The organism is Pseudoalteromonas amylolytica (genome assembly GCF_001854605.1).
In the GTDB taxonomy this organism is placed as follows: Bacteria; Pseudomonadota; Gammaproteobacteria; order Enterobacterales; family Alteromonadaceae; genus Pseudoalteromonas; species Pseudoalteromonas amylolytica.
In genome coordinates this window covers 57672-115342 of the sequence record NZ_MKJU01000006.1, presented here as the reverse complement: position 1 = coordinate 115342, position 57671 = coordinate 57672, and the positions used below count along the sequence as shown (strand labels likewise).

Sequence of the window (57671 nt, the reverse complement as noted above, 5' to 3'; positions counted from 1 at the left end):
ATCTACTAGAAGCGATGGTAGTCGCTGACAAGATCCGCCAGAAGAGTGAGGCGTATAGACGCCATATCAACTACATTACTAAAACCTTACGTTTAACCGAAAATGTCGCTGACATTGAAGCTGCCATAGGTCTAATGCTGAATAAAAATAAGCAAGCTGATGTTATGCTTAATAAAATTGAATTAGTAAGAGATGATTTAATCCAACAAGGTGATAGTAAAATCAACGAACTGATAGATGAGTATCCTATGTTAGAACGCCAAAAAATGCGTCAGCTAGTGAGACAAGCCAGTAAAGAAATGCAGGCAGAAAAGCCCGCTAAAAGTTATAAAGAGCTGTTCCAGTATCTCAAAGAAGCCATGATGCCTTGAGCGCATTAAAAAACCAGCAATATGCTGGTTTTTTAATGTCTTATTCTATCTTTGATAATGAATCAAGCCGTACCGCCTACGGTGATCTCGTCAATTTTAAGGCTAGGTTGTCCAACCCCAACAGGTACACTCTGACCGTCTTTACCACATACACCAACGCCACGGTCTAATTCCAAATCATTACCCACCATTGAAATTTTATTCATCACATCCGGACCATTCCCTATTAATGTAGCCCCCTTGATAGGCTGAGTAATTTTTCCATTTTCGATTAAATAAGCTTCAGAAGCCGAAAATACAAACTTGCCAGAGGTGATATCTACCTGTCCACCACCAAAGTTAGGAGCGTAAATACCTTTTTTCACACTACTGATAATATCGGCCTTCGTGTTGGCACCAGGCAACATATAGGTATTTGTCATGCGTGGCATAGGTAAATGTGCATATGATTCGCGACGACCATTGCCTGTTGGTGCAACCCCCATCAATCGCGCATTGAGTTTATCTTGCATATAGCCTTTTAAAATACCGTTTTCTATCAACACATTATAACCTGCAGGTGTGCCTTCATCGTCCACATTTAACGATCCGCGACGGTTTGCCATGGTACCATCATCGATCACTGTACATAGGCTAGAGGCGACCTTTTCACCGACTTTGCCACTAAAAGCAGACGCGCCTTTACGGTTAAAGTCCCCTTCTAGGCCATGTCCAACGGCTTCGTGTAATAGTACACCAGGCCAACCCGCTCCTAGCACTACTGGCATGGTTCCAGCTGGTGCGTCCACAGCTTCTAAGTTAACTTTAGCTTGGCGAACCGCCTCTTGAGCATAACCCAGCCAACGAGGCTTCCCTTCAACCAACTCTTTAAAATAACCATAATCTAAACGGGCACCGCCCCCAGCACTGCCTCGCTCACGGCGACCGTTTTTTTCTAGTAGCACTGAACAACTCAGCCTGATTAGAGGGCGAATATCCGTTGCAAAAGTACCATCACTTGCTGCAATAAGCACTTCTTCATAAACAGCTGAAATTGAGCTGACCACTTGTTGTGCGTCGGGTGCCAGCTCTCGAATTGCATTTTCAACTTCCCTCAATAAATCTATTTTTGCTGCATCACTCATACTGGAAATGGGTTGGACAGGGGCAAACTGTTGGCGTACCACCTGTTCACTAAACACCTGAACCTTTTTATCTTCTCCCGCTTGCGCGATACTGCGTGCCGCCATAGCGGCTTTATCAAGCGCTTCGATATTAATGGCATCAGAATACGAGAAACCAGTTTTTTCACCTGCTACAGCTCTGACACCAACACCACGTTCAATGTTATAACTGCCCTCTTTCACCGAACCATCTTCTAACACCCATGTCTCGTGGTGACTGGATTGAAAGTATAAATCGGCATAGTCTACTTTGTGCTGATGTATATAACTTAAAGTTTGCTCTAATTGCGCTCTATCTAACTGACTCTCGGCCAGCAAATGCTGTTCGACACTATTCATAAAACTCACTCTTAAATCTGTTGTGAACCTGTACCGGCATATCAGTGCGAAGCTTATGTAGCTGCGTTAAGTCCAGCTCTGCGCTAATCACCCCTAATTGTTGCTTTGCATCTGCCAAAACGTCACCCCATGGTGATAATATTAGGCTATGTCCGTAGGTTTTGCGGCCATTTTCATGTGTACCATATTGCGCCGGTGCTACCACAAAACATTGATTTTCTATCGCTCTGGCTTGGAGTAAAGGTAACCAATGTGCAGCCCCAGTCACCGTTGTAAATGCACTTGGCACCAGCAGTATTTCCGCCCCTAAATCGCGCATTGTTTGGTAAAGACCAGCAAAGCGTAGATCATAACATACACTCAAGCCTATTTTGCCGAACGGACTATCAACAACCACAACCTCATTACCTGCGATTGTAAAGTGAGACTCACGATAACCACCACTTCCATCTGCAACGTCAGCATCAAACAGGTGAATTTTGTTATAGCGCCCGACAGCCTCTCCAGCTTCATTAAGTAAAAAACTCGCGGCATAATAGCCGTCTTCACTGCCCTTGGTCGCAATGGTGCCCGCACTGAGCCAAATGCGATAACGTCGACACAGCTCACCCAATCGTTCCAACCAATACTGATAGTGTTCAGCAAGCTGTAGCGACTGCTTGGCATCTTGCATAAACGCCAACCAACACTCCGGTAAACACACTAATGTCGGCTCGTTGAGATGGCTCTGTTCAAGCCACTGCTCTAATTGTCTAAAGTTTTGTTCAGGCTCCATTCCTGAACACATTTGTACCGCTATAACACGTGCATTAAATGGCATAATACCCACTCCAAAATATATGATGATGCAGCACAGTTTATAAACTGCTAGCCCGTCACAGGTTTATGCTCAGGACGGTTCGTGGATTTGGGCTGCTCTGTTATGGCGGGTTTATCGTCATCCACAGGTGGTTGATTTCTCGCAGCCTGAGGAATTTCAACCTCTCTACTTTTACGATCTATTTCTTTGACAACGGGCTCTTGCATTGTACCCGTCACTTTAAATTTTATCTCGGAAATCACTCGAGCTGAGTGAATGACTTTATCCAATGCTAGGGCAGCTAACCCCGAGACTGGATTTACCATCCATGCCACGATAACGGGAATACTCGACGTCACTTGTGGTGCAACAGCCAGATCATAGTTGATCTCTTGGGTGTTTAGATTAGCATAACCTTGTATGCTTAAATCCGCAGGAACACCATCCAACTTCGTGTCCTTGGTATACGCAATTCCCTTTTCCAATTGCACGCTACCTTTCATTTGATTGTAGAAGAAACCCTTTGAGAACACGTCCCTAAAGTCCAGCTTCAGCTTTCTTATCAGTGAATCTAAACTTAGTAAAGAAAACACGCGGGCGCCTTGGTCGCTTATCTCAGCTAAATGGCCTTCGCCAAGCTCCCAAGTAATTTCACCACCAAGTGTTTCAATATCAAAATCGTAGGGTGCCCCCTGCCAAGTGAATTGATAGCTAACATTGGCTCTAGAATCTTTAATCGTAGAAGTAAGATCAAATTCATCAAACAGCTCACCAATATCTTTGCTGTTCATAACTCCTTCAAACTTGCTTACACCGTCAAGCCAGTGCCCAGAACCTCGTAATACATGTTCTTTTTTATCCACCACGATTTCAGATACCGTCAACTGCTTACCATCACCAAACATTGAGGCACTCACTTTATCTAATTGATAACTGTCTAACTTACAATCACTACAATTAAACTCAATGGCAGGGACTCGGGTAAGCCAGTCAAGCTGCTCATTTGGTGATTCGGGACCATCGTGAGACTCTAATAAGTTAATTCTTAAATAATCACTGTCTATGCGTATGGGCCTACTAGAACCTGATGTTGGTAACAGCGCGGTTATCCTTGCCTCCTTGGCGTTCACACGCATAGTCATACCATCGTTGTTTGGAAACATCCTTACTTCCAAGTCAGTAAATGGAATATTCGCTACCCGAGCAGATGCCGATTGCACTGTTAGCTGCTGTAAAGGCGGTAACGCTGGCCTCTCATCTGCGCTGCGTGATGGCAACGAAATGATGCGGTCAATAAACTCAAGCCATGGGTCCAATTCAAGCTGCTGTTGGGTAATTGCAACATGTAGACCTTCACCTACCAGCCCTTTATTATCTTTGCCAACGCTCAGTTGCGCTTGACTCAACTGCGCAGACTCATTATCCAAAATACCGTTAAAAAATAACTTATCCGCCAGATTAACCGTTATTAAGTTTGAGATGTCATCACCTAACACTTCACCTTGGAGTAACCAAGTTTCCTCTTTGTCCTTTTGATAAGGGGCAGGAAACGCGCTTGATACTCCCTCCAAATTTGCATTAAATTTAGCTTTATAGTTGAAACCTTGTTCCGAAAAGTTCAATTTCACATTGGCGTTTAACGCATTTTCTCCTTGAATAAAACCATCTAATAGCCCCTGTGTATAAGGCACAAGGTGTTGTGATTGTGCGAGCAAAGTGGCATCCACATTCACTGTATAGTTGCTACGATCCCCATCGGCCATAACCTGAATGGAAATAGGCATATCTAACCAGCTTGCATTGCTGTGCATTAACTCAATCTTATCATCCACAAAGTGCAAGATACCTGTCACTCCTGACAACTGCATTCCCGGTTGCTTCAGTAAGATATCAGCCCCATTTAAGTCCACGCTACCGGCAGCACTCACAGCCAAAGTGCGTAAATCGATATCCAGTCTAATCTCAGTGCTCATCTCTCCTTTGCCTTGTACAACATTGAGAATATTAACCAAAGGATCGCTTAAAGGTGTTTTTGCAAAGAAGGGGAGCAATGTTTGTGCATCGGTCGTGTGACTGATATCTACATACAGGTTATCTGCTTGATTAAGGTTAGGGAGCGTAACCACAACCGGCGCGCTCAACTGCTGATTTATCAAACTCCCAGAGTTGGCATAAATGTCCATGCGTTCATTGACAAAATGTAACGTCACATCACCATTTTTTAATGCTGGCCAATCTGGAGCAAACAAAAATTCAGCCTGTGTGATATACGACAAAACTTCAAACTGACCATTTCTATCTTCAAATGGAAACGCGGATAGTGGGCCCGACAGCAATACCTGAGTATTGAGGAGCTGGCCTCCTAAGATACCGCGATTTAAATAATCAATTAGACTCTGTTGCATAACTGTATGCGGAAAGTAATCACCAGCAGTTTGTGCAGTGCCACCTAGTAATTCTGCATACAAATCTAACTGTGCTACCTCAGCCAGCGTTAAGTGCATTTCAGCCGCTAAGGTAATATCTTGATTATTAAACCATAATGAGTCACTCGTTAAGTGCCATTCATTGTTCAATTGATATAGTTGCAATTCGCCATGAAGTTGCTCATAGGCCAGCGGTTTGGTAAACATATCCGCTGTTTCAAGTTGAGATTGCTCACTAAATAGATTGATGACCGCGGCATTGTTTTGCCATAACATTTCAGCCCGTAAGTTGTTCACTCCTGGGATCCCATTGTGATTCGACCAACCTAATTGCTTGGCATTTAACCATACGTCAAATTGACGCTCAGCATTCCAGCTAATACGCCCTTGTAGTGTGCCATGAACATCCAGCTCAGCAAGGCTATCTACCCAATCCGCCTGTGCCAACAGCGTAAACTGCTTTACTAATTCCAGACTGATGTCATCAAACCATATGCGTCGCAGGTTATCGCTGAACACCCCTTGCAATTTAGCTGGTATAAACTGTTTATCATCCAATGAAAACTCTAATTCTGAACTCGTCAAGTGCCATTGCTTCTCTCGTGGCATAAGTTTCAATTGCCCACGTGTGAGGGCTAGCGAATGGCGTGCACCTCCCTCCTGCCACTGCATTTGACTTGGTAAAGTGTTAATCGTGACCCCTTGTACCTTACCGTGCTCAAGTCCAAGCCAAAGTTCACCATTCAACTCTGTAGCTATATGTTTTTTCTGTGTTGAGATCTGCTCTGTCAGCCATTCTGCTACATCGACATTTTGTGCTTGCAAGTACACTTGCCCAGCCAAGTCCCGCAAAGTTGAGCCTGTTAGAGATAACCGTGCGGTAAATCGTCCTTGCTGAAGGCCCGGAATAGCCACTTCACCTTCACCTTTGTGGCTATTTGGGCTGTTTTGCCAGATCAAATCATTAAGCAGTAGCGTATGTTGCAAACCACTTTTCATTGTTAAGTTAAGTTGGCTGGACTGAATTGAAAAATGCCCTGTTTCGCCCAAAAATAGGCTTTCAATCAATGATTGCTGCTCAAAATCAGCGCTGTCAGAGTCATTAACTTCAGCTAATTTAGCGACATCAACCTGAGCAGAAAACCCTTCTAAAACAAAGTAGTTCGAGCGAACCTGTAGGTTTCTGAGCGATTCCAGTACATTTAATTGCAGACTGGTTTTTGCAATAGATAGCGCAATCGGGGAGCTTTGATTATCAACGAATGTGAGATTTTCTAGCACCAGCGCGGGGCCTTCACTTTCCCAACTCGCACTGATAGCGCCTATACTGATGTTTACATCCAGTTGCTCGTAGAGTAGCTGTTCAATATCCGAACGATACTCATTGGCGTAGGGCAAGCTATATTTTACAACCGATACCAGTACCGCAAGCGTAACAAGTGTAATAGCAAACACCTGCCATATCTTGCGGATACAAAAAAAACAAAAGGTTTTAACTTGCATGAGACGTTACGTCACCTTACATCATTACGACGTCAAACTGTTCTTGGCTATATAAGCTCTCTGTTTGAATACTGACTTGTTTTCCGATAAAGAGTTCCAATTCAGCCAAATTATGATACTCATCATTAATCAATGCTTCACTCACAGCGGGTGAGGCATAAACCATGAACTTATCAGCATCGTAGGCACGGTTAACACGAACAATCTCTCTTAATATTTCATAACAGACTGTTTCTACGGTTTTTAGCGATCCTCTACCTGAACATGCTGGGCACACATCACATAATATATGCTCCAAACTTTCTCTGGTTCGCTTGCGTGTCATTTCTACCAAACCTAACGCTGATAGCCCATTTATGTTGGCTTTGGCACGATCTTTTGCCAATGCTGTCTCTAATGAGTGTAGCACGCGACGCTTGTGTTCATCTGAAACCATATCAATAAAATCAATTATGATAATACCGCCAAGATTGCGTAATCTAAGCTGTCTTGCAATTGCTGAGGTCGCCTCAACATTGGTATTAAATATGGTTTCTTCGAGATTGCGGTGGCCAACAAATGCCCCTGTATTAACATCCACAGTGGTCATGGCTTCCGTTTGATCTATGATGAGGTAGCCACCCGACTTTAACTCTACTTTACGGTGTAAAGCTTTTTGTATCTCCGTCTCCACATCGAATAAGTCAAAGATAGGCCGCTCGCCAGGATAATATTCAAGCGCTTTACCAAGCAAAGGGACAAACTCTTCTGTGAAGGTTTTTAACTCTCTGTACGTCAGTTTAGAGTCAACACGAATACGCTCCATGTCTTCCCCAACATAATCCCTAAGCGTACGGAACGCTAAGGTTAAATCCTCATGTAGAATCGCTGCTTTACTGGTCTTTTTGCGACGACTGACAATTTTTCGCCATAGCTTCTTTAAAAATTCAGCATCGTGCTGGAGCTCAGCTTCGCTTGCTCCCTCTGCGGCTGTTCGAACGATAAAGCCACCATTCTCGTCATTGTATGCTGAAACAATCTCTTTTAAACGAGTGCGTTCTTCTTCCGTTTCAATGCGCTGACTTACACCAACATGGGTAGCATCTGGCATAAATACCAAATATCGAGAAGGGATGGTGATATCGGTGGTCAAACGCGCACCTTTGGTGCCCAGCGGATCTTTAACCACTTGAACCATAATATATTGGCCCTGTTTAACAAGCTCTCGAATATCTTGAACCTTTTTCACCGGCTGCTCGTCAACTCCCTCTTCAAACGAGGCGCTATTAACAATATCCGAAGCGTGTAAAAATGCGGCTTTATCCAGTCCAATATCAACGAATGCAGCCTGCATTCCCGGCAAGACTCGGCTGACTTTTCCCAAATAAATATTGCCGACAATCCCGAGGTTGCCAATACGTTCCACCTGTACTTCTTGCAGCACACCATTTTCAATTAATGCGACTCGACTCTCGCTTGGTGTAACATTGATCAGTAATTCACTACTCATAACTGCCTTCGGTAAATTCTTTAATTAGTTCATCAGTTTCATATAACGGTAGGCCCATGACCGCAAAATAGCTACCTGACAGTCGCGTGACAAATTTACCACCTAACCCTTGGATACCATAGCCTCCAGCTTTATCTAGTGGCTCACCACTATGCCAGTAGTCTTCAAGTTCTTGCTCACTAAGAGACTTAAAGGTGACATCGGTGCACACAACTTTACTAACAATACGCGTGCTGTTTGCTAATGCAATGGCGGTATACACCTGATGTGTTCTCCCTGACAAACGGGCCATTGTTGCCATAAAATCTTGTTTATCTCTGGGTTTTCCTAGAGCTGTGTTGTCTATAACAACCACTGTATCACTGCCTAATACAGGCCTATCAGTGTAACCTTTAGCGACCGCCATTTGTGCTTTTAAACACGCCAAACGCTCTACATGCGCCAAAGGTGTCTCATCGTTTAGCAGGCTCTCATCGGCATCAACCGAAAATTGAATAAAATCATACCCCAGTTGAGAGAGTAGCTGTTTACGTCTTGGAGAGGCTGATGCCAAATATAGACTTAGGGCCATTAACGTATCCTAAATTGGCGACGGTATTTTCTTAGCAATAGAAAGATCCACGGCCAACATAACATACCGGTAAGCGCTGGCCATAAATAGTGAGGGCTGAAATACACATCAAGTAAAAAGTGATTTAACCAAAACAGCAATAAATGGTACAAGGTTAGGAACAGCCCAACCAACATTGCCTGCTGCCAAATCGAAAAGTTACGTATCTTTTGAAAGTTACTCACCGTTATGTAGATACATATTGAGTAAGTCAAAGAGTTAACACCTAAAGGCGCACCGATTGCCAAGTCCATCAGCAATCCTGCAACCCAAGCCCAGCCAATGTTAACGCGATGGGGAACGGCTAGCGACCAATACATTAACACCAATAGCACCCAATCAGGACGAAATGGTTCAGCTGATATGGGTAATGGCATTAATGCCATTACCAACGCAAGAAATACGGTAAATGCGATAAGAAAGTAATAGCGCTTAATCATGATCTAGACTCTCTTGTGACGTACGTCCCAAAATCAACAATAAGCGGATGCGGTCTAGCTGAGCAATAGGCTCAGCGTACACTTGCGCAAAAGGTAAACCTTCGTCTCGATTGAGCTCTGTGACGACAGCTACGGGATATCCTTCAGGGAACGTGCCACCCAGCCCAGATGTAACTAGTACATCGCCAATACGCACATCTAAACTATGGGGAACATGAGACAGTTTCAGTTTATTGATCTTCCCTATGCCTTCAACCACGGTACGTACGTCATTACGCAATATGCGCACGGGAGTAGCATGAGTGATATCCGTCATAAGCAACACACGCGAGGTAGTCGTCCCAACCTGTGTGAGTTGGCCGACTAAACCCATTTCATCAATAACAGGTTGGCTTTCGGTAACACCATCAATGGTGCCCCGATTGACCACTACTTGATGGCTATAGGGATTAGAATGTACCGATAGGATTTGCACCACTAAGCGCGTGCTTTTTTCTCTGGCTGAAGCACCGAGTAATGCTCGCAGTTTTTGGTTTTCCTTTTGTAGGAATTCAAACTGCTGGAGCTTTTCACTTTGCAGCAACTGCTTGCGTCTAAGGGCACTATTTTCTTCACTGAGCTGTTCACGTGTTTGCAAGCTTTTAGCACCACTGTTAAAAGCTTCGTAGGGCATGCTTGCCAAATACAACAAAGGACTAACCAAGGTATGTAGGCTAGTCCTAATGAGCGTGCCGCCTTGTGTAAAGCGATCTCCAACGATGAGTATAATACTTAGCATCACTGCGACTGTCAGTCGCAGCTGCAAAGATACCGTTCGGCCAAATAACAGATTCATCAGTCGTAGCTAAATACGTCGCCGCCATGCATATCAATCATTTCTAATGCCTTGCCGCCGCCGCGCGCTACACAAGTTAAAGGATCATCCGCGACCACAACTGGGATCCCAGTTTCTTCCATCAGCAACCGATCTAAATCTTTAAGCAATGCACCACCGCCCGTTAACACCATACCATGAGCAGAAATATCAGATGCCAGCTCAGGTGGAGACTGCTCTAATGCAACCATCACGGCGCTTACGATACCCATCAGTGGTTCCTGTAAGGCTTCTAGGATCTCGTGCGAGTTCAATGTAAATGAACGTGGTACACCTTCTGCCAAATTACGGCCACGTACTTCGATAGATACCGGCTCATCACTCTTAAACGCAGAGCCTATTTCATGTTTGATATGCTCAGCAGTGGCCTCACCAATCAAGCTACCAAAGTTGCGGCGTACATAGTTGATAATTGCTTCATCAAACTTATCGCCACCGATACGTACGGACGATGAATATACAACACCATTTAGCGAGATAATCGCAACTTCTGTCGTACCACCACCAATATCAACCACCATAGAGCCCGTTGCTTCAGATACTGGTAAGCCCGCGCCAATCGCAGCGGCCATAGGCTCTTCAATCAAGTAAACTTCTCGCGCACCAGCTCCCATTGCAGATTCACGAATAGCGCGTTTTTCTACTTGTGTAGCGCCACACGGAACACAAATAAGTACGCGTGGGCTAGGACGCATAAAGTTGTTGTTATGTACTTGTTTGATGAAGTGTTGCAACATTTTCTCAGTAACATAAAAGTCAGCAATAACGCCATCTTTCATTGGCCGAATTGCTTTAATGTTGCCAGGCGTACGACCCAGCATTTGCTTAGCAGCTGTACCCACAGAAGCTACACTTTTTGGTCCACCTGCGCGTTCTTGTCGAATCGCAACAACCGAAGGCTCATTCAAGACAATACCTTCTTCTTTTACATAAATGAGAGTGTTAGCTGTACCTAAGTCAATTGATAGGTCGTTCGAAAATAATCCGCGTAATTTTTTAAACATGAGGCTGGGTAACCTTAAAGAAATACTTTAAATCAAGTGGTGCTTAGCACCACTCATCGTTATATTGTTTTATCGCTCTCGAACCAGTCGAAAGCCTATGTAATTTGCTCTAAAATCCGTTGCTAACTCCAAGCGAGTCGAAACACGGGCCAGACTTGGTGCAAAGTTCCAAGCTCCACCACGTACCGTTACACCACTTTGTGACGCACGCTTTTGTGTCCACTCCCAAACGTTACCAACAGTATCATATAAACCGTAATGATTAGGCGCAAACTCGCCTACAGGTGCAGCGCTTTTATTTGACCACTCACTTCCACACCAACCACAGTTGGCTAGGCTTTTTCCTATTTCATTTCCCCATGGATATTCTGAAGTTGTGCCAGCTCTTGCGGCATACTCCCACTCTACCTCATTAGGTAATCGATATTGCTGTCCATGTTCACCCGACAACCAATTGGCATAAGCCTTTGCATCATCGTAGGACACACACACAACAGGAAAGTTCTCAGCTTGCTGATAACCCGGAGTCTGCCAATTGTAGTCTAACTCCCAAATGGGCTCGCCATCTTTGTAGTATGCACAGCCACGGCCTTTTTCAGCGGCAGTCTGGTAGCCTGTACTTTCCACAAAGGCACGAAACTCACCAATCGTGACTTCTTTACTTTGCATTCCGTAAGAGCTACTGAGTACTTTCTCAATCACAGGCCGTTCATTTGCTAAACCATTGCCAACAAGATCACCCATTTGAAACGACCCTGCAGGTACAATAACGACTTTATTCACAGGTGTGTGCGAGATCACATTTGCCGATTTTTGACTACTTTCTTGCTCGCTTTTTGGTGTCGGTACAGCAATCGACTCAGGCTTTTTTACCAATTTAGCGTTAATCGTTCTTGCTTTGCGAATCGTTACTTTCTTCTTGAATGGTTTGTAGCCCAATTTGCGGATCTCGATATCATACGTACCCGCTGGAAGCTTCACTGAAAGCTTGGTTGAACCATAACTCACACCATTGATGAACACTTCATCATCATACACATTAGAGCGTAACGTTAACGGCACCATAAGATCTTGCTTGGGCTTTGCTTGAACGGTGTTTGGTGAGCTTGTGACTTCAATTACTGGTGCAGTATTTAAACGCGCTACTTGAATGTTACTCGTTCTAGTTTGAGGGTCTGCAAAATTCAACTGGCTATCTGTGTAAACCGGTGGATAATTTGCCTGATAACTTCCTACCGCTCCCGCCAAAGGCGTGCCGTATTCTGCACAGAAGCGATTATCAAGACTTAATAGACTACACAACCTACTATTATTAACATCACCACGCATCGTCACACTAAGGTTTACACTGTAATTACCTTGGCCGCTGAATGCACTGCTTACCACATGACTGTTAATAACCTGTACTTGCGCCCCCGCTAGGTTACGCTTAGGCTCAACAAGGCGGTGCTCCGTTAAATTGGCAAACAATTGATCAACAAAACGCTTCGTCGCTTTTTGCAACGCCATCTGCTGACCGCGCTGCTCACAAGCCGCGAGTGTTTCAGTACGCTTACAATTGATCGTATGATCAACGGTAAGCGTGCCCTCACGGGTAAACTCATTTCTTAGACGCTCAACTCGTGCAGTGCTTAACTGATCTTTTAAATTTTCCAGCGTGTTAACTAAAGTGTGCTTGGTCACTCGGATCTGTTCGATATCTTTACGATGCGAAGCTATGGCCGCTAGCTGCAAGGTAATATCATCTTTGTTCTTTTTGTGTTCCATCACCGAGTTTTTATAGCGCGTTTGTGCTTCGGAAATATCAATGGCAGGGTCATCAATTAAACGACGATATAGATCATTCATCGCGTCTAAGGCTTGATTCTTTTCTTTGTCTAAGTCCGATGAACGTGCTCTTAGCATATCTAATTGAGCTTGTAAGCGTGTTTCTTCGCTGAGGTGTTTGTCTAATATCTGCGTGTAATTATCTAACTCAGCTTGTTTCACCGAAAGTTCTGATTCAATGGCATTAACCGTTGCAGTGTCTTGTGCCCAAGCGTTGTGTGTCACACTAGCAGCCATCAACGTGGCAGAGACTAAAAAAGATAAAGAAGCTATTCGCATATATTCCATTCCCAAAAACGCGGCAATTATTTGGTCTTTGTTGTTTTTTTATAGTTAGTTCTTAATGCTATGTACTTACAAAGCAAAACACAAGCTTTGCGCCATTAATATCTGAGTTTACAACTATTAACCATAACCTTGCTAGTAATCTAGGTATATTTTCGCGCTTAGCTGTTAGAATTACCGTAAGATATTTTTGATAAATCATCCATTAGTATGAGTTATACGCAATTTAACTTCCCAGAGTCCCCAATACAGATAATTTGTCATCCAATGCTGGTTGAAAAGCAACTGACACTACAAGTAAAAAGAGATGATTTATTGCATCCTCATATTAGTGGCAATAAATGGCGAAAGTTAAAATACAACTTGATTGCCATGCAGCAGCAAAAAAAATCTGCACTGGTTACATTTTCGGGACCTTTTTCCAATCATCTCTATGCTGTGAGTATGGCCTGCAAACTTTTTGGCATTGAAGGTCATGTGATAGTACGCGGACCACAGTTAGATGAAAACAACCCCACCATACGGATGGCCCGCGCGTGTGGCGTGAAAATTCACACCGTTGACAGGGCAACGTACCGACTGCGTAATCAGCCTGATTACTTAACCGATTTACAAAATACCTACCCTCACTGCTATATAATCCCAGAAGGTGGTAGTAATTTAGCCGCCGTACAAGGCGTTAAAGAGCTTGCGCTGAGTTTACCGCAAAGCGATTATGTGCTGTGTGCAACAGGCAGTGGTGGCACCCTAGCAGGGCTTATCGCTGGATGTGAAAAACACACGAATGTCATCGGTATCGCAGTATTAAAGCAAGCACAGTACCTTGAGCAAGACATTATCAAGCTGGTACCACAAGCTCAACAGCACACTAATTGGCAGCTGTTATGCGATTACCATAATGGTGGCTATGGAAAATTTTCTGCTGAGTTGTGGCAATTTTGCAAAGCAATGAAAACCACCCACCAGCTACCTTTAGAACCGATATATACAGGGAAACTATTTTTTGCGTTGTGGCAACTTATTGCTCAAGACTTTTTCCCAAAAGGCAGCCGCATAACCGCGATTCATACCGGTGGACTACAAGGCCTCGATGGGCTACGTTACAGAAAGTTAATACTTGACTAGTTCAAGCTGCTGTAGCAGCTCTGCAAAGTAATAACCTTGCGCGCCATGTACCCCCAAAGATTTCAAACATTCCAGCTCGGCTTGGGTCTCGACCCCCACCGCATACACTTCAATATTTAGCCGTTTTGCTTGATAAATGATTTGTTTAATAATTTTTTGTTGCTGAGGGTTTTGCTGCACCTGATGCACTAATTCAAAGCCCAACTTCACACCCTCTATTAATTGGTTCTCACGTATTGTATTGACCATGAGAGGCGCTGTCACATGATCGATGATTATCCCCGCATTTACCCCTGTGAAGAATAACTGCTGTGCATTAATTTGTTGATTGAACTTGTAATAATCGGCGGCGGGGATTTCAAATAGCAGCTTGTTGACCTTCGCAGCCTGACGCATTTGTGTCACCAGCCAATTAACAAACTCCACATCAAGCCAATTGGCAATATGAATATTAATACTTACATTAGACTTATGAGGCTCCTTAGTGAGGATAGTAATAGTTTGCTGGATAATAGATTTGTCCAACGTTTCTAAATTTTCTTTCGCGTGTAACTGTGGGATAAATTGTTTCGCGGCAATTAACCCCAATTGTGCATGACGCACCCTAAGCAATACCTCATTTTGTATAATATCCTGCTGCTTAAAGCCAAATAGCGGTTGAAAGAAAAGTACAAACTGTCCATTGCTAATACAGCGAATAAAATCTTCTTCGCTGCTTTGCAACATGGATGCATGGTTTTCTTCAAGTGGCATCATATGAACATGTTGCCAAACATTATTATTGGCAATTTCAAGCGCGGCTCTTGCTAGCTGGTAAACATCGGTTTGCAAGACATCACGCTGATAAAAACACCCTCCTATTTTTACTTGTTTACGGGACAAATCAGCACGTAAAGTTCGCAGCACACGAAACATGATCTCATGTAACTTTTTGCCTATCTCCATCACGTCCCCCCAAGCGACTCTATCTAGAGTAACTGCCAAAGCGCCTGAATTTAAGTACTTAACGGAGCACGACAAAGAGCTGGGTAACTTTTTATGGATAGCAATAGAAAAGTGATTTTTAACATCCAATGTTTCATCCAGATTGATAGACCAACGAATTAATAAAAATACACTGAATAAACTTTGATCTGCCACTCTTGGATCAACCGCTGACAACGCGCTATTAGCGGGTATTTCTACATTATCATTTGTTGATAAAAAGCGTTTTGGTCTAACTTGATATACCTGCCACCAACGATAGAAAAAGACCAACAAGCCAATAAACAAAATATTGAAGAAGGTAATAATATAAGCATGTTTCTGGTAGGGCTGTTGGTGGAATAATGTCAGTGATAACCCCGTCGCGGTAAATTCACTTGCCCCTGCAGGAACTGGACTCCCTTGAGGTATATATTCAAGGCCATAGCGATGAGCAATATCGGTAATACTTTGGGTTGTTTGTAGCTCTAAAGGTAATAGCGCTACACGCTCAACGACGGTTTGTGCTCGTTGATGTATTTTTAAGTGCAATAAATGAAGTAATAACGCGTTGAGCACCAACAAAATGATCCCCCCCGCTAAGACTGAGTACCAAAGCTTCCTCTTTCCTTTCAACTTCATTAAAGCCACGCTTTTAGCCTTCACCACCCTTTTCACATAGCTTAAGTGTTGTATACAAGGTGCCAAAACTCAAGTATCCGCAGCTGTCATTACGCACTTTTCATTCCGCTTTATCAGAGCCAGCTTAGCATTGCGATAAGCTGTTTAATATTAAAAAGAAATGGCCAAGTTCAAAAAGCACACTGACATTGAAAAAGGCGAGCTGAGTACACTAAACAGCTCGCCTTAACAGCTTTTATTCGCAGCGCAGTGCCTCTGAAGGTTGCATAAAGACAGCCTTTCGCGAAGGTATAATCACTGCAACCAAGACGACTAGCACTAAACTCCCTAGTACCGCGACAAAAATACTTGCATACGCAAATGTGGTTAATGCCAACACACTTGATACTGCAATTAACATTAAACTAGACAACCCACCACCAATGAGTAACCCAGCTAGCAGTAGCTTACTGCTTTGCTTAATGAACAGCATAATAATATCCTTGTCTGTTGCGCCCAAGGCTCTTCTAACGCCAACTTCCTGAGCTCGTTTTTCCACCGAAAACGCGGTCAATCCATAGATCCCCGTCATTGCCAGTATCAAGGCAAATAGGCCGCTCATAATCACCGTATCTCTAAATGTGGCTACCATTTTCGCTGTTGCTGATGTTTCCATCTCCCAATCTTCAATAGCAACAATATTTAGCTGGCTATCGTTACCATTTAAGATACGGAAAAACCGATCTTCAGCAACAGCTGCATCCACGGCGCGTTTGAAAAAGATAGTTCCGCGTGCTTTTGGAAATTGATAACCCGCCAAGTACAGTTCATCGTACAGTGCCGGCTTTTCAAGTGGGTTATTGGTGATATCACTCACTACGCCAACGACAGTGACCGTGGCAAACTCATCATCCAATGTCACCTGTAACTGCTTGCCAAGCGGCGAGTCATTCCCCCACAAACGATTGGCCATTGACTGGCTAACCATCGCGGTCTTAGCACCGTCTTTCCTATCTCGCGTATCAAGACGACGCCCAGCCAGTAACTTAGGCCCCATAAACTCAGTGCTACCAATCACGGTATAGATAGTCGCTTTCGGTTTATCCGCATCGGTTTTGTAATCAACACCAGAGAGCGCGACAGGTTGGCGCTTATAACTAAATCGTATACCAGCATCAGAGAAAGCCGCGTCTTCACTCAACTGACGCTGCATGCGTTCGAAGAATAATGCTCGCTTTTCATCGGTTGGGTAGTTGTGTAGTGGCAACTCGGCTATTGCAAAATATAACTTGTCATAGTCGTAACCAAGTTCTAGGTCAGTCGCTTTATTCACTTTAAAAGAGATCGCCGTCCCCAGCACCATGATCAAGGTGATGGTGGCAATTTGCGTCACCAGTAAAAAGCGCGACAAGCGACCAATACTAATACTCTGCGCCCCACGCGTACCATCTCTTAGCACCATATTAAAGTCTTGCCTTGCCGCCTTATACGCGGGTAAAAAGCTCGCCACAAAGATAGTAAATAGGGCAAACACCACAGCAGCAACAAACACCGTGATATCAAGCTCCCAACGATACCAAAACGGCAGTTCATTCCCCATAAGCGTATGAAAATAGCTATCAATGAAGTTTAATAACCAGGCCACTAACACCACCGCTAACGCCGTACCTGCTAGCGTGATCAACACCCCTTCCCACATAAGTTGTGACACTAAACGCCAGTGAGGTGCGCCAATTGCGGTACGAATAGCTGACTCTTTGCTGCGCTGAATCGCTCTTGCAAACAATAAATTACCAATATTAATGGCCGCCAGAAGTAAGATGAAAAATGCCACAACATTGAGCACTAATACGGTTAAACGCATAGCGTTATCAATATCAAAGCGTTGATATAAATCCATATCAGCACGGATCAGCTCAATTCCTTTGGGTAGCTTCTCTTTTCGAGCGTTAAATGCTTGTGACGTAATGCTAAAGAACTGTGTTTGTGCTTGTTCGACACTTACGCCAGGCTTTAGACGTGCGAAAAATTCAACTTTTTCCCTATCCAAAATGACTGGATTGAGTATTTGCGCAGGCATCGGTAACCACAGTTGATGCGATATCGGAAAACGATAGCCCTGAGGCATGACACCAACTACTTCCGTTGTCTGCCCACTGACATAAAACGTTTTGCCAATAACCTCTGGATCACCACCAAACTGTCCTTGCCAAATGGCGTAGCTTATCACCGCAACAGGTGTGCTGCCGCGCAGGCTGTCAGACGCCTCTAATGTACGCCCAAGCAGCGGCTGCGTGCGTGATACCTTGAAGATATCAGGCGTTGTTGAGGCCGCTTCAACAATCAGTTGGTTGTTACCAAGCGATACCGATACGGTTTTGTTTTGCCATACTCCATGTTCGGAAAATACCGTAGCATGCTCCCGTAGGCGAGCTGCTTCGTACGCTTCAAGATATCGACTCTCACCAAATTTTTCACTGTGCCACAATAGGGAAGCGCGGTACAACGTCCCTTGATCTTCTATCGGCAGAGGCTTTGAAGTGAACGTGTATAAGAATGCAAACGTAAATAAGCTAACCGCTAAGCCGCCACACAATACAATGATCGTCAACGCGGTAAATTTAGGGGTTTTCTTCAATAGACGCAGCGCATATAGGAGATCCCTAATCACATACATACCGCCGCTCCTTCTGATTGTTTCTTATCAGTACTTGGCTCATTAGGTGCATTTGCAGGTAGTCGAATGCGGCCATCTAAAATTTCTACATTACGGCTGACATTGTCCAATGAACGGGGATCGTGGGTGACCATACAGATAGTGCTTCCCTCTTGGTGCAACTGGTGTAAAATCTCCATCACTGCTGTGGCATTAGTTGAGTCCAAGTTACCTGTTGGTTCATCGGCCAAAATTAATGACGGCTTGTTCACCAAGGCACGCGCTATCGCCACTCTTTGCTGCTGTCCACCTGATAACTGTGATGGAAAGTGGTGAAGCCGATGTTCCATATTGACCTTTTTAAGCACCTCTGCGGCCATGCGCTTGGCCTGCCCTTGAGGCACATCTTTTTGATAGCTCAGTGGCAACATCACATTCTCTTCCACGGTTAAGTCACTGATCAGGTTAAACGACTGAAAGATAAAACCAATCTGCTGATTTCTCACGCCTGCTCGCTGATCTCTATCCAAATGGGTTACATCAATCCCACAAATTTTAAATGTCCCCGCAGACACCTCATCAAGTAGACCCAAGATTGACAACAATGTTGACTTACCACTGCCTGAAGGGCCTGTGAATGAAACAAACTCACCTTCGTTGATGGTCAAACTGATGTCTGTCAAAGCATGGGTTTCTACATCATCAGTACGAAATGACTTATAAATATTGTTTAGCTCGATCACTGCCTTTGTCATAACAACTCCTAATATTCTTTAAAAATGCAAAATGAATTAATTGAGATACACCGTCTGGTGCTCTGCATAGCTGGAGGTGTCTGACACAATGATTTCATCCCCCTCATTTAGGCCCTCAAGTACCTGTATAAACTTGACCGATGACTGCCCCACTTCAACCTGAATGCGCTGCGCTTGCTTATTGTCTTGGCTGATTTTATAGATTCCCACTACCGCATTAGGCTGCACATGCGCTGGGCGCTGCACAAATGTGGCTCTATCAAACGACAGTGTTGTGATTGACCCTTCAATACTCAACGCTATGCGTGCCTCAGGTGGCAGTTCATCTAGTAATTTGACATCGACCTGCACCATGCCATTGGTTACCGATGGGTGAATACGCGTCACTTCACCTCTAATTTGATTCTGGCGGGTATCTATCATGACTGGCTGACCCTGCCTCACACTTTGTACCTGTAACTCCTGAACTTGTAGCTCAGCTATCAATTGTGAGTCATCTGCGACGCGTGCCACCAAAGTGCCAATACCAAGCTCCTGCCCAGGTTCCAAATCCATCCCTTGTACAACGCCTTTCGTTCGTGCTCTAACTTGTAATCTCTCTACCTGTTGTTCGGCGTGATCTAAAGCATTTTTAAGGTTCGAAATTCGGGCAGAATCAGCGTCGCGTCTCGCGTTCATAATTTCTTTCATTTTCGCAATACGCTTTTTAAACACGCCCATGATTTGCTTTTGTTCATCCACGGAGAAAATCGTTCGCTGATGATCAATTTGCGACACAATACCTGGATGGTTCGCTATCAAGTCTCGCTCCGCATCCAGCTTGAGCATATTGCTTTGATAGGCCAGCTCTGCGAGCAAGGCTTCAGATTGCAATGCTAAGAATTCAGACTCTTGTGATTTCTGACTCGCGAACGCCTCAGATTTAGCCTGTTGATATTCCAGTTCAGCCTGTTCCATCTCTCGCATGAGTAGCGGGTTGCTCAATTGCACTAGCACCTGTCCAGCCTGTACGGTATCACCCGCATCGACCATAACACGGTCAACCACACCGCTTACTTGAGCAGAGATACGTTGAAACTCTTTTGGTCTCAACTCACCGTTACTGCGCACTAATACCTCAAATTTATCCTGTTTAACGGTTGCAGTACGTAATGTTTTGGTATCTACCACATAGGACGCATCACCGAACAAAGGCTTGAGCACGAAATACAAGGCCAAACCAATGACAGGAATAAACCACTGCGCTTTTATTTTGCGCTTTTTCTTCTGTTCTAATTTAATATCCATTTATTTCTCTCTGAAAATAACTTGATAATGAGCACTAGCTGTCAATGTGCGATACGTCACATCTGTGTACAGCCGCTATTGAATTTTTACTGTTCTTGTTGTTTATACATTCCACAAAGTAAGCGGTATGAGCCCCCAATAACCCATCACCACCATCCATTGCACAAACGCGACGAGTGCCAACAAACTCAAAGTGCTGGCTTGTTTTTGTCGAATGTGCACAACGCACGCAATGACACAAACAACAGGCGCAAACACCGAGGCAAATGCCAATAACACACTGGCAGCGTTGATATCACCGATATGAATGAAGGATTGATTGATAAAAAATGGCACGCAGAGCAAATAGGCCAAATACATGGTAAATGCGATAGCTAAAGGTTCCTTGGTAAGCTTTGAAAAGCGCGTCACAAACACATAACCACCATATAATAAGATGTAGAGTGCGCCTGATAGCCCTAACGCCAAACTGAGACCTAGACCAATAACACCGAGCTTATCCACCATTTTGTAGGTATTAAAACCGTTGCTTATCATCGGCGTACCATCTGCACTACGCATCAATATGTGTGACGGAGAAACACGCTGCTGCTGTGTATAAAGCCCGTTGCCTAAGGAGCTGAGCACATAATCAGCCGATTGTGCGCTACCAAAAACAAGCTGTTCACCCTGTGGTTTGAGCACGTAGGTGCTGAATATTTTGTCCAGATAAGTAAATTTTCCATAACGGTAAATAGTGGGCGCGTACCAGCCATACCAATCGGAAGCATCATAAGCTTGCACTGTTATTGGCTCTGGGCTTGCTACCTGTAACTCCTCTACCATTAGTTTGTTGAGCAGCTCATAATTTGCCGTTTCACTATCTGTGTTTGCCATCACAAAGAAGGCCTTACCTTGCTCTGGATACAAACACAACATGCCTTTGAAGCCAGCGGTATTGCCGCCATGACATAAGCCTAATGTTTGGTTTCTGTCACGTCGCCATAAACCTTTACTGCCCCCCATGTGTAAACCAGCTTGATAAGCAGCAACCTCGGCTGGTTGTCCCATCTGGGCAAGCAGTTCAGCATCCACAACAACCTTGCCATCTTGCACCCCATTACCCAGTAAGAAACGAATAAATTTCTCCATATCTGCAACTGTGGTAGTGAATTGACCTGCAGCACGCAAATAGCTCGGCACTGCCGCAAATAACTGGCCATGATCTAAATGACCATAAGTGAGTCTCTCATCTTTAAATGGTCCAGCTTGGCTGGTAAATGCCATGGTACTGTCAGACATTTTTAAAGGTTTCAACAAGTAGTGTTGGAGCGCGTCTTCATATCGTTGAGCGGTTACAGCCTCAATCACCATCGCCAGTAAATTGTAACCAAGGTTCGAGTAAGCAAACTGCGAACCGGGCCGGACTTTCACCTCCAGTAGATCAGTATCTTTGAGAAAAACCGTTTCCAATGGCGAGTCAACTTGCGCCTGAGTATTTACCAAGTGCCAAAACCTAGCATCTTGAATACCCGCGGTGTGGTCCAGCAAATGCGCGACGGTAACTGGGTCGGTTTCCCGCCAAGGGTTAACCAACTCAAGCATGGGCAGTATGTCACTCACTTTACTTTCTAACTGCAATTTACCAGCAGATACCAAGGCCAAAACCCCCGTGGCCATCACCGTTTTGGTAATCGACCCAACGTGCGTCTTATGCTGTGTTGTAAGCTTTGTTTGTTCTCGCTGGTTGCTCAACCCGCTTGCACCCAAGGTACTTTTATCACCGTCAACTAATGCCCAGCTGGCCCCGACTAACCCCTCCTGTGTCAGTACTTGATTAACTTTCGTCTCAAGTGTTGCTGTTTGCGCATAAGAGTTTTTGGCAAACAGTAGGTATATGAGTGTCAATAAAATTAGCAACCAACGATTCATCATTATCTACCTGCCAATAGCTTTGTACGGTAAATGCATTGCGCAAACAAAGTGATCAAGCCGTAGAATGGTACAACCAGCATCGGCAATCCTGGCTTTTTAAACGCATCCTTATATAAATCTCGAATCGCTGGGTATCTTAGATTTGAGATCTTATGATATGGAGAGCGCCAGCAGTACGGAATAGTCATACCGACTTCATGGTCTACCGGTTGCACTCCATGCCACCAATTTGGTGGGATATACAAGGTGTCTCCCGCCTCTACATCAACCACATATGGTTCAATTTTGTCCGCAAGGTGCGCCATGCAGTTTTCGTCTTTAAGTAAAGCATCTGAATAAAAAATCTCTTTGAGCTCTTTATAATTACCATCATCTGATGGGAATAACGCAACCCGCTTGTTGCCGTGAATTTGGCACATCAGCGTTTCATCCAACACATGTAAATGCCAGTTTGACCCTGCACCTTTGTACACAAACATGCGAGCATCTGGGTAAGCCAGAGGCCTAGGTTTCTTTTCAATAAACGGAAAACCTGTCATGTCTTTTTGTAGCTTTTTAAAACCTTCGGCCTTGAAGCTGACCGGTGCGAATAGTACTTCATCTAAACCAGAGCGCATTTCCGTGAGTGCTTGGGCAAAATTATGCTTTTTGGCACTGGCTTTCATTGAGCTGTCGCTGGAAAAGTTCATGTGACGATAGTAGTTCACCTCACTGTCTTTACCCACTTCTTCCAAATAGCCTGGCTGAGGCCACTTTTCATAGGCAGGCCAGTGCTTTAAGCCTCCTTTGATCAGTACTGGTGTATTGGTATTTACAAACTTTTTGGCAAATGTTTTTGCATCCATGTCTTTCGCATCAATGCACGTAACCGTCTTGCCTGTGTCCAATCCCGGAATATTTTTTAATATTCGTTCGTCTATCATGTAATAACTCCTTAATTCTCAATTATTCGTAATTGCTTTTTGTTATTTGTTTTCAAAATGTTGGCTCATTTGCGACTGCAACCTTCTAAAGGCGCCCATCGCACTTAAGATCGCAATAATGGAGAACATGGCTAATCCACATAACACAAAGACCAGACCCATTCCTCGCCCAGGTCCCGTGCCAATCACCCCACCTAATAAATTGGCGAGCATCCCCCCAGGCATCATGCTCGGCTCTAAAAACAGCTCAGCGCCTACGGGGGCTAAAGTGACGGCAAACAACATGGCCACCGTAGCAAAGAAGGCTCGCGCGGCAAATACTCGTCCCTGTACCTCTGGTGCGGTGATGGTTTGCAAAATGGTTTGCGCAACCACCGTACCAATAGGTGCAAACAAAGAGTAAATAAACACTAAAATAGCGATACCCCACGCGTTGGTGAGTGCGCCGCACAACACCATAGTGATACCGGAGGTAAGCGTGGCCACAAACAGCACTTGAATGCGATTCTCACGCGCTGCAAGCTTTCCAGCTATTAGCGCCCCCATTAAACCTGCAAATCCGGCTAAGGTGACTATCCAACCCAGAGCTATGGATGACATAGTGGTTAAAATCATCGGTCTGAACAGCACCATTACTACACCATTTAAAAATGAAATTAGTGATAAAAATGTTATGAGGATCAAGACGTTCTTATCCTTAAACAGTACGCCTAATACTTCCGAACGCAGGTTAAAGATGGCCGCTTTTTCTGATGTGGATGCTTGTGTACTTTCTCCTCGATAAGGTAAGCGTGAAAATACCAAGGTCAGCGTTGAGAACAGGTAAGTTGCGATGCTTGCCAAAATTATCAGCGCAATACCTATCGTTTCTAACAGCCCTACCGCTATCAAAGGAATAATGACGGCGCTAAAGTGAATACTCGACTGTACATATCCGTTTGCTTTGCCGTACAAGTTTTTCGGCACTAGCTGAGAAATAGAGGCGGTGTAAGCAATCTGATGTACCGAGCCAAATGATGAAATGATCGGCGACATCATCATGATAGCCGTCACATTTAATTCATCCCTAAACGCCAGCACACAAAGCACTGCTGAGGCGAGTGTCAGTGCAAATTGACACCCCATCATAATGTTACGTCGCGAAAAGCGGTCACATAGCACGCCTGCTACGGGGGCTAAAAAAAGCGTGGGTAAAAGCTGTGCCACGATAATGCCGCCAAATTGCAGTAGTGATTGAGTTTGTTGATACACCCAAATACTAAAAGCAAAAGCCACCATCTGACTACCAAAGACGGAAATCGCTTGGCCTTTCCAGATCCGTAAAAAATCAGGACACTGTTTTAGCTCATCTACGGATTCGTTCGTGGGTTGCGCATCTAGCAACTCCGCTTGGGTTGCTGTTTGTTTTATTTCCATTTTATTGTGCCTTCTTAACTGGCTTGTTATTTATTTGCGCTACATCAGTAGCGATTTGTGCCACAAGTGGTGTTAATTGGGGCGTTTGCATGATGCTGAAATGATCACCATCAACGCTGTAGTCACGTATATTTTGCTCACTGAGCGCCGTAAATACCGCGTTATTAGCTGGGAATGTCGCTTTGGTTTGTGTAGCGCCGTAGTAATGCAGCTGTGTCACCGCTTGACTTGCTAACTCACATTGCGATGAAGCCAAGTTACGCAGCACCACTTCACGCACGCGCTCAACAGAGCATTCGCTATCCGTTGAGAACTGTTTAGCAAGCCACTGCACCTGATATGCTTTATCAAATCGATCACATAGCGCGGGCTGTGCTTGCAAATATTGTAAATATTGACTGGGCGTATGTTCGCTATACCCTGCGCTTTGATAGGCGTGCAAGAAATCCTGCCACCCAGCTTCGTTATGCTTCACCACCGAATCAATCAAACCGACATAACTGACCTGCTCTGCCTGTGATTCAAGCTGCTGTGCCATCGTCAGTGCAACAAGTCCGCCAAATGACCAGCCCAACAAGTAATAAGGGCCTGTATCTTGTACTTGCTTGATTTGTGCTAGATAGCTCTGTGCGAGTGCCTGTAATGACTCAAATTGGTCGTCAATCTGACCCACATAGCCCGGATGCTGCACTGCGTAGATGTCAAAATCTAATGCTAAGTGCTGTACAAATTGTCCATAACAAGCCACATCTCCACCAATTGGGTGAACGATAAATATTTTTCCTTGTGCACCCTCTTTGAGTTTGACCAGTTGCTCATTGGTATAAAGCTGTTTTGCTCGGGTGAGGTAATCCGCTTGCTTGGCAATCGTTGGGTACTGATAGAGTTGATGAACACTCAGTACATTACCGAATAGCTTACGCACTTCGCTAAATAACTTAATCACAAGCAAAGAATGGCCGCCGCTACTGAAGAAGTTAGCATCTATGCTGAGTATGCTTGGCGACTTGTTGAGCACTTTTGCCCACAAGGTCTGTAGTTGCTGCTGTACTTCAGTATGTGGAGCAATTACTTCTCGTGGCGCAACCTGTACTTGTGCCAACAACGCTTTTTGATTGATCTTGCCATTTGCTGACAACGGCACCTCAGTTAAATTGATGAAGTGCTCCGGTATCATATAGCTTGGTAGCGTTGCACTTAGCTGTTCTCGAATACGAGCAACTAAGACTTCATCAAGCTCAGCATCGGTAGGTTTGATAAAGGCAATAAGCTGTTTATCCATCTCCTCAGCATGTGCCACCACGACCGCTTTGGCCACGCCAGGTATGCGCGCAATGTGCTTTTCGATTTCACCCAACTCGATACGATAACCTCGCAACTTAATTTGATTATCGGCACGGCCAACAAACCAAAGGTTGCCTTGTTGATCATATTTAACGAGATCACCCGTACGATAAAAACGATTATATTTCGCACTTGGGATATTCAGCTCTACAAACTTTTCAGCGGTCAGCTCTGGGTTATTGAGGTAGCCTTTAGCAACCCCTTCACCGCCAATATACAACTCACCCACAACGCCTGCTGGGGTCATCGCTTGGTTGCTATCAAGTACATACAGCTCGGTATTACTCATTGCTTTACCAATGGGTAAGGCATTGTTTAATTTCGCTAAATTGGCAGAAACATCATACATGGAACATCCCACCACGGTTTCAGTGGGGCCATAATGGTTGTAGATTTTCGCACTTGGAAAAACGCGTGCCAAACGCCGTGCCAATGAGATTGGGAAGGCTTCTCCCCCGATAACAAAGCAATGTGATGCCATACAAACAAAATCATCTGGTAATAAGCTCAGTAGCGCTTCGCCATGCATTGGTGTCATGCGGATCAAGGCATTTGACTGACGCTGCACCATCATTTTGGCAAATTCCTCCAAAGCATCCTGCTCGGGACAAAAATCAACACAATGACCATTGAGTAGCGGTAAATACAATGCAGGTACCGTGATATCGAACGCCAATGATGTGATCACCATCGCACCACTGAGATTGGCCGCTTCACTGTAATAGCTGTGCATCGCATTTTGGCAGTAATCCACCACACCTCGATGACTGACTTCTACCCCTTTTGGCTTGCCGGTTGACCCTGAGGTGTAGCAAACATAGGCTATGTCTTTGCTCTCACTCGAGACACTTTGATAGTCCGTGAAGGTTGCAAGCCAAGTTTCGTGCATACAGTCATCCAGCAACAGCAAAAGGTTGTGTGCTTGCGGACAATTCCCACTTAAAGCGTCCATGGTCAAAATACATTTCAGCTGCGCATCATCATGGATAGTCGAAATTCGTTCAGCTGTGCTGCTGATCTCTATGGGCACATAAGCCGCTCCGGCTTTGAGCGCCCCAAGTAAACCAACGATAAAAAATGGATGCCTTGGCGTATAAACCCCAACATGATCCCCTCGGCCAATACCTTGATGCTGGAGATAACATGCAATGCGATCTGTTATCTGATCGAGTTGCTGATAGCTTAGTTGCAATGCACCTTGTTGCAGGGCGATGGCATTGGGTACCCGTTTTGCTGTGCGAGCAACCATGCTGTTGAGTGTCATATCTAGGGCATAGTCTTGCGTCGTATTGTTCCACTCGACGAGTTGTTGCTGTGCCTGCTGACCCAAAATATTCAATTGATTTACAGGCTTGTGTGGCGCTACAAGGACATCTGTTAATAATGCTGTAAAGCTTTGCGCCAAGCGCTCAACGCTCTGGCGGTTAAATAAGTCCGTTGCGTAACTCCAGTTCAATCTCAGCCCGTGATCGGTTTCCATCACTGATAAGCTCAAATCGTGCTTAATGGTCTGTGCTTGACCTGCGATGGGCCGTGCCGTTAAACCTTCAAGCTGCCAATTTACTTGACGATTGTTTTGCATCAAAAACATTAATTGGCATAGCGGCGCATGGCTGATACTCCGCTCTGGTTGTAATTGTTCAACCAACATTTCAAATGGTACATCTTGATGTGCAAAAGCATTTAATGTGGTCGAACGGGCTTGTTGTAGCACGTCACTAAAACGGCTCTGACCATCAATTTTATGTCTAAACATCAAAGTGTTAACAAAGAATCCTAGCAAGTCTTCCACTTCATGATGATGGCGTCCGGCAATCGGGCTACCAATTACAATATCTGCCTCGTTGCTCCAACGACTGACCACCAGTGCATACACGCTTTGTAACAGCATGAATAACGTCACGTTGTGTTGCTGTGCTAACTCACCGATTGCAGAACTAAGCTCTAGGTCATATTCAATACTCACACTGTCACCGCAATAGCTAGGCTTAACGGGCCTTGGCTTATCAAGGGGTAAGCTGTGTACTTGTGGAATATCGGCCAACTGTTCTTGCCAGTAATCCAGCTGCGCAGCAATGACGCCTTCGGACATGTGCTGGCGCTGCCAAGCGGCATAATCTGCATACTGCAAAGCAAGCGGTGTCACTGCACAGTGACCTTGTTGTCGCCATTGTTGGTAGAAAGTGGAGATTTCATCTGCAACTAGCCCCAATGACCAACCATCGGATGCAATGTGATGCATCACCACTAACAATACATGGTGCTGTTCGCTCAGCTGGATCAAATCAACACGGATCATCAAAGACTGGGCTAAATCAAAATCTAATGCGATTTGCTTGTGCAACACAGCAAATACCGCATCATGCTGTTCTGACTCTGGAATGTTCGATAAATCATGCTGCGCAATCGTCACCGCTTGTGGCTCATTAATGCACTGAACAGCTTCTCCATCGTGCATCTCAAAGGTCGTTCTGAGCACTTCATGGCGGGCAACCAACGCAGTAAAGCTCTGCTGTAGAGCGGTGATATCCAACTCACCTTTTAGCTCCAAAGCAAGCGGCAAATTGTATTGCGTACTGCTGCCGTTCAGCTGATCGACAAACCAAAGACGCTGCTGTGAAAATGACAGTGGCAAGGATTGATCACGATCTACTGGCTTAATCATGGTTAGGCTGCCATGTGTATCCAGTTCATCAATATACTTGGCGATGGCCTTAATAGTTTCATGGACAAACAACACACGTACTGGCACTTCAACATCCAGCTCCCTGCGGATTGCGTTACTCAAACGCATGGCCAACAAGGAATGTCCACCGAGATCGAAAAAGCTCACTGCGCAACTGACTTGCTGTTCACTTAAGTCAAGTAGTTCACACCATAAGCGTTGGATAAGTTGCTCGCTAGGCGTATTCGCAGCCACATACTCAAGTGCAATAACATCACCTAAACTCGGCGCAGGCAATGCTCGCTTATCCACTTTGCCATTGGCAGTGAGTGCAAACTTATCCATCACCTGAATGTGAGACGGCACTAAATACTCTGGCAAGCAGGCCTTAAGCTTAGCTTTGATCATAGCCGCATCGGTAGTCGCATCCAACACGGTGACATACGCCACTATATGTAACTCGTTTGCCAATTCAACGGTTGTCACCACCGCTGCTTTTAACAAATTAGTTTGTAATAATTGCTGTTCAATTTCCTGAGGCTCGACACGAAACCCCCTGATTTTGACCTGCTCGTCGGCACGACCTAAGTACGCGATATTGCCATTATCTACATACCGTACCAAATCCCCCGTGCGATACATCCTTTGCTGTGAATCTTCAGGATGAGCAATGAACCGCTCAGCGGTCAGCTCGTCACGATTGATATATTTGTCGGCTAAACATGGACCGCTGATATACAATTCACCAATACAGCCAATCGGTACTTCAGACAAATTACTATCCATGATGTAAGCGTTGGCATTGTGGATCGGCTTACCGATTGATGGATACAACGGCCAAGCCTTAGCGTCACCTTTGAGTTGATAATCCGTCACCACATGTGTTTCCGATGGACCATATAGATTGAGTAGCTGACAGTGGCGGTGTTGACCAAAGAAAGCTCTGATTTGAGGATAAATTTTGAGTGCTTCACCCGCCACTTGCAGTACCTTCAAAGATGGAAGATGAAGTGCCTGATCCGTCACATATTCACAAAAGCTGACCAACATCGCGGTTGGTAAATATAGGCAACCTATCTGCTGGCGCACAATCACCTCTAGCAGCTCCGGTAACGACTGACGCGTTGGTTCATCGACAATCACCAGTTTGCTGCCGCTACAAAGTGCAGTCATGATCTCGTAAATCGCCATGTCAAAATTCAGCGTGGAGTATTGTAGGGTTGGCAGTTTTTGTGCGACGTTTTCGTAACGAGCAAACTGTGAACGCATCAAATTTTCAAGCACTTGATGCGACAGTACGGTGCCTTTGGGCTGCCCTGTCGAACCTGAGGTATAAATCACATACGCAGGGCTTTGACCATTAATATCAACATCAGGCTGGGTGCACGGATATCCTTGATAGTTTTCATTATTCACATCCAATACAGTGACTTGTGTTGACAACGCTTGCCAACGTGGCAAATCGTCGCAAATGAGTAATTTGATGCCGCTGTCTTTGCTGATGTAATTTAAACGTTCTTGAGGGTAGTTCGGATCCAGCGCCACGTAGGCACCACCCGCTTTGAGCACCGCCAGTACGCTGATTATCATCGCTGCCGAGCGCTTTTGTGAGATCCCCACATAGTCACCCGGTTGCAACCCTTGTGCTAGCAACGCGTGGGCAAATTGATTTGCGTAGCTGTCTAACTGAGCATAGCTAAGTTCAATGACTTCATCAGTAAGTGCAATGTCATCAGCACTTTGCTGAACATGCTGAGCAATTAAATGATGTACACCTTGGGTAAATTCGCTGTACGGCACTTGGTTGTGTGCTCGCCACTGCTGCAACGTGGTTTTATCTGCTGATGAAGTAATGGGCAGTTCAAAGATAGGCGTGTGTGGCGCTGCAACGATGCCTTCTAACAGTACCGTAAAACTTTGTGCCAATGCTTGAATAGTTTTTAACTCGAAGATGCTGGTGGCGAAGTTCCACTGCATCACGAACTGCTCTCCTAACTCTCCAGCGAACAACTCCAAATCAAAGCGAGTGTGCTTAACCTCACCTGCAATGCCGCTGACCTCAATGCCCGGTAACGTCAGTTCTCCATAGTCATTGTTTTGCAATGCAAACATCACCTGAAAGATTGGGGAGTGACTCATGCTACGTTTAGGCTGCAGCTGCTCGACCAACATATCAAAAGGCGTCTCTTGGTGAGTAAACGCCTCTAGCGCAGTATTTTTACTTTGCGCCAATAGCTGGGCAAATGTCACATTCTCATCAAGGTCTGTTTTAAACACTAAGGTATTGACGAAAAAACCAATTAACGGTTCAATTTCCCGCTGTGTGCGCCCTGCAATCGGGCACCCCATCACCACTTTAGAATCAGAACTCCAGCGGCCTAGTAGCAATGCAAAGCTACTTTGTAACAGCATAAACAAAGTGACATCGAACTGCTGACACACCTTTAATAACTTTTGATACAAAGGCTGGTCAATGAACTGTGTATAACCTTGCCCTGCAAACTCTTGTTGAGCAGGGCGCGGCTTATCCAACGGCAAACCGTGTGTGGTTGGTATATCGCTAAGCTGCTGCAGCCAATAATCTAATTGGGTTTGCAAACGTTGCTGCTGAACTTGCGAACGCTGCCAATGGGTATAATCGCTGTATTGCACTGGTAACGGCGGTAATGGAGAGGGTTGATCGTTCACATACGCATGATAAAGCTCTACAAACTCACGTGTTAGAATGCCCATAGACCAACCATCTGATGCTATGTGGTGCACGTTAAATAACAGTGCACAGTAGTCATTGGCCAACTGTACTAACGTCAATCGCAGCATTACATCGGATGATAAATCAAACGGCTTTGAGAACTCATGTTCCATCACTTGCTGTAACTGACTTGCTTGTGCTGCATCATCCAATGCACTTAAATCTACATTGATGATGCTCAAGGGCTGAATTGGCGTTACTCGTTGACGTGGTTCACCGCCATCATCAAAATAGACCGTGCGCAGCACCTCGTGACGCGAAACCACCTCATTTAAAGCGTCCTGCAAAGCTTGACGATTAAGTGTACCGCGCAGGTAAATCGCGCGCGTCATATTATATTGACTGCTGGTTTGCTCTAATTGATCGATAAACCATAATCGCTGTTGAGAGTAAGACAGACGCGTTTCTTGACCTGGCTCCAACTTGACGATGGTATTCGTACTAGCTGTCGCATTGGCATGTCGAGTATCAGATAGAAAAGAGATCAAGTCATCCTTGTGATGCTTGATCTTGGCGATTAAATCTTGAGATATTTGCGTACTTTTTGATTTTGTCTTTAGTTTTCCATGCTCAACATATGGAAAAATACCATGTTTATTGAGCTCTTTAACTAGATGTACAACTTGCATTTTATCACCCTGAATACCCTACTATTTCCTGTTGCGCTGTTATTGTTATGATGAATCGATTGATACAACCTTTTAGTGTGCAATCTACCTTGCTCTGCTGTTGCTTATGCTCCTTTGGTAACAGCGACATACGCTTTACCTAGTACGTCACTAGTACGGAATATAAGTTCATGTAGTGTCTCCATATTTAGGAAAACTGTCACCTGCCATATCTACTAGGTATGTGGTTTTAGACCCGCTTGGTTTGACCAAAAAACAGTTATTTAAAAGGCTCAAAAGCGCAACCTAAATCACAGTTAACTAACTGATTAGTAAATTTAAATAAAAATTAGAAGCGAATTTATAGAGGCTTGCAAAAAAGGTGTTGAGCACCTTGAGAAGGTGGCTGGATTTACCAGATAAAAGGAACAAGTCGTCAAGCACAAGCACGTAACATGACACCCTGTTCCTTTGGATTGAATACCGGCTTCCCTGCCGGTTATGACATTAACTCAGTTTGATTATTTAGATTTAGTTCGTGAACCTCTCGTTACCACTGTATTTCAACTAGCTCTGACTGTTCGTCAAGGCCAACCACGTTGTGACTCAGTGTTACAATTTCATCGATGATTTGCGCTAGGTGCATCACATCAGGGTGATTAAATACTTCCACCAATGGTAACTCTATGGCGAATACTTCTCGCACCATACCCACAAAGCGTGTTGCATTAAGTGAGTGTCCACCGAGTGCAAAGAAGTCATCGTGACGACCGACCTGCTCTACGTTCAAGATATCAGCAAATATTGATGCAACCGCATGCTCTGTTTCAGAAGCCGGCTCAACATAGTTTTGCACGCCCATAACATCGGGTTTAGGTAATGCTTTTCTATCTACCTTACCGTTAATACTTAATGGCATGTTATCTAAGTGAACAATCGCACTCGGTACCATGTAGTTTGGCAATGACTGTCCTAAACGCGCCTTAAGCTCCACTAACCAGTCATTGTGTACCATGGCCTCACGGTAAGTGGTTACATAAGCCACCAGCTGCGCTTCACCTTTGTCATCTTTTAACATCATGACCAACGCGCTGTTTATTTCTGACTGCTTCATCAGCACTTGCTCAATTTCAGCTGGCTCAACACGATAGCCGCGTACTTTAATCTGCTGATCAGTTCGGCCCATATAGTACAGTTGTCCCAATTCATCGTAGCGCACTAAGTCACCCGTTCTGTACAATCGCTCCGTCACACCATTTGCAAAACTCTTCTCAACAAAGCGCTCGGCTGTCAGGTCTGGACGGTTCAGGTACCCCTTCGCGACACCATTGCCTGCGATATACAGCTCACCCACGCAACCAACCGGCACCACCTCTTGCTCTGGCGACAATACATATAGGCGGGTATTTGGCATTGCACGACCAATTGGCAGTACCTCAATATCATCATTGAGTAATTCACTCACATTGGCGATGGTACAACCCACCACGCTTTCCGACGGACCGTAGTGATTGTAAATCTCACTTTGTGGGAAGAAACTTTGTAGTTTTCTCGCATCACTTGGTGCAAAACTTTCTCCACCAATGACAAACACATGGCGCGCTTTGCTGACAAAAGATGGCTCCATCAGCGCCAACATGGCATTGACGTGCATTGGTGTCATTCGCATTAAGTACTGTTGCTCATCACCACAGGTCAAGGCACGGTGCAACCCAGAGATCTCCTCATCCATTGCACTAAGATGGACGGTGCCACCTGCCAACAATGGCAGATACAAACTCGGCACAGTGAGGTCAAAGGCATGTGAAGTGACCACCAATGACCCCGTCAAGTCGCTGTTGTAGTACAAATCTAGACCGGTTTGGCAGTAATCCATCAGGCCTTGGTGGTGGATCTCAACCCCTTTTGGCTCACCCGTTGAACCTGAGGTATAAATCACATATACGCTGTCTTGAGCGCTTGCGGCACCCGCTAATTGCTCCGTTGGCACAACATGCGCCAACCAATCAGCACTGAGAGCGTCATCAACGAGCATCACATCTACACCGCAAGTTGCCGTTTGTTCAGTAAAATCGCTAACCGATACCATCAGTTTTAACTCGGAACTGGCGACGATTTTCTCTACACGTTGCTGGGTATTTTTCAAATCAATTGGTACATATACCAGTCCTGAGTTCATAGCAGCTAACAAGGTAACCATTAACTGTGGACAACGTGGCATATATAAACCAATGCGGTCGCCTTTGCGTAAACCTTGCGACTCAAAGTACGCGCTCATGCGGGTCGCTTTGTCTACCAATTGTTGATAGCTCAATTTTTCCTCACCCGCTTGCACCGCAATCGCATCCGGTGTTTTGCTAGCCTGTGCGAAGATACCTTGGTGAACAGTGGCGCTTTGATCGTCCTGACGTGCGGTGTCATTCCAATGGGCCAACTGCTGTGCCATCTCGTCTTGACTCATCAGTGCTGCAAATGAAATCGCGTTACTTGGCGTTTGCACAATGCTGTCAATAATGCGCTGACTGTATTGCAACATACGTTCAGCCATGGCTTCACCAAAGGTGTCCTGATCGATATCCAGCGTTAGATTAAAGGTGTCTTGGGCAATCTGTTTTACTTTTGAGTAAGTCACACTTATCAAATAGTTTTGCTCAAGTGACCCCTGTGCGCCCATAACCTCAATATCATCCGCTAGATTTTCATACACATGGAAATCTACATAGTTAAATAACGATGATGAGAAATCCAAACCGGCATCTTTTTGCATCACGCTCAGTGGCAAAGTACGTTTTGACGCATCTTGTGACACTTGCGCATCCACCTGTTTGATCAGCGCCTGCCAACTGTGATCCTCCAGACTTGTTACAAATGGCAGTGAATTTAAGAACAAGCCCAGGGTTTTGTCCGCACCTTCGTATTCTGGTCGACAGTTAGCGACAACCGACGTCACCACGTCTTTATTACCATTGACTAGTGCCAGCAATACCACATGTGTGGTCAGTAGAATACTTCTCTCCTGCACACCCAGTTGTTTTGCTAAGTCACGAATTTTTTGGCTCGACTCAGGGCTCACATCTAGCACCTGACGCGATTTACCCGTCAATGTTTTACCTGCCCACCAAGGCAACTGCGCATCTTCGAGTTTGCTGCGCCAATAATCTCTCACCTCTTGTGATTGCATGGCTGCTTGTTCTTGGTGTACCAAATATTTGTAAGGCAGCACGACCTCTTCGCTCGCTTGATAAGTGCCCTCTCTGCGCGCAATGTACTCATTGAACAACTGAGTATTCAGTGTCGCGATACTCCAACCATCAAATAATGCGTGATGGAAGCTAATCGTATACTGGAAGCACTCGGCATCTAACTGGTGAATATAGATACGCCACAATGGCTTAGTAAAATCGAACGGCGAGTTTTTCTCTTCTTCGATCCATTGTGTTAAATGCGCATTTTGCTGCTGCTCGGTCAACGCCATCAGCGACATAACCACCGGCTCTACGTCGAGTTGTTTGTACACCAACTGAGTCGGCGCATGAGAGTCCATCACAAACAATGTACGTAGAATTTGATGGCGCTGTGCTAATGAAGTCACCGCCTGCGCAAATGTTTGAGCATCAAATGCCGACTTAATCTTAAAACTCATAACATCATGGTAAATACCCTGACCGCCCGCTAACAGGTTATGAAATACCATACCTTGTTGTAACTGAGTCATCGGATAAGCATCTTCAATACGCTCAAAGTCAGCTTGCTCACGTAACTTGGCATATTCCTGCTCCTCTAACATTGAGAATGCAGGTACTTCTGGCAGCGATGTTACCTCTTCAAGCGCAACCACGGGCGCCAATTGCTTGATGGTTGGGTTCTCAAATAGCGCGCCAATTGAGACCGAGTAACCCGACTCTTTCATCTTAGCAACCAGACTAATCGCACGGATTGAGTCACCGCCGAGCGCAAAGAAGTTATCGCTAATTCCCACCCGTGCTACTTTTAGTACCTGTTGCCAAATATCAGCCAATGCCACTTCCACCGCTGTTTCCGGCGCTTGATAATCTTCAACTGATGCTGAGAAATCGGCCTCTGGCAGTGCTTTTCTATTCACTTTGCCATTGATAGTCAGTGGGATCTTATCAATCACCACGAAAGCTGCTGGCACCATATGCGGCGCTAAGTTTTGCGAGATGCTTGCTTTTAGCTCAGCAACCGCTTGCAGCTCATCTTGACCCTCTGTTAACACTAAATAAGCCACTAAGCGTTTATCATGCGATTCACCCTGCGTTAGCACCAATACTTCATTCACGCTTTGGTGGTCGCGGATTTGATGCTCAATCTCACCTAGCTCAATCCTAAAGCCACGGATCTTCACCTGATCGTCAATACGTCCTAGATAAACCAGCTCGCCCGTATCAATGCGTTTAACTAAATCCCCAGTGCGATATAAACGCTCACTAGGCTTAAATGGATTGTCGATGAAGGCACGTTCAGTTAAGTCATCGCGATTCAAATAACCACGTGTAACACCATCACCGCCCACATATAGTTCTCCCGGTACACCAATGGCCACAAACTGCTGATCTTGGTCAAGTACGTATGACGATAAGTCCAGTAACGGGAAGCCAATCATGCTGCCTTGTTCACTCATCACATGCTCTTTGGTTACACGCTTGTAAGTCACGTGAACAGTTGTCTCGGTAATACCGTACATGTTGATAAGCTGAGGTGCGTCGTCACCATGACGTGCTATCCAAGGCTTTAAGCTGGCAAAGTTTAATGCCGCACCGCCGAATACCACATAACGTAACGAATCATGTGAGTCTAGTTGATCCTGCTGACTAAACAGCTCAAAAGCCGCGGGGGTTTGGCTTAATACAGTCACCTGTTGCTCGTTAACTAACGCACTGAAACGCTCCGTTTCTTTAGCAACCTCTTTTGGTACAACGACCAACTTCGCGCCATAAAATAATGCGCCCCAAATCTCCCACACCGAGAAGTCGAATGAAATTGAGTGGAATAAACTCCATACATCCGTTTGTTTAAAGTCAAAATGTTCATCTGATGAGCTAAATAAACGTAATACGTTACGGTGCTCAACCAGTACCCCTTTGGGTTTCCCCGTTGAACCCGAGGTATAAATCACATAGGCCAGATCTCCAACCGACACATTCGCTTCTTCGGCGCTGATGTTGTCCTTGCGGAAGCCTTCATAGCGCTCAGGTTCATCCACCAATACCAGCAACTGCTGATCCGTCGGAATAGTTTCTTGCAAATGTGATTGAGTCAGTACAATGCGAATATCACTGTCTTCAAGCATGTATTCAATACGCGAATCAGGATAATCTGGGTCAAGTGGCACATAAGCCGCGCCTGATTTAAGAATTGCCAAGATCCCCACAATCATTTCTAGCGAGCGCTCTGCGTATAAACCCACCAGTTCATCCGCTTCAACGCCTTGTGTCATCAAGTAATGTGCAATCTGGTTAGCACGCTCGTTCAACTGGCTGTACGTCAATTGTTGGTCATCACACACTAGCGCCACTGCGTCAGGGTATTGCGCCACCTGAGCCTCAAATTGCTCGTGAATACAACGTGTTACTTCGTAGCTGCTGTGCTGCTCACCCATGCTTAATAACTGTGTTTGCTCTTGCTCTGTTAACAATTCAACCTGAGTTAACTGCTCACACTGTGGCAACTGCAATAGGATTTGAATGTAATGTTCAAGTACACGCTCTACCGTGCTTTGAGCAAACTGCTCTTTATAGTAACTACAACGCACAATCAAGGTCTCGCTCAGACCAGCGTTGATGGTAAGCTTGTATTCATTTTCCTCGAAAGCATCCACCGACTCAACAGCAATACTCGCTTCTTTCTCGGCGCTAACCGCTGCATCCAACGGGTAGTTTTCGAATGAGAAGATACTGTCAAATAGTTGATAGCCACCTTCTACTTCGCTGTAAGACTGAATTTCATTCAGTGGCACGTAACAGTGTTCATTTGCCTCTTGGAAGTTGGCGTGCATTGCTTGCAATTGCGCTTTGATTGACTGCTTATTATCAAGGTTTAGCACCACTGGAATGTTATTGATAAACAAGCCAACCATTTGTTCTACATCCAGTAATTCTCCAGGGCGACCCGATACGATAGAGCCAAACACAACTTGATCTTCATTGCTGTAGCGATGTAACAAGTAACCCCAAGCAAACTGCAGTAAAGTGTTAACAGTTACTTGTGCACTGGCTGCAAAGTCTTTTAAACGTTCCGTTTGTTCTTTTGACAATAACTGACGTTGCACATGATGGCCGGTTTCTCCATCGGTTGGTAATTTATCAATGTTCAGTGGGGTTGGGTTATCAATATGCCCCAACTGACTACGCCAATATTGCTGCGCATCGCTTTGTGAACGCTCACCTAACCAAGCTATGTATGACTCATAATCACCACTTGGTGTAGTCACTAATGCTTTGCCTTGCATCAGGCACTCATAGCTTTCAACCACAGCGCCGTAAACAATCGGCAAGCTCCAGCCATCCAATAAAATGTGGTGGTGAGTCCAAAGTAAACGATACTTGTCATCCGCTAACTGGAATATCACAACTCGCATCATAGGCGCGCTGTTGGCTAAATCGAACCCTTGCTGACGGTCTTGTCTTCTATATTCATCAAAGCGCTGTAATTGCTGCTGCTCATTTAGCGCACGTAGGTCCTCAACATGCCACGGTAATGTCGCCTGTTTCACCACCAACTGATGCAATGATTCGCCAGAGCCGACAAAAACAGTTCTGAACACGTCAAAACGGTCAATCACTGACTGCCAAGCCTGTTGGAAGTAGGCAAGGTTGATCTCACCTGTAAACACAAAGTCACTCTGCGTTAGATAAGCATCATTTTTTACCAAGCTTTGGAACATCATGCCTTTTTGCATTGAGGTTGCAGGATACAACTTTGCAATATCATGCTGCTGTTGTAGTACATCCAGCTCTTTTTGCGTCATAGATGCCAATGGGAAATCTGATGGCGTATATTGTTGTTTAACAACCTTACAATGTGCCACCAATTCTATTAATGCTTGCTCTAACAAGTTACCTAGCGACTGAATGTTGTCAGCTTTGAAGCGATTTTCACTGTAATCCAGAGCCACAGACAAGCGACCTTCACTGACAAGCGAGTTAATACCCAATAGATACTCTCGCTGATGTTTGTCACTGACGGCTTTGCCAAGGTTGCCCTCGGCAAATGCAAAGCCGCTGTCATTATCCACCGCTTGATCGAACTGACCTAGGTAGTTGAACAGGATTTGAGGGTTATACTGGCTCGCTAACTTAGGGTTGCGCTGTGCCCAATAGCCAAAACCTATGCCATTGTTTGGTACTGCACGATAACGCTCTTTAATGTCTTTGATAGTTGTGCCTATTTCTACGTCGGCACAGTTTAGTACCAGCGGATAGATGCTGGTAAACCAACCTACCGTTTGGCTGGTATCAATGTCATCAAATAACGGTTCGCGACCATGACTTTCTAACATCACTGAAACATTATCGACCGCTTGCCACTGATGTAGCGCCTGTGCCAATGCCGACAATAGTAATTCATTGATGGTGGTGTTATAGCTGCTAGGACACTCTTTTAGTAACGCTTGCGTGTCTTTTTCATTCAGCTCAAAGTGCCACATTTGTGTTGAGGCTTGCGTATTGTCACCTAGCTGTTCAAAATCGCTCTCAATGCTATCAGTTGGCTGTGACAGTGCCCAGATGTCTTGTGCTGCGTCTTGATAGTTCGCCAGTGCCTCAGTCCACTGTTGATAGCTTGAAGTTTTCGCACCCAAAGTAATGTCATGGCCTTGACTCAGTTGGCCATAAGCTTGCATTAAGTCTTGTAGCAGTACACGCCAAGACATACCATCAATGATCAGGTGGTGCGCTACAAATAACACGTATTGTGTGTCTTTTGAGTTCAACAATACCGCACGAACCAACGGGTCGCCCATCAAAGCAAAGTTACTTTGGTATTGTTCACCTACTTGTTCAATAAATTTTGCATGTTGTTCAACATCTTCTGGTAAATCCAGCGCCATACAACAAGCATCAATTTGTTGCTCTGTGAATGTTTGATACTGAGCATGCCACTGCCCTTGCTCATCTTGTTTAAAGCCTAAACGCATCGCATCGTGTCGAGTGACCATGGCATTGACGATACGAGTCAGCATCGCGTGATTCAGACCGCTCGGTACAGACAGCAATACAGCTTGGTTGAAGTAATGATGATCAACCTGAGTGTTATCTAAGTACGATTGTTGAATTGGCAGCAATGGCGCATTGCCAGTTAAAGCCTCTTGCGTAGCTTTTACTTCTTGCGGCGCTTGCTCTGCCAAGTCAGCGGTAAGCTTTTCTATCGTTTGTAGCTTTAGTAACCCTTTGGTAGTGATGTTGATACCTTTTTGGTTTGCTCTGGCGACCGCTTGAATAGACAGAATTGAGTCACCGCCTAGCTCAAAGAAGCTATCGGTAATGCCTACTTTTTCAACCATCAATAGCTGTTGCCATTGCTCACACAGTAAGGTTTGTAGCTCGTCTGTTGGTGCAACGTAAGCATTACCAGCACTTAAATCAGCAACAGGTAATTTTGCAGCATCTACTTTTCCGTTAGCAGTCAGTGGATAGGTGTCTACCGTCACAACAGTTGCTGGCACCATATAATCTGGGAGCTGATCTTTTGCACCACTTAGCACAGCGCTACTATCAAATGTCTCACCTTCTTTGATCACGTAAGCGACTAAACGCTTTAATTGTGAATGTGGGTCAAGGATCACTAGCGCTGACTTCACGCCTTCTTGCGCTTGGATCACCTGCTCAATTTCACCAAGCTCGATTCGAAAGCCGTTAAATTGAATTTGGTTATCAATCCGGCCTAAAAACTCCAACTTACCGTTTTCTAATAGACGTACATAGTCACCGGTGCGATACAAGCGCTGCACTTTGCCCATGCCTAAGTCGCTTTCAATAAAGCTGCGCGCTGTCAGCTTTTCGTTGTGTAAATAACCTTTTGCCAGCGATGCGCCAGCAATCAATAGTTCGCCTGCCGCGCCACGAGGCACAAGCTGCTGCGTGTTGGGCGCAACCACGTACAGGCTTAGGTTTGCCAATGCACTGCCTATGGTCACGACTTCGTTAGCAACAATACGATCAACCGAGGCACATACGGTGCTCTCAGATGGGCCGTAACCATTGTAAAGTGGGAATTTTTCAGCCCAGCGCCAGGCAAGCGCTGTTTCAATCGCTTCACCTGCCACAATCAGTGCATCAAACTGGTAATCACGTTCAATGTCCATGTGCGTTAGCAGTGATGGTGGCAAGGTAGCATGGGTAACCCCGTTATCAACAAGGTAATCAGCCAATTCCTGCGTTGAGGTACGCGCACTTTCTGGGCAGATATATAAGCTAGAACCCGCCAACAGCGCCATCATCCATTCCCAAGTTGCGGCATCAAAACTGATAGAAGCAAATTGCAACACCCGACTTTGCTCGCTCATTTTGAAGCAATCTAATTGGTTAAAAAATAAGTTCAACGCACCACGGTGCGACAAAGCAACCCCTTTTGGTAGCCCCGTTGAGCCAGAGGTGTAGATCACATAGGCTAAATCATCCGCCTGATTTTGCGGTAATGCACACGCTTGAGTTTCTGTAAGCGTATCAATGCTCATAATCGTGCCAGAAAATTCTGCACCCATTACATTATCAGAGAGGTTCAATAACATGCGCGCTTGACTGTCATTGAGCATGTGCTGCACACGATCGGCAGGATAACTTGGGTCAATCGGCAAGTAAGCCGCACCTGATTTTAATACCCCTAGAATGGCCACCATAAAGTCAACCGAGCGAGCCATGCTCACCGCCACGACATCACCCACTTGTACACCAGCATCCAGCAAGTGATAAGCCACTTGATTCGCTTTGCTATCTAGCTGTGCATAGCTTAACGATTGCGCCTGATCAGTCACGGCTATCGCCGATGGTGTAGATTCAACCCAACGATTAAAGCGCTCTAACACGCAGTGATATTGTGAGTGCCTTGTATCCTCTACCCCCTGTGCTAAGTATTGTAATTCGTCATACTCAAAGTCAGATAGCAGCGCTAAATCATTCAGCGGTTGTGTTTGTGCATTTAACACACAAGCGATAAGTGCTTGGAAGTTAGCCACAAAACGCTTAACAAACGTGTCTGATACACACTGTGTGTTGTAATGAAGCACCACCTCCAAAGAAGATGAATCTGCCATAAACGAAACGCTCAGATCACAACCCTCATCATAGCTGTGTTCGATGCTCGCTTGTTCATAGTAACCACTAAATATGCGAGGCTGACCCACAACACTTGAGCGTTCGTCCTTTTGTAATGCTTCTGCCAATAACCCTGTGGTTAAACTGGCGTTGTTCAACGCGGCGATGCGCTGTTGCTCGTAACCGCTTAAATAATCTTCAAATGATGCGTCGTCCGTCATTTTCATGCGCAGCGCCACACGGTTATCGAAATCATCAGCGCAGTAACCTAAACCACCTTGCAGGTGTTGTGCTACCACGCAATCGTTTACGCCCGAGTACTGATTTAATTGGGCACATAGTGCACTGTGTAACACCGCAAAACGGTCTGTTTGCTTAGCGATTGCAAATGCATCTAATTGCGCCAGTAACCCAGCATCAAGCGTTACACTATGCTGAGCATATTCCACCTCTTTGCTATTAGCTGCGCGCTTGCTAAGCGGTACTTGCCACGCTTGTTCACTAGAGTCTGCAAGCTGTTCCAACCAGTATGTTTGCTGCTGTTCAATCATCTCGTCATTAAGATTCAATAGATTGAATCGAGACATCAGCGCAACCAGTCCTTCTTTATGCTCTACGATGCTTTTTTTCAACTCATCCGTCATCGCGCCTTTTGCGGCACGCGCTTTGAGTTTGTTGTTTTCTAAGTAAAGTAATACGCCTTGTGCTTGTGCTTGTTTTAATACTGTTAATGTCATTTTTCTAATTCCTAATTCTTTATTATTCTTGTCTTGTTAAAACTCTAAAACTTCAATCGACGTATCTTCTGATTGCTGTGTTAACGCCTTTGTCTGCTCGAGTTGCTTGTGTACCTCGGCATAGGCTGCAGTTGGCAGTAGCGATACATCGCTGAGTCGTTGCGCACTGTTGTCCATGAGTGCTGCTAAAATTGCTTGATAGTTTTCAGACATAGTCTTGATAGCCTCAGCATCGAAATGTGGCGTGTGGTAATACACCACCCATTCAAGCTGCTGCTCAGGTATTAACATCAGTGACAGCGGGAACTCAGATTTGTCGAGACTGTCTACCCATTCAACCCAAAGGCTGCTGTCAGGCTGCTTGGTCGGTGCTGTCAGCGGAAAGTTCTCGTATACAAATAAGCTGTTGATCACATCGTTCACTGAGCTTACGCCACCTTGTTTGAGCACTTCGCTCAGTGGCAAGAAGTCGTTTTCAGCAATACCCAGCTGTAACTGCTGACATTGTTGTAATAACGCGATGATGCTCTGCTGCTTATCAAGTTTGATGCGCACCGGCACGGTGTTGATAAACGCACCGACGATTTCTTCAACCCCTTCAAGTGCCGCAGGACGCCCTGATAAGGTGGTCGCAAATACCACATCATCGCTATCGCTATAAATCGATAATGTCAGTGCCCATGCAAGCTGCGCGATGGTATTTACGGTGATGCGATGTTGTTTCGCGAATGTTTGCACTTGGGTTGATAACTCACAGCTAAAGTGACAAGAGAATCTGTCAATGCTCTCTACCTGAGTGGCCTCATTTTGACCGGCTAGTGGCTTACTCATTGGCGCATTGCTTAAACTTTGCTGCCAGAATTGTTTTGCCGCTTGCATGTCTTGGCTGTTTAGCCAACCAACATAGTCAGCAAATGGATGAGCCTCGGGCAGTGTTAGGTCGCTGCCATCAACATAAGCAAGATAGAACTGGGCTAGCTCTTTGAGTACCACACCACGTGACCAACCATCTGAAATACCATGGTGCTCACTGAGCAACATGCGATAGCAATCATCAGAAAGTTTGACAAGATTGATACGCATCAGTGGTGCTTTTGCAATGTCGAAGTTGGTTTGTGCATCTTCTGCTACCAAAGCACGAAACTTCGCTTCTTGTTGCTCTGCGTCCAAGTGTGTCCAATCGTGAGAATGCCAAGGCACCTGCACATACTCTTTCACCGCTTGCACAAATATCCCTTCATCGTTTACATGAAACGCAGTGCGATAGATGCTGTGTCTTTGTACAATGGCTTGCCACGCTGCTTTGAAAGCAACTTCGTCAAGCTCACCTCGTAGCTGGTTAACCAACTGTGATACGTACATGCCTTTGGTGTCACTTACCAAGCTCTCATACATCAAACCCACCTGTGTAGAAGTGGCCGGCATTGCGGTATGAATATCATCGTCCGTAAGCGAAGCTAACAAGCGCTCCGTACTAGCGTGATGTGCCTCATTGGTAAAGTACTGCAACTGAGTTTTAACCTCAGAATTAAAGCGCGGTAGACTCTCTAGCTGTTCACCAACCAACGCCATTTTGCTTTGCCACAGCTCAACCAATGCTTGGATTTTATCCCGTGCGATACGCGTGTGATTAAAGATGATGGAGAAGTTAATTTGTTTATCTAACATTGCTCCAAGAAAATCTATTTCATATAAACGCTGCTGTCTTGGAGACGTCTGTACCCCTGAAGACTCGCTGGCAAAGCTAATGTCACGCTCATCAGCAACATCAAATGTGCCTAGATAGTTAAAGCTCATATGTGGCACTGGCATGTCGCGCAATGCATTGTCAGCCGTGTGGTAGCGTAGCCAGTTGAAGCTCACCCCTTGATTTGGAATAGCCGCCATATGGCGCTTAACCTGCCTGAAGGTATCGCTAAGTTCACCCGAGGCTGCGCCACTTAAACGCACGGGGTAAAGCGAGGTAAACCATCCCACGGTACGGCTTACATCAGGCGTGTTGGCTGGTAAGTTTTCACGACCATGGCCTTCCATCATCAAATACATGCTAGATTGGTCAGCCCACTGTTCATATGCCAACAGCAAAGTGGTTAACAACACTTCATTGATAGACAAGTTACACTTAGCTGGTAGCTGTCGAACGAGCTTTTCTGATAACGCCTTATCGAGCTTAAACTCAATGGATTGCTCTTCTTGGCGGGTGTTTTCAAAACGCGTATCCACAAACGCCAATTCATCGTTGCCATTGCTCTGTTGGTGCAGCTCTAAATACCAACGCACTTCTTCATGACAATCATGGCTATCCAGGTACTCTTCCCATGAGTTGATCCAAGTGTTGTAACTTGCTGTTTTAAGAGCTTTCCCTTCTGGCGCTTGATAGTAGAACATCAAATCTTCAACCAAGATACGCCAAGACACACCATCAATCAGCAGGTGGTGTACAACCAGCAGCAAGCGGTCATTCCCCGTACTCGGATCTGCTAAATAGATGGCTCTAACTAAGGGGCCCTCATCCATGTTGAGTGAACTTTGTAACCCGGTCGCTACACGCTCTAAACGCTCTGCAAATGGGGTGCTGTCGTCTTGCTCAAGCGTGATACGTTCCAGTGCGATGTCGTACTGTTCATCGATTTCACACTGTAGCTCAACTTGGTGTACATCAAAACGTGCACGCAATAAGTCGTGATGCTTGAGCATCGCTTGTAATGCTTTTTCTAAGCGCGCCAAGTCTGGCTTTTGCTTGAACTTTAACATCGTAGATAAGTTCATATGATGTGGATCGCTCAGCGCCAGAGCGTGGAACCAACGTCCAATGGCCGCCGTTTTAATTTCTCCGGTTATGAACTCATCAATATCAACGGTTACTTCATCGATGCCCGCTTTCGCGCTCAGCTCTGTTAAAGATTGCGTTTCAAACAACTGACGCGGCTCAATCGCTATTCCCACGCCTTTGGCACGCGCCACTACTTGAATGGCAATAATTGAGTCACCACCAATGGCAAAGAAGTTATCGTCATAACGCACACGAGATAACGACAACAAGTCGCAGAAAATCTGCGCTAAATGTGTGATCACATCTTTAGGTTCATCGCGACCTGCAACGTAACATGCGTCTGCACTATCGTCTTCGTTAGCATCCGTGATGCGCGTTTCAATGCGTTGTCCAAAATCATCGGTTTTCGGTAATAGACTTAAGGTGTCAGCCGTTGATGCAATCACCTGTGTTGCACGGGCTGCTTGCGTAACATACTGACTGATAAATAAGTTGCTTTGGTCGATACCGATAAGCAAAGTGCTATGCTCTGTACTTAATGCCAAGCGCAGTGCAGCAACGCCTTGCTCTGGTGTCAGCACGTAATAACCTTTAGCGCGAGTTTGTTCGCTGTTTACGTGCTCTGCACTCATGCCCAACTGCTGCCACATACTCCAGTGTAAACACTGTGCTGGATAACCTTGCGCTTTGAGTGAGTGACAAATGGCTTCTAGCTGACTGTTTGCCGCCGCGTATGCTGCGTACTGTGAACCGCCAAAATAGCCATTCACTGAGCCAAAGTGGATTTGTCTGACATCCATGCGCCCTGTCAGCGCTTCGCCGATGGCAATCGCACCTTGCACTTTTGCCTGCATCGAAGCGTTAAGTGCATTGCTGTCTTCATCCGCAATCATGGCTGTACGTAACTGGCCTGCAAGATGTAGTACGCTGCCAATTGGCTTACCCCAACGCTGCTCATAGTCACTGATCACCTGCTTAAGCGCTGCGCTATCTGTGATATCCAAACGCTGGTAGGCAACCCTTGCACCGGTATTTGATAAGTTAGCCAGCTGCAACTGCTGTGCCTCATCCAGTTCACGGCGGCCAACAAGTAACACATCCACCGAGCTATTTTGCGCCATTGCTTGGGTGATCACTTGACCGATGCCACCCATACCACCTGTGATCAAGGTGAAGGTATCTGTGTTAAATGGCTCCGGCAACTGTGTTTGATTGAACTCATCGACCTTGGCCAACTTGTATTCGTAACGTGTGTTATCACGCAAAGCGACCGTCGAATTTGCACTCGTCGCGCGCAGCTCGTTGATTAACTGCGTCGACGTTTCTGATACATCAATATGCGTGCATTTCAGTGCAGGGTACTCTTGACGTAGCGTCGCCAAGAATCCGTGCAGACCACCAAGCTGGGTATTCACAGCTTCACCTGCCACACTAAATGCCTGATGTGTGATCACGTCTAGTCTTGCCAGTTTGTGCTGCGCGTGCTGTACAATGTGCAACAGCTCAGCTAATGCCTGAGCATTGTGCGCATGGTAAATTACGCGCCATGTTTTGGCTGTGCTCAAAGCTTGCTCTAGCTGTGATAACTCATGGATAGCATGTACATTTGCTACCCCCAAGGCATCTGCATTCAGTTGCTCAGCCAGCGCGCCGTCAGCACAAATTAACAGCGTATCCAGCTTGCAGCGATACTCAGCACCGCGTTGTGCGCGTTGCCAGTGTGGACGATAGAACCAAGCGGGTAGATATTGCTCATCCTGCGCCATATCAAATTCAATGATGCGTTGATCAAACTCGCCCGCAGCAAAAGCGCTCGCCAGTTTATTGCGCTGAATTTTACCAATTGATGTACGCGGGAACTCATCCGCTTCAAGTGGAATAAAGTACTGACAAGCCACTTGTAGTTTACGTAAACACGCCTGCTGAATCCGCGCTTTAAGCTCGCTAAGATCAGCCTCTTCGACCTTGTCAGTGGTAAAGAAAATTGCCACTTTGTCGGTATCGTCCGAAGACTTTCTCACCGCACAAGCCGCGGTATGTGCAACCAATACGCCTTCAACCGACTCTACAACTTGTTCAATTTCCTGACCTTGGTAATTATTACCGTTGATAATAATAAGATCTTTGGCACGACCGGTTATCGCCAATTGACCTTGATTGATAACCGCAAGGTCGCCGGTAATAAACCAGCCATCCTCGGTGAAAGAATCAGCGTTGGCTTCTTCATTGTTCAGATATCCCATGGTCACGGGCGCGCCTTTGATTTGTAGCTGACCAACTTGAGATTCTTTTAATACCGTATCATCGCCATCAACCACGCGCATTTGCACACCAGGCACCGCCCCGCCGACTGTGACATAAGGCGTATTGCTTGGTGTGTTTAGTGGATCAAAATCCGTATTTACCGCAACACCAGAGCAGGTTTCAGACATCCCCCATGCAGGGTGCATCGCGTTTGAACGCAGCTGGTAAGGCGCAAGATTTTCTAAGAAGCGTTTAGCTGTTTTTTCAACCACAGCTTCACCACCGTTTAGCACAAAGTGCAAGGCACTCAAGTCCCAACCATAATCAACGTCTGGGTCGATATGCTCGTTCAACAGCGCATAGGCAAAGTTTGGTGCCCACGTGTTGTTAACCTTAAACTGGCTCAAACAATCGACCCACAGCAGTGGCTTTTTCAAAATCACATCAGTGGCACAGTGATATTGGTTAGACCCTAGATAAACATCAAGCAGGTGGTACATCACAATCCCACCCACGTGATCCAATGGCATCCAGTTAAAGCTTGTGGTGTTTTGGTCAAACTGCCCCACTTTGGCCATCGCAGCCGAACGGCTGATCAAGGCATGATGAGTTTGTTGTACCGCCTTAGGTTTACCCGTACTGCCTGAGGTAAGCAGCAATAAGGTCACCGCGTCTGAGTCGGCTTCATGTACTTCACCAGGGGGGTTAGTCAATAACTCGTCTAACGCTAAAGCATGCTTTAGCGTGGTTTGCTCAGCCAACACACCATGATTGCTTTGTTCGCAAATAGCCGCTTTAATATCCAAATCGCTGACACTGCTAATGATTTTTTCAAAATCTTTATCTTCACTGTCATAGCTGTCAGGACAAGCCACTGGCATGGGCACCATACCCGCAACTAAGCATCCCCAAAACGCACGTACGATATCGGCGTTAGTGGCAAGCTGCAGCACCACACGATCTCCAGCTTGCAGTCCCGCACGATGTAAACCATTTGCCACGCGTTTGGCCTTCTCTAGTAGCTCGCCATAGCCGATATGCTGCGTTTCACCTTGCTCATTGAGTACAAAGGTTACACCATGGTCAGTTTGTGCAGCGTTACATAGAAGCTGCGCTAAGTTGCTAGGGAGTGTGTCAAAATCAAGCGCCTCTCCTTTGCTTGTCGCAGGTGTATCATTGCTGTGCTGTGTCTCACTGTCTTGTTGCTGACGAGCCAGTTGTTGCAGTGAGATTGGCTCAGGTGTGCGTAAGTTATTCTCAAGGTAGCCATCTATCCCCATCAATTGTTCGCGGTCAAATAAGGCGATTTCTTCTAACTTAGTGAAGTTAATTGCGCCTTGCATGTTACGCGGCAATTGCGATACGAAGGCCAATGCATGAGGAACTTGATGAGTAGGTAGCGCTTGGCTTAGCTCGTTATATAAACGCTCACCCGAGAGCTGACGGTTGGTTACAATGTAAGCCACCAAACGATAGATGCCATTGCTGTCTTTGCGGTTATAAACCAGGGCATCTTGCACGCCTTGTTGCGCCAATAACTGAGCTCTCACGGCAGCACACTCAACCCAGCGACCATTGTGCCATGCTTGCAACTGATCATGGCGATTACCTGCATAACGCAATAAGCTAATCACGCCATTGTCAATGTAGGCGTCGATACCTGTTGCGTATTGCTCCACCTTGAGTGCGCCGATAGCCCCCTCTGGCAGCACTTCGCCTAATCCATTAACAATGCTCACTTCACCGCTGTAGGCAACCCCTTCATCGCTCAAGATCACGCTTGGCAGGCAATGGGGCATCGACCAAGTAAGATAAACAGGCACGCCCAGCGCGCTTAGGTCTAAATCCGGTTGCGCACCATTGACCAGCACGGCACGCAAGGCATGGGTTGTACGCATTTGGCTCAACGCTTTGGCTGTCGCAGGATTTGCAACTAATACGGTCGCTGCGTCGCTTATCTCATCAACGCTCGTTATAAACTGACACCGCGCGCCAACTTGCATGGCCCATAAGCTAACCAGTAGCGATAACTCTGGGCTCAACTGCGCTTCTAATAACACCGTATCCTGTGCCGTGAGCGGCAAATGTTGCTGCATAAAACTCGCACACTGCTGCCAGTTCAATTTTGCATCTAGTGACTGCCACTGCTGTTGTAGTGATGCGTTGTCTGTCAACGAGCTGATGCACTGTTGCACTGTTGCTGCGCTCAACGCAAAGTTCGCAACTGGCGCAACGACTCCAGCAGCTTGATTGAGTGGGGTGAACAACTCCGCCAGCGGTAAGTCTGATACGGCACTTGTTGTGACGTAATCGACGATAGCGTTGAACGTCGCTGTTAACGCTTCAATCATCGATGCTGAAAATAGGTCCTCTTTGTATGAGAATACCACCTGATGATCATTGAAGTTGCTGGTAAAGAACTCAAAAATCATATCGAATTCAATGGTCTTACGAGCAAGATGAACAGGTTCAACTTGAATATCATCTAGGTTGAGCTCTTCTTTATCAGAGGCATGCAATGCAAATAACACTTGGAAAAGCGGTGAGTGGTGTGCACTACGCTCTAACTGCAAGCTATCTACCACTTCTTCAAAGGGTACGTTTTGGTTGGCAAATGCCTGCAATGACATTGCTTTTACTTGATTTAAATATTCTACGAAGGTGCTGGTACGTTTTGGCTGACTGCGCAGCGCTACGGTATTTGACATCATGCCGATAACACCATCAAACTGCGCGCGTTTACGGTTGGCAACAGGCGTACCCACGGTGAGATCTTCAACACCACTGAAGTAACTCAACGCCAGTTTGAAAGTAGCGACCAATACCATAAAGAAACTCGCTTGATGGTCGTTCGCCAACTGTTTTAAGCCCTCTATTTGTTGGTCACTCAATTGGAACAGGTGTGATTGAGCGTTCAACGTTAGCTGTGAGCTGCGTGGCACAATGGTCGGCATTGGCAAATGCTCTGGTGCACCGTGTAACTGTTTTTTCCAGTAAAGGCGCTGCTGGTCGGCACTGCTGCTCTGTAACCAATCTTTTTCCCACGCCACAAAATCTCTGAACTGGCACGCATTGGCCTGAACATCTTCACGTTGACCACCTAAATATGCAAAGTAGTTTTCGTTTAATTGCTCCTCAATCAACCCAAGTGACCAACCATCCGCTAGGATGTGGTGGATCACAAACATAATGATGTGAGAACCATCAGCCAAAGGCACACAATCCACGCTAAATAGCGGTAGTTTATCTAGCGCAAAAGCCACATCACTTTGCTTGGCAACAAAGGCTTCAACCTGTTCTCGGTCTTTAACGAAGTCCAGCGCCAGCGGTGCCAACATATTCACTTCTACTTGATAGTGTGGCTCTACCACCTGTAGTGGGGTGTCTCCCCCTTTGTAATACGTTCTAAACATCTCATTGCGGTTGACCAACTGCTGGATAGACCAACGAAATGCGTCTGGGTTAAAGTCGCCCACAAAGCGCAATGCTGACACAATATTGTAGGCATTATCGCCGTGGTTTAACTGCTCAAATAGCCACATTCTTTGTTGTGCATTGGATAAATCAAACTCACGTGCAACCGGTGCAATTGTTTCTTTTTTAGTCGTTTTTTGGCTATTTTGAAGCTTTTTAAGCAAAAGCTCCCGCTGCTCGGGTGATAGCTTCGCCAACCGAGCTTTTAAATTTGCTGTTGTCATGGGGTTTACTCTTCTAGTTCAAGTAACAAGCGTTCTAGTTCATCGCTGTCTGTTGAGCTGAGCTGTTGCTCAACGATTACTGAGGCCAATGCCTCTACGGTTGGTGATTCAAATACGGCGCTCACATCCACCTCTAGGCCTGTCTCTTCATAGATACAACTGATCACGCGAGAGGCCAGTAACGACTGTCCACCTAAGTCGAAAAAGTTATCTGTGATAGCGATAGACTCCACACCCAGAAGCTGCTGCCAGATTTTTACAATCATGGTTTCAGTTGCATTGCGTGGCGCACCTTGTTCGTCGCTGCTTTGAGGCGTTGTTGCTACGACTTCATGCTCAGGTGTTGGTTGCTGTGCAGCCACAGGCGTCGCTTGGGTATGAATTGGGTCAATCCAACAACGACGTTTTTGGTATGGATAACCAGGTAACGAGGTACGGTAGCAATCACGCTCGGCGTAGAAGTCATGCCAATCAATGTTGCCGCCTAAGCTCCAGTACTTACCAATAGCTTCAAGTAGCACCAAATCTGCCGCTGTTTTTTGTTTGACGTTTGGCGCGCAATGGATAATCGCACAAGTACTGGTCACGTTATCGCGTACCAGCATGGCTGCGGTATTTGAAGGCCCGAGGTCAAAGACACAATCCACGCCCTCGCCGATTAACGTATTCACTGCATTACCAAACTGCACCGTTTGGCGTAGATGCTGCACCCAGTACTGTGGCTCACACACCATCTGTGCATTAACCAGTTGGCCATTTAAGCTTGATACATAGTCCATCTGTGGAGCACAGAAGGTAATATTGCTAACCGCCGCTTCAAACTCTCCCAGCACAGGCTCGAGCATGTGGCTGTGAAATGCGTGTGATGTCACCAGCTTACGGTTGTCAATTTGCTTGTCTTGTAACAGGCTCGATAGCGCATCAATCGCGTCATGTGTACCGCCTACCACAATGGACTTGCCACTGTTGATGGCGCAAATATCTATCTGCTGAGTTTCTGCCTGAGCCAACACACTTTGAACCACATCCAATGACGCACTAATTGATAACATCGCGCCGCGCTCAACCTTGTTCATCAATTGTGCACGTGTCAGTACTAGCTTAATGGCATCTTCAAGGCTCATTACACCCGCTAAGCAGGCCACCACATACTCACCCAAGCTGTGACCCAACATAAGCTCAGGCTCAATTCCCATCGCTTGTAGTTGTTTTGCCATCGCATAGGCATGCACAAAAATCGCAGGCTGAGCGTAATCAGTTTGTGTGATCTGCGCTTGCATCTGTTGCTCTGGTGTTTCTGCCAGCAAAAGCGCACGGATATCTTGACCGCCTTGGCGTACAATAAGCTCGCAACACTGCTCAAATGTGTTTCTGAACACCTCAAAACGTTGGTGTAAGTCGAGAGACATCCCCACATATTGAGTGCCTTGACCCGGTACGACCCAAGCCACTTTACTGACCGATTTTGTCAGTTCATTGGCTGGTGCAAACGTGACCGAGCCTTTGTCATTGACCGCAGCATAGCTACGATGCGCATAAGCCTTACGCCCTACTGCCAAGGTATACGCCGCATCTTGTAACGATGGTACATCTGGTAGTGCAGCGCTCAGATTCTGTTGTGACTGCTTTAGTGCATTGGCACATTTTGCCGAAAGCAACAACAGCTCACTGCCAGGCTCCGTTGGGTACTCACGTGCAGGTGGCTCTTCCAAAATTACATGGGCGTTGGTGCCGCCAATACCAAATGAGCTCACACAGGCGCGTCTAGGACTCTCGGTGCGCGCCCAAGGCGTGTTCTGTGCCACCACTTTGAACGGTGTTTGCTCAATATTGATAGCAGGGTTAGGCGTCTGGTAATTGAGTGTCGCTGGTAATGTGTCATTTTTCATCGACAACAGAGTTTTAATCACCCCAGTCACACCCGCCGCAGTTTCTAGGTGGCCCACATTGGTTTTTACCGAACCGATATAACAGCTTTGCGCTGGGCAATCGGCAAAGGCTTCATTAAGCGCACCAATTTCAACCGGATCTCCTAAGCGTGTACCTGTACCATGGGCTTCAATGTAAGAGATAGATTGTGCTGGCACCTCTGAGAATTCCAATGCCTGTTCTATCACGTCACGCTGCTTACCAACACTTGGCGCGGTAAAGCCGACTTTGTCGGAGCCATCATTGTTGATAGCGCCACCACGAATAATGCCAATGATGTTGTCTTTGTCTTCAATGGCATCCTCTAGGCGCTTCATCAATAACAGACCCACACCATTACCAAATACGGTGCCCGAAGCCTCAGCATCAAACGCACGACAATGGCCATCTGGTGAGTTCACACTGCCAGGTTCATACAGGTAACCAACCTCAGATGCGTTGACTTTAGCACCACCCGCTAACGCCATGTCGCAGTCGTAACTCAGTAGGCTCTTATATGCCATCACAACAGACACCAAACTGGTTGAGCAAGAGGTGTCGACTAGCAAAGACGCACCGGTCAAATTCAATTTGTAAGAGATGCGCGATACCGCATAGCACTTATCGTTGCCCAGTACTAACTGATACATCCCCATCTCATTAAGAATTTGTGGGTTAGTCATGATGTTGCCAAGCAGGTAGGTGTCAACACCAATCCCCGCGTACACAGATACCGCACCATCGTAATGCTCACCCACATATCCTGCATCACTCATTGCGTCATGTGCACACTCAAGCAACACACGGTGTTGTGGGTCAGTGATCTCTGCCTCTTTAGGCGTCATATCAAAAAACTCAGGGTCAAACATGTCTGAATTTTTTAAATAAGCCCCTGCTTTTACATAGGATTTATTGTTCAACAACTCATCACTTATGCCACATCGGCGTAAATCGTCATCCGATAAGCGGGCGATAGACTCAACCCCTTTTGAGAGGTTGTCCCAAAACTCGTCAACATTCTCAGCGCCAGGAAACTGCCCCGCCATGCCAATTACTGCTACAGCTACTTCTTCAGGCAATGCCTGTTCATCATTGTTAGTTGTATTTAATTTGTATTGACTCATGAGTTCACTCTCCTTTTTGAGGCACCGCGTTTTCTACCAAGGGCGGCTTTTTGTTTGTTTGCCTTTGCTTTTAGGTCTTCTTTAGAACGTGCTACTGGCGCAAGGGTGTCGATAAATTGGGCTAAGGCGACAATTTTTGGATGCTTAAACATCTCCACTACTGTCAGGCCTGAACCAAACTCTTTCACTAACTGCTGGTGTACCTTCAAGATTGAGACTGAATCCCCACCAATTTCGAAGAAGTTGTCGTCGGTACTGAAGTCATCAAAGCCCAGTACGCTTGCCCAGATACCTGCAATACGGCGCTCGGTATCGTTCTTAGCTGCAATCTTCTCGCGGGTATAAGTCACCTTGATCTCCTGACTTACCAGCGCTTTTCTATCTACTTTGCCATTCGCTGTGAGCGGCAGTTTATCCATCGTGACGTACGCATTTGGGATCATGTAACTTGGGATCTTGTCCGCAAGTTGCGATACCAATTGTGCTTCGGCGTTGGCAACACCACCCGAGGCGCTATCTGTACTTGTTAATAAGTAAGCGATAAGACGCGTACTGGTCTGTGCACCCGGCTTATTACTGCCTTGTGCCACCACCACAACATCATCAAATAGCCCACAGTCTCGAATCGCGGATTCGATTTCGCCCAGTTCGATGCGGTAGCCATTTACTTTCACTTGATTGTCGTTACGACCTAAGAACTCGATACAGCCATCAGCGAAGTATTTACCGCAGTCGCCAGTACGGTAGAGTCTCTCCCCCGTCGTTGGATGAACGATGAAGTGAGCATTGGTTTTTTCTTCATCTTTGTAATAACCAAGCGCAAGGCCCACACCCGCAATGTAAATATCACCCGTCACACCCACAGGACATTCGTCTAGTTGTTTATTGAGTACGTACAAGCGCTGGTTGGTTAAGCCCACACCATAAGGAATGCTCTTCCACTCGGGTTTTACTTCATCAATCGGATAGAATACCGACCAGATAGAACACTCGGTCGCCCCACCTAAGCTAATGATCTCTAACTTGTCATTGAGCTTTTCTCGGGCATCCGTGGGCAGGTTTAATGGGATCCAGTCACCGCTGAGCATTGCCAGACGTAAAGCTGGGAAGTTCACCCCTTTGTGCTCCTGATATTCAGCTAGAATTTGGAAAAGCGCAGGCACGGTGTTCCACACACTGACATCGTACTGAGTAAGGAGTCCATTCCACCCGCTTGGGTCTTTGATTTGCTCACCCGCTGGGATAACGAGCCCTGCTCCCACAAAGTAAGGGCCAAAGTTGTCGTATACTGACAGGTCAAAACTCAGTGCTGACAAACCAAAGATGCGGTCCTTGGCAGTCACATTGAAGCGCTCGTTTATGTCACAAATGGTGTTCATGGCACCACGGTGGTCAATCATTACGCCCTTGGGCTTACCTGTTGAACCTGATGTGAAAATCACATATGCCAAATCCTCAGGTTGCACATCAACATTCACCAACTGCGCAGGTTTGCTGTGTTGCCATTGTGAATCAACGCCAATTACCGATACCGGCCACGCACTAAAGTGCTGCTCATACTCTGGGTGCGTGATCAACACCTTGGCATTGGTCGTTTCAATCAAGTCTTGCTGTCTTTGCGTCGGCCACTCAGGGTCGATTGGTAAGTACGCGCCACCTGCTCGTAAAATTCCGTGTGTTGCTGCAACTTGTTGCCAACCTTTAGGCATAATCACGGCCACCAACTCTTCTTTTTCCACGCCCAGCTCATGGACTCGACTGGCAATGTGATCCGCAACGTTATCTAACTGTGCATAGCTCAACTCATCTCCAGCCGAGGCCACTGCGAATGACTCGCCATGGGTTGTCGCTAAGCGCTGAAGGCCATGGTGTAAAATATGATCTTCAAACTGCTTACATTCCATTGGCGGAGCAATTTCAGACTGACGAATCGGTGTCACGGCATGCCAAATATCATCACTGTCGACCAATTGCTCTAGCAGGGCACAATAGGTGTCAAACATGCTCTTGATCATCCCTTGTGGGAATAACGATGCAACGCTATCCCAGTTGAATCGCAACATGCCTTGCCACTCAAGTACTTGGTGATCCAGCCATACTTGTGATGACTGACTCAGGCCATAGCCTTCTTGCGCAAAATCTTCTTGTGTCTGCTCGTGTTCAAGCTCTCGGCCGCCCAAAGTACTGGTGAATACCACAGGTAACATCACGCGTTCATTGCGACGTTTGCTCATTTCACGCAGCACATGCACCGCACTGACGAGACGATTATCTAGGTCTTTCCATAGGCGCGTTTGTGTTGCCCCCACTCGGTCAATAAATGGCGTTTCTAGCTGATTGTCTATCTCAAGGATGGTCAATGAGGTGAAGTCCCCAGTAATGTCATCAACCTGAGCATGGAATGGATGCCTGTTGTAGTTGGTTAGGCATAGGGAGAAATGGCTGTTCTCACACCACATCGATAGCACTTCTGAGAATGCACTGATCAACACACTATTTGGTGTAACGCCGTTGGCTAGCGCCTTTTGTTTCAAACGCTTCCAACGAGTGGCTTCCATATCGTAGTTAAAGCGCTCAAATTTGGCGTCTTTCACTGCGGTAGGAGATGTCACCATGGGCAGCTTAGGTGCATTCGGTAATGAATCTATACGGTCGAACCAGTACTGCTCACTTTGGTAGTATGCTTCTGTTTCTCTTAGAGCGTGTTCTGCTATCACATAATCGCGGAACGAAAAGTCCAATTTTGGCAGCGATGTT

The 57671-nt window shown here is 45.8% G+C and carries 23 protein-coding genes (2 of these 23 cut by a window edge); 2 read left to right on the top strand and 21 right to left on the bottom strand.

Annotated elements, in window-relative coordinates; all coding sequences use genetic code 11:
* Positions 1-371: the 3' portion of a ribosome biogenesis factor YjgA gene (gene yjgA, locus BET10_RS02010; protein ID WP_070983156.1), read on the top strand. Its footprint begins 151 nt before the window's first position; the window shows 371 of its 522 coding nt (coding positions 152-522); its start codon lies off the left edge, out of view; its stop codon occupies positions 369-371.
* Between the two features lie 62 nt (positions 372-433).
* Here yjgA and tldD read toward each other — a convergent pair whose 3' ends face one another.
* From tldD to BET10_RS01965, 9 genes are all read right to left on the bottom strand, one after another.
* Positions 434-1873 (bottom strand): metalloprotease TldD, encoded by a 1440-nt coding sequence (gene tldD, locus BET10_RS02005; protein WP_070983155.1) that lies wholly within the window; start codon positions 1871-1873, stop codon positions 434-436.
* Positions 1866-2693, bottom strand: a complete 828-nt coding sequence (locus BET10_RS02000) for a carbon-nitrogen hydrolase family protein (protein WP_070983154.1) — start codon at positions 2691-2693, stop codon at positions 1866-1868. The genes tldD and BET10_RS02000 overlap by 8 nt, the downstream gene beginning before the upstream one ends.
* A 47-nt stretch (positions 2694-2740) precedes the next feature.
* Positions 2741-6601, bottom strand: a complete 3861-nt coding sequence (locus tag BET10_RS01995) for a YhdP family protein (RefSeq protein WP_070983153.1) — start codon at positions 6599-6601, stop codon at positions 2741-2743.
* Between the two features lie 16 nt (positions 6602-6617).
* On the bottom strand, positions 6618-8090 hold the full coding sequence (rng, locus tag BET10_RS01990; protein ID WP_070983152.1) for a ribonuclease G: 1473 nt from the start codon (positions 8088-8090) through the stop codon (positions 6618-6620).
* Positions 8083-8661: a Maf family protein gene (locus BET10_RS01985; protein WP_070983151.1), complete on the bottom strand. Its 579-nt coding sequence runs from the start codon at positions 8659-8661 to the stop codon at positions 8083-8085. Before BET10_RS01985 ends, rng begins: the two co-directional genes overlap by 8 nt.
* Positions 8661-9140 carry a rod shape-determining protein MreD gene (mreD, locus tag BET10_RS01980; protein WP_070983150.1) on the bottom strand — a complete coding sequence of 160 codons (480 nt, stop codon included), beginning with the start codon at positions 9138-9140 and terminating at the stop codon, positions 8661-8663. The genes BET10_RS01985 and mreD overlap by 1 nt, the downstream gene beginning before the upstream one ends.
* Positions 9133-9975 (bottom strand): rod shape-determining protein MreC, encoded by an 843-nt coding sequence (gene mreC, locus BET10_RS01975; RefSeq protein ID WP_070983149.1) that lies wholly within the window; start codon positions 9973-9975, stop codon positions 9133-9135. Before mreC ends, mreD begins: the two co-directional genes overlap by 8 nt.
* On the bottom strand, positions 9975-11018 hold the full coding sequence (locus BET10_RS01970; protein ID WP_070983148.1) for a rod shape-determining protein: 1044 nt from the start codon (positions 11016-11018) through the stop codon (positions 9975-9977). Before BET10_RS01970 ends, mreC begins: the two co-directional genes overlap by 1 nt.
* 69 nt (positions 11019-11087) lie before the next feature.
* Positions 11088-13124: an SUMF1/EgtB/PvdO family nonheme iron enzyme gene (locus BET10_RS01965; RefSeq protein WP_070983147.1), complete on the bottom strand. Its 2037-nt coding sequence runs from the start codon at positions 13122-13124 to the stop codon at positions 11088-11090.
* Positions 13125-13340: 216 nt separating this feature from the next.
* On the opposite strand from BET10_RS01965, the gene BET10_RS01960 reads away from it, so the two are divergent.
* Positions 13341-14255, top strand: a complete 915-nt coding sequence (locus BET10_RS01960; protein ID WP_070983146.1) for a 1-aminocyclopropane-1-carboxylate deaminase/D-cysteine desulfhydrase — start codon at positions 13341-13343, stop codon at positions 14253-14255.
* Here the strand turns inward: BET10_RS01960 and BET10_RS01955 are convergent.
* The 12 genes from BET10_RS01955 to BET10_RS01900 form a co-directional block, all read right to left on the bottom strand.
* On the bottom strand, positions 14241-15860 hold the full coding sequence (locus BET10_RS01955; protein WP_070983145.1) for an EAL domain-containing protein: 1620 nt from the start codon (positions 15858-15860) through the stop codon (positions 14241-14243). The two genes, BET10_RS01960 and BET10_RS01955, sit on opposite strands and share 15 nt — an antisense overlap.
* Positions 15861-16095: 235 nt before the next feature.
* Complete coding sequence (locus tag BET10_RS01950; RefSeq protein ID WP_070983144.1) at positions 16096-18516, bottom strand: ABC transporter permease; 2421 nt, start codon at positions 18514-18516, stop codon at positions 16096-16098.
* Positions 18507-19250 (bottom strand): ABC transporter ATP-binding protein, encoded by a 744-nt coding sequence (locus BET10_RS01945; RefSeq protein WP_083330396.1) that lies wholly within the window; start codon positions 19248-19250, stop codon positions 18507-18509. Before BET10_RS01945 ends, BET10_RS01950 begins: the two co-directional genes overlap by 10 nt.
* 36 nt (positions 19251-19286) lie before the next feature.
* Positions 19287-20537, bottom strand: coding sequence for an efflux RND transporter periplasmic adaptor subunit (locus BET10_RS01940; RefSeq protein WP_070983143.1), 1251 nt, complete (start codon positions 20535-20537; stop codon positions 19287-19289).
* Positions 20538-20639: 102 nt separating this feature from the next.
* Positions 20640-22448 carry a serine hydrolase domain-containing protein gene (locus tag BET10_RS01935; protein ID WP_070983142.1) on the bottom strand — a complete coding sequence of 603 codons (1809 nt, stop codon included), beginning with the start codon at positions 22446-22448 and terminating at the stop codon, positions 20640-20642.
* A gap of 2 nt (positions 22449-22450) precedes the next feature.
* Positions 22451-23374, bottom strand: coding sequence for a cupin-like domain-containing protein (locus BET10_RS01930; RefSeq protein WP_070983141.1), 924 nt, complete (start codon positions 23372-23374; stop codon positions 22451-22453).
* Positions 23375-23416: 42 nt separating this feature from the next.
* Positions 23417-24790, bottom strand: a complete 1374-nt coding sequence (locus BET10_RS01925; RefSeq protein WP_070983140.1) for an MFS transporter — start codon at positions 24788-24790, stop codon at positions 23417-23419.
* A gap of 1 nt (position 24791) precedes the next feature.
* Positions 24792-32180, bottom strand: a complete 7389-nt coding sequence (locus BET10_RS01920; protein WP_070983139.1) for a non-ribosomal peptide synthetase — start codon at positions 32178-32180, stop codon at positions 24792-24794.
* A gap of 529 nt (positions 32181-32709) precedes the next feature.
* Positions 32710-43167: a non-ribosomal peptide synthetase gene (locus tag BET10_RS01915; RefSeq protein WP_070983138.1), complete on the bottom strand. Its 10458-nt coding sequence runs from the start codon at positions 43165-43167 to the stop codon at positions 32710-32712.
* 36 nt (positions 43168-43203) lie between these two features.
* Entirely contained in the window at positions 43204-51882 is an 8679-nt protein-coding gene (locus BET10_RS01910; protein WP_070983137.1) for an SDR family NAD(P)-dependent oxidoreductase, read from the bottom strand.
* Between the two features lie 5 nt (positions 51883-51887).
* Positions 51888-54914 carry a type I polyketide synthase gene (locus BET10_RS01905; protein ID WP_070983136.1) on the bottom strand — a complete coding sequence of 1009 codons (3027 nt, stop codon included), beginning with the start codon at positions 54912-54914 and terminating at the stop codon, positions 51888-51890.
* Positions 54911-57671: the final stretch of a hybrid non-ribosomal peptide synthetase/type I polyketide synthase gene (locus tag BET10_RS01900; RefSeq protein ID WP_070983135.1), read on the bottom strand. Its footprint extends 3470 nt past the window's final position; 2761 of the gene's 6231 nt are visible here — the last part of the coding sequence; its start codon lies beyond the right edge, outside the window; it ends in the stop codon at positions 54911-54913. Before BET10_RS01900 ends, BET10_RS01905 begins: the two co-directional genes overlap by 4 nt.

Excerpts from the sequence above, each read along its gene's own strand:
- mreD (WP_070983150.1), bottom strand. The coding sequence starts at position 9,140 with ATGATTAAGCGCTATTACTTTCTTATCGCATTTACCGTATTTCTTGCG.
- BET10_RS01955 (WP_070983145.1), bottom strand. The coding sequence starts at position 15,860 with ATGAAGTTGAAAGGAAAGAGGAAGCTTTGGTACTCAGTCTTAGCGGGG.
- BET10_RS01995 (WP_070983153.1), bottom strand. The coding sequence starts at position 6,601 with ATGCAAGTTAAAACCTTTTGTTTTTTTTGTATCCGCAAGATATGGCAG.
- BET10_RS01945 (WP_083330396.1), bottom strand. The coding sequence starts at position 19,250 with ATGACAAAGGCAGTGATCGAGCTAAACAATATTTATAAGTCATTTCGT.
- BET10_RS01910 (WP_070983137.1), bottom strand. The coding sequence starts at position 51,882 with ATGACAACAGCAAATTTAAAAGCTCGGTTGGCGAAGCTATCACCCGAG.
- BET10_RS02000 (WP_070983154.1), bottom strand. The coding sequence starts at position 2,693 with ATGCCATTTAATGCACGTGTTATAGCGGTACAAATGTGTTCAGGAATG.
- BET10_RS01915 (WP_070983138.1), bottom strand. The coding sequence starts at position 43,167 with ATGACATTAACAGTATTAAAACAAGCACAAGCACAAGGCGTATTACTT.
- BET10_RS01905 (WP_070983136.1), bottom strand. The coding sequence starts at position 54,914 with ATGAGTCAATACAAATTAAATACAACTAACAATGATGAACAGGCATTG.
- BET10_RS01985 (WP_070983151.1), bottom strand. The coding sequence starts at position 8,661 with ATGGCCCTAAGTCTATATTTGGCATCAGCCTCTCCAAGACGTAAACAG.
- BET10_RS01930 (WP_070983141.1), bottom strand. The coding sequence starts at position 23,374 with ATGATAGACGAACGAATATTAAAAAATATTCCGGGATTGGACACAGGC.
- tldD (WP_070983155.1), bottom strand. The coding sequence starts at position 1,873 with ATGAATAGTGTCGAACAGCATTTGCTGGCCGAGAGTCAGTTAGATAGA.
- BET10_RS01965 (WP_070983147.1), bottom strand. The coding sequence starts at position 13,124 with ATGCGAATAGCTTCTTTATCTTTTTTAGTCTCTGCCACGTTGATGGCT.
- BET10_RS01940 (WP_070983143.1), bottom strand. The coding sequence starts at position 20,537 with ATGGATATTAAATTAGAACAGAAGAAAAAGCGCAAAATAAAAGCGCAG.
- BET10_RS01950 (WP_070983144.1), bottom strand. The coding sequence starts at position 18,516 with ATGTATGTGATTAGGGATCTCCTATATGCGCTGCGTCTATTGAAGAAA.
- mreC (WP_070983149.1), bottom strand. The coding sequence starts at position 9,975 with ATGAATCTGTTATTTGGCCGAACGGTATCTTTGCAGCTGCGACTGACA.
- rng (WP_070983152.1), bottom strand. The coding sequence starts at position 8,090 with ATGAGTAGTGAATTACTGATCAATGTTACACCAAGCGAGAGTCGAGTC.
- BET10_RS01935 (WP_070983142.1), bottom strand. The coding sequence starts at position 22,448 with ATGAATCGTTGGTTGCTAATTTTATTGACACTCATATACCTACTGTTT.
- BET10_RS01960 (WP_070983146.1), top strand. The coding sequence starts at position 13,341 with ATGAGTTATACGCAATTTAACTTCCCAGAGTCCCCAATACAGATAATT.
- BET10_RS01970 (WP_070983148.1), bottom strand. The coding sequence starts at position 11,018 with ATGTTTAAAAAATTACGCGGATTATTTTCGAACGACCTATCAATTGAC.
- BET10_RS01920 (WP_070983139.1), bottom strand. The coding sequence starts at position 32,180 with ATGCAAGTTGTACATCTAGTTAAAGAGCTCAATAAACATGGTATTTTT.
- BET10_RS01925 (WP_070983140.1), bottom strand. The coding sequence starts at position 24,790 with ATGGAAATAAAACAAACAGCAACCCAAGCGGAGTTGCTAGATGCGCAA.